Here is a 57,671-nt window from a genome sequence, read left to right as displayed (position 1 = left end):
CAGAGAGAATCACATTGGTGAAAGTGATTTTAACGGTAGTCATGGAAGTGCCCCCTTGAGTCCTTAGCCGAAAAATACGTTTTAGTAGGCTAAGGCGGTGGAAACCGTTACATTACATGAGTTGAGATAATTTATTTTTATCTAATCAGAGTGGAACCGCGCATAAAGCGTCTCTGTGTATGTTATGTACACAGGGACGCTTTTTATTTTTTATAGAGAAAAAAATCAAATTCTTAATAAATTCTTTAAGGGGAAATGAAGATGCTAAAGTACATGAAGGAAGATGTAGCGACGATTTTTGAACGCGATCCAGCCGCTACTAGCTATTTAGAAGTAATTCTTACGTATGCTGGTTTACATGCATTATGGCTTTATCGATTTGCTCATTATTTCAATCGGAAAAAATGGCACTTTATTGCAAGAAGTATTTCACAGTTTGCTCGGTTTTTAACAGGAATTGAGATTCATCCAGGGGCGAAAATTGGTAGACGATTTTTTATCGATCATGGAGCAGGAGTTGTAATTGGAGAAACATGTGAAATAGGTGATGATGTTACTATTTATCAAGGGGTAACATTAGGTGGAACAGGGAAGGAAAAAGGTAAGCGACATCCAACCTTATTGAGTGGGGTATTAGTAGCTACTGGAGCAAAAGTTCTAGGATCAATCACAATCGGAGAAAATGCAAAAATTGGTGCAAATTCAGTTGTACTAAAGGATGTTCCAAATAATACTACTGTAGTTGGTATACCTGGTAAGATAGTTGTTCAAGATGGAATTAGAGTAAATAATCAATTTGATCACTGTGATCTACCTGACCCAGTAGCGGATCGACTACTACAACTAGAAGCGGAATTAGAAGAGCTAAGAAGTTTAATGAGAATATCTGAAAGGAAGTAAAACGATGGCAATTCAAATTTATAATACATTAACAAGGAATAAAGAAGATTTTAAGCCTATAGAAGAAGGCAAGGTCAAAATGTATGTATGTGGACCTACTGTATATAACTATATTCATATTGGTAACGCAAGACCTGCAATTGTTTTTGATACAGTAAGACGTTATTTTGAATATCGTGGATATGAAGTAAACTATGTTTCAAATTTCACAGATGTTGATGATAAGTTAATTAAAGCAGCAAATGAATTAGGTTCAGATGTCCCAACGATAGCAGATCGTTTTATTAATGCATATTTTGAAGATGTTCAAGCATTAGGTTGCAAAACAGCGACGAATCACCCTCGAGTAATGGATAATATGGATATTATTATCGAGTTTATTGATGAGCTAGTAAAAAAAGGCTATGCATATGAATCTGAAGGTGATGTTTATTTTAAAACAAAGGAATTTGATGGTTACGGTAAACTTTCACACCAATCAATTGAAGACCTTCGAATTGGTGAAAGAATTGAAATTGGTGAAAAGAAGGAAGATCCATTAGATTTCGCTCTATGGAAAGCAGCTAAACCAGGTGAAATATTCTGGGAAAGTCCGTGGGGGAAAGGTAGACCAGGATGGCATATTGAGTGCTCAGCAATGGCAAAGAAATATCTTGGAGAAACAATCGATATTCATGCAGGTGGTCAAGATTTATCATTCCCACACCATGAGAATGAGATTGCTCAGTCAGAAGCTTTAAGTGGGAAAACTTTTTCAAATTATTGGATGCATAATGGATACATCAATATTGACAACGAAAAAATGTCTAAGTCATTGGGCAATTTTGTATTAGTACATGACATTATTAAAATCGTTGATCCAATGTTATTACGTTTCTTCATGTTATCAGTGCACTATCGTCACCCGATTAACTATAGCGAGGAACTTTTACAAGAAGCTAAAAATGGTTTTGAACGTATTAAAACGGCTTACCAAAATAGTAAACACCGTTTAGAAAGTAGTACTAATTTAACAGAAGATGACGATAAATGGTTAAAAGAAATAGCAGATGAAAAAACTGTCTTCACAAAAGTAATGGATGATGACTTTAATACAGCTAATGCGATTTCAGTTTTATATCAATTAGCTAAATTAGCAAATCAATATTTACTAGAGACACATACTTCAACGAATGTATTAAATCAATTAGTAGCAACTTTTGATGAATTATCAAATGTACTAGGTATTACACTAGTTAAAGAAGAAGCAATGTTAGATGATGAAATCGAAGCATTAATTCAAAAACGTACAGATGCACGTAAAAATCGTGATTTTGCATTAGCGGACCAAATTCGTGACCAATTAAAAGAAATGAATATAATCATTGAAGATACTCCACAAGGCATTCGCTGGAAAAGAGGATAACTTCATGATTGAAAGTAACCAAAATATTGATGCTAAACAACTAAACAGTTTAGCACTTGCTTATATAGGTGATGCTGTATATGAAATTTATGTACGTCATCACCTCCTTGAAAAAGGGACAGTAAGACCTAATCAACTTCACCGAGCGGCAACAAGATTTGTTTCTGCGAAAGGACAAGCTAAAGTAATTAGAGAAATGCTTTCAACTGATCTATTGTCAGATGAAGAAGTCGCAGTTGTTAAAAGGGGCCGTAATGCAAAATCAGGAACTGTGCCAAAAAATACTGATGTACAAACATATCGATACGCAACTGCAATGGAAGCGTTAATCGGATACCATTATTTATTAAAAAATGAAGATAGACTCAATACAATTGTACATTTTGCGATTCAATTTATTGAGAATGATAAAGGAGCATAATATGTCTGAGGAATTTATTATTGGGCGTAATCCAGTTATGGAAGCAATACGTTCAGGTCGTGATATAAATAAAATATGGGTTAGCGAAGGAGCAAATAAAGGTCAAATCCATAAACTTTTAGAATTAGCTAACCAAAACAAAGTGATTGTTCAAACAGCACCAAATAAGAAATTAGATGGAATGGTTAAAGGAAATCACCAAGGTGTAGTAGCACAAGTAGCTGCATATGAATATGTGGAAATTGATGACTTGTTTGAAGTTGCCAGTAGTCGAAACGAACAACCGTTCTTCTTAATTCTTGATGAAATTGAAGATCCACATAATTTAGGCTCAATTATGAGAACTGCAGATGCAGTTGGTGCTCATGGAATTATTATTCCAAAGAGAAGAGCAGTAGGTTTAACTTCAGCGGTTGCTAAAGCTTCTACTGGAGCGATTGAATACATTCCAGTTGCTCGAGTAACAAACTTAGCAAGAACTGTAGATGAATTAAAAGAAAGAGGAGTTTGGATTTTTGGTACTGATGCAAAAGGTGCAGATGATTATCGAAACATGGATGGCCAAATTTCTCTTGGTTTAATTATTGGTAGCGAAGGTAAAGGAATGAGCAGGATCTTAAAAGAAAAATGTGATTTCCTAATTAAGTTACCAATGGTCGGTAAAGTTACATCGTTAAATGCGTCTGTTGCGGCTAGTCTATTAATGTATGAAATACATCGTAAGAGACATCCGCTTGGATCATAAAAAGAAAGAAATTCTTATTGTAGATGGTTATAACATGATTGGAGCTTGGCCGAATCTTAGAAAACTTCGAGATATTGACTTTGATAAATCACGTGATTATCTAATTACTCAGCTTGCTGAGTATAAGGCATACACAGGGATGTATATAATAGTTGTATTTGATGCTCATTTTGTAAATGGAATCGAAAAGGTAGACAAGAATTCAAAGGTAGAAGTGATTTTTACTCGAAAAAACCAAACGGCTGATGAAAAAATTGAAAAACTTGCAATTGAGCTTCGACATGTTAACCATCATATTTATGTTGCGACATCTGACTTTACTGAGCAATGGCAAATATTTGGACAAGGTGCACTTCGTATACCTGCAATGGAACTATATCGATCGGTTACGCAAAATAAAAAAATGATAAGTAGTCGAATTAGTGAAATACCTGATCAAAGACTGACAATTAGCAAGACTTTAAATTCAAAACAAACAGAAATTTTAGAAAAATGGCGAAGAGGGGAACGATGACTTATTGTTTCCTTCTTCTTTGTGCTGTATAATTTAATTAAATTGTTTGGTCGGAGGTGCTAATTTTGAACGTTGAACAGGAATTGAAGCTAATGATAGAGTATGGACCTTTAGAAGATGAGGTAATTCTCGAATATGTTCGAGAGGGTGATCAAGAGGCACTAACATTTTTAATTCAAAAGTACCGAAATTTCGTTAAAGCCAAATCTAGGTCTTATTTCCTAATAGGAGCTGACCGTGAAGACATCATTCAAGAAGGTATGATTGGATTATACAAAGCAATTCGTGATTACAAAGAAGACAAACTTTCGTCCTTCAAGGCGTTTGCAGAATTATGCATTACAAGACAAATTATTACAGCAATTAAAACAGCAACTAGACAAAAGCATATCCCATTAAATTCATATGTTTCATTGGACAAGCCTATTTATGATGAGGAATCTGATCGTACATTGCTGGATGTTTTAACAGAAACAAAAAACATGGATCCAGAGGAACTTGTTATCAACCAAGAAGAAAATGTGGACATAGAGCTTAAAATGTCTGAATTATTGAGCGATTTAGAAAGGAAAGTATTATCACTCTATTTAGATGGTCGTTCTTACCAAGAAATATCAGAAGAGTTAAATAGGCATGTAAAATCGATTGATAATGCTTTACAACGAGTAAAAAGAAAGCTTGAAAGATATATGGAAATTAGAGAACTGTCGGTTTGATTAGATTAAGAAATTAGCGTTATAATGCATAGGAAAACAGGGTATAGAAATCAGTTTGACAGTTTAAAGTTCGCATGGTACATTTTTAATGGATAATTATAGATGAATTAGGTTGGTGTCACCATGAGAAAAAAAGTTGTCCTGTCGTGCGCTAATTGCAATAATAGAAATTACTCCACGATGAAGAATTCCTCTTCTGTAGAACGTTTGGAGATGAAAAAGTTCTGTAAAACGTGCAACGAGCATACTACACATAAAGAAACAAAATAAATGAAGTAAGATAAATGATAATTGCGAATGTCCTTATTCAGTATATAAATTAAAGATCATGCACTACTTTTTGGACAAGGTGGGCGTTTCGTAAATCTCTAAACTAGTATATATGGGGGTTGCATCTGTGGGTCGTATCGGTAAGTTTTTTCGCGAAGTAAAAAGTGAAATGAAAAAAGTTTCATGGCCTAAACGTAAAGAATTAGTTAATTCAACAATTACAGTATTAGCTACAGTTTTATTCTTTGTAGTATTCTTCGCTGTAATTGACACAGGACTTTCTAAACTAATTCGACTTATTCTTGAATAAGTTAAAACTAATTGTGCTATAATGAGTGATAATGTTTAAAAAAAAGCCCGGTGACGGGTTTTTTAATTTGCAAAGAAAGTTGACCGGGGAGGGAAGGACGAGTAGTCCTCTAACATGGAAAAAAGATGGTATGTAGTTCATACTTACTCAGGATATGAGAATAAAGTAAAAGCGAACTTAGAAAAACGTGTAGAAACAATGGGAATGCAGGATAAAATTTTCCGTGTAATAGTTCCAGAAGAATCAGAAGTAGAAATGAAGAACGGTAAAGAGAAAGTAACGAAACGTAAAGTGTTTCCAGGTTATGTGTTAGTTGAACTAGTAATGACTGACGATTCTTGGTATGTAGTTCGAAATACACCGGGAGTAACTGGCTTCGTTGGCTCAGCTGGATCTGGTTCAAAACCAACCCCGCTTTTAGAAGAAGAAATTACACATATTCTAAAACACATGGGTCTAGATGAACAAATAATTGATTTTGATTTAGATGTAAATGAAGTTGTTCGATTAAAAGAAGGTCCATTTGCGAATTATACTGGATCAATTAAAGAAATTGACTTCGAAAAGAAAAAAGTGACTGTGTTAGTAGAATTCTTTAATAAAGAAACACCGGTTGAACTGGATTTACATCTTGTTGAAAAATTATAATACAAGACCTTGCATTTTTAATTTGAAAATGTTAGACTTTTAAAGGTCAATATGCATCGAATAGATGATATTAACTTCTGTATAAGAATATGCATGTAAATGCAAAACGATATGAGTGGGAGGGTGTAAAACCCCATTACCACATCACGGACTTAAGGAGGTGTGTCTCGTGGCTAAAAAAGTAATTAAAATGGTAAAATTGCAAATTCCTGCAGGAAAAGCAAACCCAGCACCACCAGTTGGTCCTGCACTAGGACAAGCAGGTGTTAACATCATGGGATTCTGTAAAGAGTTCAACGCTCGTACAGCTGACCAAGCTGGTCTAATCATTCCTGTTGAAATCACTGTATTCGAAGATCGTTCGTTTACATTTATTACGAAAACTCCTCCTGCTGCTGTACTTCTTAAAGTAGCGGCTGGTATCGAGTCTGGTTCTGGTGAACCAAATCGTAAAAAAGTAGCAACAGTTAAACGCGATAAAGTGCGTGAGATTGCTGAACAAAAAATGCCTGACTTAAATGCTGCTTCTGTTGAAGCTGCTATGCGTATGGTAGAAGGTACTGCACGTAGTATGGGTATCGTTATTGAAGACTAATCCCATCTTCAATAAGGTGTGATTGAGGAGGTTGCGAGCATCACTTGATGTGTTTTATCGCAACCTTTATTCGTGGGAGGAAAATCCGTTAAAACCACATTAGGAGGAATAAAACATGGCTAACAAAGGTAAAAAATACCAAGAAGCTATTAAATTAGTAGATCGTACAGCTGTTTATGCAGTAAACGAAGCTGTAGAACTTGTTAAAAAGACTACAACTGTTAACTTTGATGCAACAGTTGAAGTAGCATTCCGTTTAGGAGTAGATCCAAAGAAAGCTGACCAACAAATTCGTGGTGCAGTAGTTCTTCCACACGGTACTGGTAAAGTACAACGTGTATTAGTATTCGCTAAAGGTGAAAAAGCTAAAGAAGCTGAAGCTGCTGGTGCTGATTTCGTAGGCGATGCTGACATGATTAACAAAATCCAACAAGGTTGGTTCGATTTTGATGTAGTAGTAGCAACTCCAGACATGATGGCTGAAGTTGGTAAATTAGGACGTGTATTAGGACCTAAAGGTTTAATGCCAAACCCTAAAACAGGTACAGTTACATTTGATGTAACTAAAGCTGTTAACGAAATCAAAGCTGGTAAAGTTGAATACCGTGTTGATAAAGCTGGTAACATTCACGTACCAATCGGTAAAGTATCTTTCGAAAACGAAAAGTTAGTAGAAAACTTTACAACAATCTTTGAAACTATGTTAAAAGTTAAACCTGCTGCTGCTAAAGGAACATACATGAAGAACGTAGCAATCACTTCAACTATGGGCCCTGGTATCAAAGTAGATCCAGCTAGTTTCTAAGATAAAAAAACAAAGTTGACAATTCGACAAGAACTCTCTATAATGGAGATTGTCTTGCTAATTAAATAGACTACCGTAGACAGTAGGTGCTTACGCTTAATATCCTACCGAGGTGTATAACTGATAAATTCGTGCATATACAACCTCCATGTCTTTTTTTGAAAAATTCGTGGAGGTTTTGCTATGGTTACACTTTTGCGGTATACACACAAAAATCCACAGGAGGTGTAATAAATGAGCGCAGTATTAGAAGCTAAAAAACAAGTTGTATCTGAAGTAGCTGCTAAATTACGTGATAGCAAATCAACAATCGTTGTTGACTACCGTGGTTTAAACGTTGCTGAAGTAACTGAATTACGTAAGCAATTACGTGAAGCTGGCGTTGAGTTCAAAGTTTACAAAAACACTTTAACTCGTCGTGCTGCTGAAGAAGCTGGCTTAGCTGGTTTAAACGAATCATTAACTGGTCCAAACGCAATCGCGTTTAGTATGGAGGATGTAATTGCTCCTGCTAAAGTAATCAACGATTTCGCTAAAAAACATGAGGCTTTAGAAATTAAAGCTGGTGTAATCGAAGGAAACGTTGCTACTGTTGAAGAAGTTAAAGCTCTTGCTGAACTTCCATCTCGCGAAGGTTTACTTTCTATGTTGCTTAGCGTGCTACAAGCACCAATCCGCAACTTCGCTCTTGCAACTAAAGCAGTTGCAGAACAAAAAGAAGAACAAGGCGCTTAATGCCAAGATCGCTTAAAATATATAATTTAAAGGTATAAACAAGGAGGAAATTAACAATGACTAAAGAACAAATCATTGAAGCAGTTAAAAACATGACTGTATTAGAATTAAATGACTTAGTAAAAGCAATCGAAGAAGAGTTTGGCGTAACTGCTGCTGCTCCTATGGCTATGATGGCTGGTGGCGCTGCTGAAGCTGCTGCTGAGCAAACTGAATTTGACGTAGTATTAGCTGGCGCTGGCGACCAAAAAATCAAAGTTATCAAAGTAGTTCGTGAATTAACTGGTTTAGGATTAAAAGAAGCTAAAGAATTAGTTGACAACACTCCTAAAGCAATTAAAGAAGGAATCAGCAAAGAAGAAGCTGAAGAAATGAAAGCTAAACTTGAAGAAGTTGGCGCTAACGTAGAAGTTAAGTAATTTCTAAAAGTTTTTAAGAAAGCTCGCATTTATGCGAGCTTTTTTTGTTCATATGGGATTACTTTGGGAAGACTGTTGATAAGAATATATGGAAGAAGGATTTTTTATGGCAGATCATTATTTTACAAATCAACCGAATAGTAAAAATGATAAAAAGGTATTTTCATTTACTCTGAGAGGTAATGATTTGAAATTCCAATCTGATTCAGGTGTTTTTTCTAGGAATGAAGTTGATTTTGGATCACGTGTTTTAATTAGCGCATTCGCATTTCCAGAAATTAAAGGTGATATTTTAGATGTTGGATGTGGATATGGTCCAATCGGTTTATCAATTGCAAAAGATGATGTAAACCGCACAGTAGAGATGGTTGATGTTAATTTAAGAGCAATTGAATTAGCAAAAGAAAATGCGATTGTAAATAAAATAGAAAATGTGAAAATCTATGAAAGTAGCATCTATGAAAATGTAACTGGAGAATATGCAGCTATTTTAACGAATCCGCCAATACGAGCAGGGAAAAATGTTGTTCACGAAATTTTGAAAGGTGCACACGATAAATTACTTCCTGGTGGTGAGCTTTGGGTAGTTATACAAAAGAAACAAGGTGCGCCATCTGCTCTTGATTTATTAAAAGAAACTTTCGATGAGGTTGAGGTAGTAAAAAAAGATAAAGGGTATTATATCATAAAAAGTAAAAAAGATTGACTGTAATTTTTGCTTGTGATAGTATTATTAAATGCCAATATATATTTATTTTCAAAAATGATTTTTTGAAAGTGGGTATATTTCTATATTCTTTGGAAATGATAGTAAAATGACTGTCGTTGAGTTTAATAAATGGTTTTCATTTTGAAACCATTTTATTTTTTGTTTAACAAGTAAGGGATTTTTTCTGCTTATTTGTTACTATTTTTTTGTTTTAAATACTCTTGATTTAAGGGGTGAATATGTTGACAGGTCAACTAGTTCAATATGGACGACACCGCCAACGCAGAAGTTATGCTCGTATCAGTGAAGTTTTAGAGTTACCTAACTTAATTGAAATTCAAACAGCATCTTACCAATGGTTCTTAGATGAAGGTTTGAGAGAAATGTTCCAAGACATTTCACCGATTGAGGATTTCACAGGTAATCTATCATTAGAATTCATTGATTACAGTTTAGGTGAGCCGAAGTATGTTGTAGAAGAATCGAAAGAGCGTGACGTAAACTACGCTGCTCCACTTCGAGTGAAAGTTCGCCTATTAAATAAGGAAACTGGCGAAGTTAAGGAGCAAGACGTTTTCATGGGGGATTTCCCACTGATGACGGATACAGGCACATTTATTATTAATGGTGCTGAACGTGTAATCGTTTCACAATTAGTACGTTCTCCAAGTGTGTACTATAGTGGAAAGATCGACAAAAATGGTAAAAAAGGTTTTACGGCTACAGTTATTCCAAACCGTGGTGCTTGGTTAGAGTACGAAACGGACGCGAAGGATGTAGTTTATGTACGTATTGACCGTACAAGAAAATTACCTGTAACGGTACTACTACGTTCGCTTGGGTTTGGTACGGACCAAGAGATTCTAGACTTATTAGGCGAGAATGAATACCTACGTAATACGCTTGAAAAGGATAACACAGATAGCACCGAAAAGGCGCTTCTTGAAATCTATGAAAGATTACGTCCAGGTGAACCACCTACAGTAGAAAATGCTAAAAACCTATTAATTACTCGCTTCTTTGATCCGAAGCGTTATGATTTAGCTAGTGTTGGACGCTACAAAATAAATAAAAAATTACACATTAAAAATAGACTGTTTAACCAACGTATTGCAGAAACATTAGTAGATCCAGAAACTGGTGAAATTATTGTAGAAAAGGGGACAACTCTTGATCGCCGTACGTTAGACCGTATTCTTCCATTCTTAGAAAAGAATATCGGTGAAAAAGTTGCTCACCCTGCTGGTGGCGTATTAGAAGATGAGATTACTCTACAATCTATTAAAATTTACGCTCCTGTAGAAGATGGTGAACAAGTTATTCAAGTTATTGGAAATGCGAATGTAAGCAAAAGTGTGAAAAATATTTCACCAGCTGACATTATTTCTTCAATTTCATACTTCTTTAACCTGCTACATAACGTAGGTGACACTGACGATATTGACCATTTAGGAAATCGTCGTTTACGTTCAGTTGGTGAATTACTTCAAAACCAATTCCGTATCGGTTTATCTCGTATGGAACGTGTAGTTCGTGAACGTATGTCAATTCAAGATACAAATGCAGTTACTCCACAGGCGTTAATTAATATTCGCCCTGTAATTGCTTCAATAAAAGAATTCTTTGGTAGCTCACAGTTATCTCAATTCATGGACCAAACAAATCCACTTGCTGAATTAACTCATAAACGAAGACTATCAGCACTTGGACCAGGTGGTTTAACACGTGAACGTGCTGGATTTGAAGTACGTGACGTTCATTACTCTCACTATGGTCGTATGTGTCCGATTGAAACTCCTGAGGGTCCAAACATCGGATTAATTAACTCACTTTCTTCTTATGCAAAAGTAAATCAATTTGGTTTTATTGAAACTCCTTATCGTCGTGTAGACTCTGAAACTGGTCGTCTAACAGATAAAATTGATTACTTAACTGCTGATGAAGAAGATTTATACGTTGTAGCCCAAGCGAATGCTCGTTTAGGTGAAGATGGTAGTTTCTTAGATGAAGATGTAGTAGCTCGTTTCCGTGGAGACAACACAGTTGTTAAACGTGAACGTATTGACTACATGGATGTATCTCCAAAACAAGTAGTATCAGCTGCGACAGCATGTATTCCTTTCTTAGAAAACGATGACTCGAACCGTGCCCTAATGGGAGCGAACATGCAACGTCAAGCAGTTCCATTATTAAACCCTGAATCTCCAATCGTAGGTACAGGTATGGAATACGTATCAGCGAAAGACTCTGGTGCTGCAGTAATTTGTAAACACCCAGGTATTGTTGAACGTGTTGAAGCGAAAGAAGTTTGGGTACGTCGCTACTTAGATGTAGACGGTCAAAAAGTAAAAGGTGACCTTGATAAATACCGTATGTTAAAATTCGTACGTTCTAACCAAGGTACTTGTTATAACCAACGCCCAATCGTAAGTGTTGGTGATGAAGTTGTAAGAGGCGAAATTCTTGCAGATGGACCTTCAATGGAAAAAGGTGAATTAGCTCTAGGACGTAACGTATTAGTAGCATTCATGACATGGGATGGTTACAACTACGAGGATGCGATCATTATGAGTCGTCGTCTAGTAAAAGAAGATGTTTATACTTCAGTTCATATTGAAGAATATGAATCAGAAGCTCGTGATACTAAATTAGGACCTGAAGAAATCACTCGTGATATTCCAAATGTTGGTGAAGATGCACTTAAAAATCTTGATGAGCGTGGAATTATCCGAATTGGTGCAGAAGTAAAAGATGGAGATTTATTAGTTGGTAAAGTAACGCCTAAAGGTGTAACTGAATTAACTGCTGAAGAACGTCTTCTACACGCTATCTTTGGTGAAAAAGCTCGTGAAGTTCGCGATACATCTTTACGTGTTCCACACGGTGGAGGCGGAATTATTCTTGATGTAAAAGTATTCACTCGCGAAAACGGTGATGAATTACCACCAGGAGTAAACCAACTTGTTCGTGTTTATATCGTTCAGAAACGTAAAATCTCTGAAGGGGATAAAATGGCTGGACGACATGGTAATAAAGGGGTTATCTCTCGTATTTTACCAGAAGAAGATATGCCATTCTTACCTGATGGAACGCCAGTTGATATCATGTTAAACCCATTAGGGGTACCTTCTCGTATGAACATCGGTCAGGTATTAGAGCTACACTTAGGTATGGCTGCAAGATATCTTGGTATTCATGTTGCTTCTCCAGTATTTGACGGAGCGCGTGAAGAAGATGTATGGGGAACAATTGAAGAAGCTGGTATGGCACGTGATGCTAAAACTGTACTTTATGATGGTCGTACAGGTGAGCCATTCGATAACCGTGTATCTGTAGGTGTCATGTATATGATTAAACTTGCACACATGGTTGACGATAAATTACATGCTCGTTCAACAGGACCTTACTCACTTGTTACGCAACAACCACTTGGTGGAAAAGCACAATTTGGTGGACAGCGTTTTGGTGAGATGGAGGTTTGGGCACTTGAAGCATACGGTGCTGCTTACACATTACAAGAAATCTTAACAGTTAAATCTGATGACGTTGTTGGACGTGTGAAAACATATGAAGCAATCGTTAAGGGTGAAAATGTACCAGAACCAGGTGTTCCTGAATCATTCAAAGTATTAATTAAAGAATTACAGTCACTTGGTATGGATGTTAAGATGATGTCTGCTACAGACGAAGAAATTGAAATGCGTGATACTGAAGATGATGATGATCAAACTTCAGAACATTTAGCGATGGATATGGAATACGTAAAAGAATAAGTATTATATAGGGTAAAACCTTAGGACAGAAAGGGAGGTAGGCCCCTTGATAGATGTAAATAATTTCGAGTATATGAAGATCGGACTTGCATCGCCTGACAAAATTCGCTCGTGGTCATACGGGGAAATTAAAAAACCTGAAACAATTAACTACCGTACATTAAAACCTGAAAAAGATGGTCTTTTCTGTGAACGCATTTTCGGTCCTACGAAAGATTGGGAATGTCACTGCGGAAAATATAAACGTGTACGTTATAAAGGTGTAGTTTGTGATCGTTGTGGAGTTGAAGTAACTCGCGCAAAAGTACGTCGTGAGCGTATGGGTCACATCGAATTAGCTGCACCAGTATCACATATTTGGTATTTTAAAGGTATTCCAAGCCGAATGGGACTTGTTTTAGACATGTCCCCTCGTGCTCTGGAAGAAGTAATCTACTTTGCTTCTTATGTAGTAACAGAAGCTGGAGATACTCCTTTAGAAAAGAAACAATTGCTTTCTGAGAAAGAATTCCGTGCTTATCGTGAGCGTTACGGTCAAACTTTCCAAGCATCTATGGGTGCTGAAGCAATTAAAAAGCTATTAAGCGATATTAATCTTGAAAAAGATGTTGATTCATTAAAAGAAGAGTTAAAAACTGCTCAAGGTCAACGTCGTACAAGAGCAATTAAACGTTTAGAAGTTTTAGAAGCATTCCGTAACTCTGGTAATGAGCCTTCTTGGATGATCTTAGATGTGCTTCCAGTAATCCCACCTGAATTACGACCAATGGTTCAATTAGATGGTGGACGTTTTGCAACTTCAGATCTAAACGATTTATATCGTCGTGTAATTAACCGTAACAACCGTTTAAAACGTTTATTAGACCTTGGTGCACCAAGCATCATCGTACAAAATGAAAAACGTATGCTTCAAGAAGCTGTTGATGCGTTAATTGACAATGGTCGTCGTGGCCGTCCAGTTACTGGACCAGGTAACCGTCCATTAAAATCTCTTTCTCATATGCTTAAAGGTAAGCAAGGACGTTTCCGTCAAAACTTACTTGGTAAACGTGTTGACTACTCTGGCCGTTCGGTTATCGTTGTAGGACCAAACTTACAAATGTATCAATGTGGATTACCAAAAGAAATGGCGATAGAATTATTCAAACCATTCGTGATGAAAGAATTAGTAGAGCGTGGATTAGCACATAACATTAAGTCCGCAAAACGTAAAATTGAGCGTTTACACCCTGAGATTTGGGATGTATTAGAATCAGTTATTCGTGAGCATCCGGTGTTATTAAACCGTGCCCCAACTCTGCACAGACTTGGTATCCAAGCGTTCGAACCTACATTAGTAGAAGGCCGTGCAATCCGTCTACATCCACTTGTATGTACTGCATACAACGCCGATTTTGATGGTGACCAAATGGCTGTTCACGTACCGTTATCAAGTGAAGCTCAAGCAGAAGCACGTATTCTAATGCTTGCAGCACAAAACATCCTGAACCCGAAAGATGGTAAACCAGTAGTTACTCCATCTCAAGATATGGTATTAGGTAACTATTACTTAACGCTTGAGCGTGCAGGCGCTGTCGGTGAAGGTATGGTATTTAAAGATATCAACGAGGCGTTAATTGCATACCAAAATGGTTATGTACATCTACATTCTCGAGTTGCTGTTGCAGCAAATTCTTTAAATAACGAAACATTTACTGAAGAACAAAATAATTCATTATTAATTACAACGGTTGGTAAGCTGATCTTTAATGAAATCTTACCTACGTCGTTCCCATATATTAATGAACCTACTCAGAGTAACCTTGAGAAGGAAACTCCTCAGATGTACTTTGTGGCTAAAGGTGAGAATATTAAAGAGATTATTGAAAGTAGAGAAGAAATTGCTCCTTTCAAAAAGAAAATACTTGGAAATATCATCGCTGAAGTATTTAAACGTTTCAAAATTACTGAAACGTCAAAAATGCTAGACCGCATGAAGGATCTTGGATTTAGACACTCTACTAAAGCTGGTATTACGGTTGGTGTATCCGATATCATCGTATTACCTGAAAAGCAATTAATTATTGCTGAAGCTCAAGAAAAAGTAGATAAAGTTCTAAAACAATTCCGTCGTGGTTTAATCACAGAAGATGAGCGTTACGACCGTGTAATCGCAATTTGGAGTGACGCGAAGGATGTAATTCAAGGAAAACTGATGGCTTCTTTAAATAAACGTAACCCGATCTTTATGATGAGTGACTCTGGTGCCCGTGGTAACGCATCGAACTTCACTCAGCTTGCAGGTATGCGTGGTCTGATGGCCAACCCGGCTGGTCGTATTATCGAGTTACCGATTAAATCTTCATTCCGTGAAGGTCTGACAGTACTTGAATACTTCATCTCTACTCACGGTGCTCGTAAAGGTCTTGCAGATACAGCACTTAAAACTGCCGATTCTGGTTACTTAACTCGTCGTCTAGTAGACGTTGCGCAAGACGTAATAGTTCGTCAAGATGACTGTGGTACAGACCGTGGTTTACATGTTAAAGCAATTAAAGAAGGTAACGAAATTATTGAAGGTTTATACGATCGTTTAGTTGGTCGTCATTTACGTTCAACTATACGCCACCCAGAAACAGGTGTATTACTTGCTCAAGAGAACGATTTAATTACAGAAGACTTAGCTCGTGAAATTATCGATGCTGGTATTGAAGAAGTTAATATCCGTTCTGCATTCACATGTAATACTAACCATGGAGTATGTAAAAAATGTTATGGCCGTAACTTAGCTACAGGTGCTGAGGTTGAAGTTGGTGAGGCAGTTGGTATTATCGCTGCTCAATCAATCGGTGAACCAGGTACACAGTTAACGATGCGTACATTCCATACAGGTGGGGTAGCAGGAGACGATATCACTCAAGGTTTACCTCGTATTCAAGAGCTATTTGAAGCACGTAACCCTAAAGGTCAAGCTGTTATTTCTGAAATTGATGGTATTATTTCGATTTCTACTGACGCTAAAGATAAACAAGAAATTATTGTTCAAGGCTCAGTTGAAACTAGAAACTACCCAGTTCCTTATGGCGCTAGACTTAAAGTTCAAGAAGGTGAAACAATTGAACGTGGTCAAGTAATGACAGAAGGTTCAATCGATCCAAAGGAACTTCTAAAAGTAAAAGGTACAAATGCTGTTCAAGAATACTTATTACGTGAAGTACAAAAAGTATACCGTATGCAAGGGGTAGAAATTGGAGACAAACACGTAGAGGTAATGGTACGTCAAATGCTGAAGAAAGTTCGTGTAATGGATGCGGGTGAGACTGATTTATTACCTGGAACATTATTAGAACTTCACCAGTTTACTGAAGCAAACAAAGAAGCATTATATGCAGGTAAACAACCAGCTACTGCACGCCCATTATTACTAGGTATTACTAAAGCATCATTAGAAACAGACTCATTCCTATCAGCTGCATCGTTCCAAGAAACAACGCGTGTATTAACAGACGCTGCAATTAAAGGAAAACGTGATGAGTTGCTAGGATTAAAAGAGAATGTTATTATAGGTAAGTTGGTTCCAGCTGGTACAGGTATGAACAGATACCGTAAAGTAGATCTTGTTAAAGATTTAAATGAATCAGTTGAAATGAACGAAGAAGTATTAGTTGAAAAATAATCTTAAAATATTTTAAAACTTGAGTTGACATTATTTGATGAAAAATGATAAGATATTCAAGGTTGCTCCTAGACAATAGCACTGCTAATCTAAGCAGGTTAGATCCGGGGCTAATTTAGGAATATACAGTTAAAACTGTTTTTGTGAGAAGGAGGGCTTCTTCCTTCTTGCAAAAACTTTGTTTTCAACTTATTATGAACCACCTGGATGTGTGGTCTTATAAATATTTGAAGGGAGGAAAACTCATGCCTACTATTAACCAGTTAGTGCGTAATGGACGTACTTCTAAAGTATGGAAATCAAAATCACCAGCATTAAATAAAGGTTTCAACTCATTAAAGAAAAAATCAACTGATTTATCAGCTCCACAAAAACGTGGTGTTTGTACTCGTGTTGGTACAATGACTCCAAAGAAACCAAACTCAGCTTTACGTAAATATGCTCGTGTGCGTTTAACTAACCAAATCGAGGTAACTGCTTATATCCCAGGTATCGGACACAACTTACAAGAGCACAGTGTTGTTCTTATCCGTGGTGGACGTGTAAAAGACTTACCGGGGGTACGTTACCATATCGTTCGTGGTGCTTTAGATACTGCAGGTGTTGACAAGCGTATGCAAGGTCGTTCTAAATACGGAACTAAGAGACCAAAAGCAGCTAAGAAGTAATAGATAAGATTTAGTCGAAAGGAGGAAATCACATGCCACGTAAAGGTCCTGTTGCAAAAAGAGATGTATTGCCAGATCCAATTTACAATTCAAAATTAGTTTCTCGTTTAATCAACAAAATGATGATTGACGGTAAGAGAGGAAAATCTCAAGCTATCTTATACGGAGCCTTTGAATTAATCCAAGAACGTTCTGGTAAAGAACCAATGGAAGTATTCGAAGCAGCTCTTAAAAATATCATGCCAGTTCTAGAAGTTAGAGCTCGTCGTGTTGGTGGTTCTAACTACCAAGTACCAGTTGAGGTGCGTCCAGAGCGTCGTACTACTCTAGGTCTTCGTTGGTTAGTAAACTATGCTCGTCTTCGTGGAGAAAAAACGATGGAAGAGCGTTTAGCTAATGAAATTCTTGATGCAGCTAACAACTCAGGTGCTGCAGTTAAGAAACGTGAAGATACTCACAAAATGGCAGAAGCGAACAAAGCGTTTGCTCACTACCGTTGGTAAGATTCAAAGCAATTTAGTTATTTCTGCACATAATAAATGTTGGTTAAGTCGTTCACCTATTTTCCTACTAGCTTGCTAGCTTAAGTAGGTGAACGTCAGATTACATAACTTAGGATGACATGAAAGTTCTTTGCTTGTAGTACTTAACTTAATAACATGAAGTATGTATAGGAATAACTTTTTCTTATACTAAAAAAATCCTACTTAATATTGGAAGGGAGAAAGAACCCTTATGTCAAGAGAGTTCTCCTTAAATAACACTCGTAATATCGGGATCATGGCTCATATTGATGCTGGTAAAACAACAACAACTGAGCGTATCCTTTATTACACTGGTCGTATTCACAAAATTGGTGAAACTCATGAAGGAGCTTCACAAATGGACTGGATGGAGCAAGAGCAAGAGCGTGGTATCACTATCACTTCTGCTGCTACAACAGCTCAGTGGAATAACCACCGTGTAAATATCATTGATACTCCAGGTCACGTAGACTTCACTGTAGAAGTTGAACGTTCTCTACGTGTACTTGATGGCGCAGTAGCAGTTCTTGATGCTCAATCTGGTGTTGAGCCTCAAACTGAAACAGTATGGCGTCAAGCAACTACTTACGGAGTTCCACGTGTAGTATTCGTTAACAAAATGGATAAAATCGGCGCGGATTTCTTATACTCTGTAGGTACGTTACATGACCGTTTACAAGCTAACGCTCACCCAATCCAATTAGCGATGGGTGCTGAAGATAACTTCTGGGGTATTGTAGACTTAGTTGAAATGAAAGCTATTAAGTACAATAATGACTTAGGAACTGACATTGAAACAATCGAAATCCCTGAAGAATACAAAGAACAAGCTGAAGAATACCGTGGTCGTTTAATCGAGGCAGTAGCTGAGCTTGACGAAGAATTAATGATGAAATATCTTGAAGGTGAAGAAATCACAATTCCTGAATTAAAAGCTGCTATTCGTACAGCTACATGTTCAGTACAATTCTACCCAGTAGTATGTGGTTCTGCATTCAAGAACAAAGGTGTTCAATTAATGCTTGATGCAGTAATTGATTACCTACCATCACCATTAGATGTACCAGCTATCAAAGGAACATTACCTGATACTGATGAAGAGAAAGTCGTACCATCAAGTGATGAAGAGCCTTTCGCAGCATTAGCATTCAAAATCATGACTGATCCTTATGTTGGTAAATTAACGTTCTTCCGTGTATACTCAGGCACATTAGAATCTGGTTCATACGTTCAAAACTCTACAAAAGGTAAGCGTGAGCGTGTAGGTCGTATCCTACAAATGCATGCTAACTCTCGTCAAGAGATTTCGAAAGTATATGCTGGAGATATCGCGGCAGCTGTAGGTCTTAAAGATACTACAACTGGTGATACTTTATGTGATGAAAAGAATTTAGTAATTCTTGAGTCTATGGAGTTCCCTGATCCAGTTATCTCAATTGCGATCGAACCAAAATCTAAAGCTGACCAAGATAAAATGGGTCAAGCATTAGTAAAATTAACTGAAGAAGATCCAACATTCCGTGCACATACTGACCAAGAAACTGGTCAAGTAATCATCGCTGGTATGGGTGAGCTTCACCTTGATATCATCGTAGACCGTATGCGTCGTGAATTCAAAGTAGAAGCTAACGTTGGTGCTCCTCAAGTAGCATACCGTGAAACTTTCCGTTCTTCTGCACAAGTAGAAGGTAAATTCGTTCGTCAATCAGGTGGACGTGGACAATTCGGACACGTTTGGATTGAATTCTCACCAAACGAAGAAGGAAAAGGCTTCGAGTTTGAAAACGCAATCGTTGGTGGTGTTGTTCCTCGTGAATACATCCCAGCTGTAGCTGCAGGTCTTGAAGATTCACTTAAAAATGGTGTATTAGCTGGTTTCCCACTAATCGACATTAAAGCGAAATTATTCGACGGATCATACCATGATGTTGACTCAAACGAGATGGCGTTTAAAGTAGCTGCTTCATTAGCTCTTAAAAATGCTGTTAAGAAATGTAACCCAGTTCTACTTGAACCAATCATGAAAGTAGAAGTTGTTATCCCTGAAGAATATTTAGGAGATATCATGGGTGATGTTACTTCTCGTCGTGGACGCGTTGAAGGTATGGAAGCACGCGGTAACGCTCAAGTTGTTCGTGCTATGGTACCACTTTCAGAAATGTTTGGTTATGCAACTTCATTACGTTCTAACACTCAAGGTCGTGGAACGTTCTCAATGGTATTTGACCATTACGAAGATGTGCCAAAATCAATTTCTGAAGAAATCGTTAAAAAATTTAAAGGTGAGTAATTGATTATTTAGTTCTCATCATGTATAACTATTTATGTTAGATGTTAGCTATTAAGGGTACAAGTTACCCTTTATAGCATTATCATATAAACTAAAAAATAATTTTCTTACATTATAAGGAGGCTTTTTAGAATGGCTAAAGCTAAATTCGAACGTTCTAAACCACACGTTAACATTGGTACAATCGGACACGTTGACCATGGTAAAACTACATTAACAGCTGCTATTACAACTGTATTAGCAAAAGTAGGTGGAGCTGAAGCTCGCGCTTACGATCAAATCGATGGTGCTCCAGAAGAAAGAGAGCGTGGTATCACAATCTCTACTGCACACGTTGAGTACGAAACAGAAACTCGTCACTATGCACACGTTGACTGCCCAGGTCACGCTGACTATGTTAAAAACATGATCACTGGTGCTGCTCAAATGGACGGCGGTATCTTAGTAGTATCTGCTGCTGATGGTCCAATGCCTCAAACTCGTGAGCACATTCTTTTATCTCGTCAAGTAGGTGTACCTTACATCGTAGTATTCATGAACAAATGTGACATGGTTGACGACGAAGAGTTACTTGAATTAGTTGAAATGGAAATCCGTGATCTATTATCAGAATACGAATTCCCTGGCGATGACATTCCAGTAATCAAAGGTTCTGCACTTAAAGCTCTTGAAGGAGATGCTGAGTGGGAAGCTAAAATTCATGAATTAATGGCTGAAGTTGATTCTTACATCCCAACACCAGCTCGTGAAACTGACAAGCCTTTCTTAATGCCAGTTGAGGACGTATTCTCAATCACTGGTCGTGGAACAGTTGCTACTGGTCGTGTTGAGCGTGGTATCGTTAAAGTTGGTGACGTAGTAGAAATCATCGGTCTAGTTGAAGAGCCAAAATCAACTACTGTAACAGGTGTTGAAATGTTCCGTAAACTTCTTGACCAAGCAGAAGCTGGAGATAACATCGGTGCACTTCTTCGTGGGGTTGCTCGTGACGATATCCAACGTGGTCAAGTTTTAGCTAAACCAGGTTCAGTTAAACAACACACTAAGTTCAAAGCTGAAGTTTACGTTTTATCAAAAGAAGAAGGTGGACGTCACACTCCATTCTTCGCTAACTACCGTCCACAATTCTATTTCCGTACTACTGACGTAACTGGAATCATCCAATTACCAGAAGGCGTTGAAATGGTTATGCCTGGCGACAACATCGAAATGACTGTTGAGTTAATCAACGCAATCGCTGTTGAAGAAGGAACTAAGTTCTCTATCCGTGAGGGTGGACGTACTGTAGGCGCTGGCGTAGTTGCTACAATCGTTGAATAATTAAACTTAAAAGCTTAGAAGATCTATTCTTCTAAGCTTTTTTTATATAAGTTAATTGGAAAATATTTAAATATGCTAGAAAACCGATTCTTGCTTGATTTTAATAATTGAAGATAATATAATAACTAAGTACTGAAGACAACAAGAACATTATTTACTTAAACTTATAACAAATGCTTGCAATAGCATTATTTTTTATGTATAATAGATGATGTTGGTCTTTGACTGCGTAGAAGTGGAAGGTTGCTGATACACCCGGCCGCTTTGCCATGGCGAGTGTAAGGAAATTTCCATGGAGTATGTCTATTATTTAAATAGGCGAAAAAGGAGGGAAAATTATGGCAAAAGAAAAAATTCGTATTCGTTTAAAAGCTTATGATCACCGTATTTTAGATCAATCTGCAGAGAAAATCGTTGAAACAGCGAAACGTTCTGGTGCTTCTGTATCTGGTCCGATTCCGTTACCAACTGAGAAATCAGTTTACACGATCCTTCGTGCGGTTCATAAATACAAAGATTCTCGTGAGCAATTCGAAATGCGCACTCACAAACGTTTAATCGATATCGTGAATCCAACTCCTCAAACAGTTGATTCATTAATGAGACTAGATTTACCATCTGGCGTTGATATTGAAATCAAACTTTAATAACATTATATATAAATTCAGGAGGTGTGACTTATGACTAAAGGAATCTTAGGGAAAAAGATCGGTATGACACAAGTATTTGCTGAAAACGGCGAGTTAATTCCAGTAACTGTAATCGAAGCTACTCCAAACGTGGTTTTACAAAAGAAAACTACTGAAACTGATGGCTACGAAGCTATCCAAATCGGTTTCGCTGACAAACGTGAAAAATTAGCTAACAAACCAGAAAAAGGGCACTCTGCTAAAGCAAACACTGCACCTAAGCGCTTCGTTCGTGAACTTCGCAACGCTGATGTATCAGCTTATGAAGTTGGTCAAGAAGTCAAAGTAGATATTTTTGCAAATGGTGACATCGTTGATGTAACTGGAACTTCAAAAGGTAAAGGATTCCAAGGTAGCATTAAGCGCCACGGACAATCTCGTGGACCAATGTCTCACGGTTCTCGTTACCACCGTCGTCCAGGTTCAATGGGTCCTGTTGCTCCAAACCGTGTATTCAAAAACAAAGCTTTACCTGGTCAAATGGGTGGAGAAAAAGTAACTGTACAAAACCTACAAATCGTTAAAGTTGACGTTGAACGTAACTTACTTTTAGTAAAAGGTAATGTACCAGGTTCTAAAAAATCTTACGTAACAATCCGTACTGCGGTTAAATCTAAATAATTAATTTAGAAGAAAGGAGGAAAAGAAATGCCTAAAGTTACTATGTTTAATCAAACAGGTGCTCAAGTAGGAGAAATTGAATTAGCAGATGCTGTATTCGGAATCGCTCCAAACGAACACGTTTTATTTGATGCTGTAATGATGCAACGTGCATCTTTACGTCAAGGTACTCACAAAGTTAAAACACGTTCTGAAGTACGTGGTGGTGGTCGTAAACCATGGAGACAAAAAGGAACAGGCCGTGCTCGTCAAGGTTCAATCCGTTCTCCACAATGGCGTGGTGGTGGTATCGTATTCGGTCCAGCTCCAAGATCATACTCTTATAAATTACCTAAAAAAGTACGTCGCTTAGCGATTAAATCTGCATTATCTACTAAAGTTTTAGAACAAAACATGTTAGTTCTTGAAGATTTAGCGTTAAACGCACCGAAAACAAAAGATATGGTTACTGTATTAACTGGCTTATCAGTTGCTAAGAAAGTTTTAATCGTAACAGCTGACCTAAATGAAAACGTAGCTTTATCTGCTCGCAATATCCCTGGAATCACAGTTCTTGCAGCTAATGAAGTAAACGTAATCGACGTTTTACATCATGATACTTTAATCATGACTAAAGCTGCGGTGGAAAAAGTAGAGGAGGTGCTTGCGTAATGAAGGATCCTCGTGATATTATCAAACGCCCAGTTATCACTGAAGCTTCTATGGAAGCAATTGCTGAAAAAAAATACACTTTTGAAGTAGATGTAAGAGCTAATAAAACTGAAGTTAAAGATGCTGTTGAAGCAATCTTCGGTGTAAAAGTAGAAAAAGTTAACGTAATGAACTACAAAGGTAAGTTTAAACGTATGGGTAAACATGCTGGTTACACAAACCGTCGTAGAAAAGCAATCGTTAAATTAACTGCTGATAGCCAAGAAATTACATTATTCGAAGGCGTTTAATATTAACTACTAGAAAAGGAGGGAAATTACGATGGGAATCAAAAAGTATAAACCAACCACTAACGGTCGCCGTGGTATGACTACTAATGATTTTGCTGAGATCACTACTGACAAACCAGAAAAATCATTACTAGCTCCACTTAACAAAAAAGCTGGCCGTAATAACCAAGGTAAAATTACTGTTCGTCACCAAGGTGGTGGACACAAACGTCAATACCGTATCATCGATTTCAAACGAGATAAAGATGGTATACCAGGACGCGTTGCTACAATAGAGTACGATCCAAACCGTTCTGCAAACATTGCGTTAATTAACTACGCTGATGGAGAAAAACGTTACATCCTAGCTCCTAAAAACTTAGTAGTAGGTATGGAAATCGTTTCAGGTCCTGAAGCTGATATTAAAGTAGGTAACGCTTTACCACTTGCTAACATTCCAGTAGGTACTACAATCCACAACATCGAGTTAAAACCAGGTCGTGGAGGACAATTAGTACGTTCAGCTGGTACTTCTGCTCAAGTATTAGGTAAAGAAGATCGTTATGTACTAGTTCGTTTAAATTCTGGTGAAGTACGTATGGTATTAGCAACTTGCCGCGCGACAGTAGGTCAAGTTGGTAACGAACATCACGAACTTATTAACATCGGTAAAGCAGGTCGTTCTCGTTGGATGGGTAAACGCCCAACTGTACGTGGATCTGTAATGAACCCAGTTGATCACCCACACGGTGGTGGTGAAGGACGCTCTCCAATCGGACGTAAATCACCAATGTCTCCATGGGGTAAACCAACTCTTGGTTACAAAACTCGTAAGAAAAACAAAGCGTCAGACAAATTTATCGTTCGTCGCCGTAAAAAATAACGCGATTGTGCTACGGTTCACTAGAACCGTAGGTCAATCACGAAGGGAGGTACCACAATGGGACGCAGCCTGAAAAAAGGTCCATTTATTGATGATCACTTATTAGCTAAAGTTGAGAAATTAAACGAGACTGACTCTAAGCAAGTTGTTAAAACTTGGTCACGTCGTTCAACTATTTTCCCACAATTTATCGGACATACTATTGCAGTATACGATGGTCGTAAACACGTACCTGTATATGTATCGGAAGATATGGTAGGTCACAAACTTGGTGAATTTGCTCCAACTCGTACTTATAAAGGTCACGATGCGGATGACAAGAAAACTAGAAGATAATGAGAGGAGGCACTCCAATGCAAGCTAAAGCTGTACTGAGAACAGTTCGTATCGCTCCTCGTAAAGTTCGTCTAGTAGTCGATTTAATCCGAGGTAAACAAGTTGGCGAAGCGATCGCAATCCTTCGACACACACCAAAAACTGCTTCTCCTGTTGTAGAAAAATTATTAAAATCTGCTATTGCTAACGCAGAGCATAACTATGATATGGATGTTAATAACTTATACATCGAAAAAGTATTCGTTGATGAAGGTGCTACTTTAAAACGTTTCCGCCCTCGTGCACAAGGACGTGCTAGCGCAATCAACAAACGCACAAGCCACATTACAATCGTGGTATCAGAGAAGAAGGAGGGATAATCGATGGGACAAAAGGTAAATCCAGTCGGACTTCGTGTTGGTATTATTAAAGATTGGGAATCTAAATGGTACGCTGAAAAAGATTACGCTGATCTTTTACATGAAGACATCAAAATTCGTGAGTACATCAGCACTCGTTTAAAAGATTCTGCTGTATCTAAAGTAGAAATCGAAAGAGCTGCAAACCGTGTAAACATTACTGTTCACACTGCAAAACCAGGTATGGTAATCGGTAAAGGTGGTTCGGAAGTTGAAGCTCTTCGTAAAGCTTTAAACAACCTTACTGGCAAACGTGTTCATATCAACATCATCGAAATTAAAAGAGCAGATCTTGATGCTAAATTAGTAGCTGAAAACATCGCTCGTCAATTAGAAAACCGTGTTTCATTCCGTCGTGCTCAAAAGCAAGTACTTCAACGTGCTATGCGTGCTGGTGCATTAGGTATTAAAACACAAGTTTCTGGTCGTCTTGGCGGAGCAGATATTGCTCGTGCAGAATCATATAGTGAAGGTACAGTGCCACTTCATACATTACGTGCGGATATCGATTATGCAACTGCAGAAGCAGATACAACATACGGTAAACTAGGCGTAAAAGTATGGATTTACAAAGGTGAAGTTCTTCCTACAAAAAAGAAAGCTTCTGAGGAAGGAGGAAATTAATTATGTTAATGCCTAAACGTGTTAAATATAGAAGAGAGCATCGTGGAAAAATGCGCGGACGTGCCAAAGGTGGTACTGAAGTAGCATTTGGTGAATTCGGTTTACAATCTACTGAAGCTTCTTGGATTACTAACCGTCAAATTGAAGCAGCGCGTCGTGCAATGACTCGTTACATGAAACGTGGCGGTAAAGTATGGATTAAAATCTTCCCTTCTAAGCCTTACACAGCTAAACCTCTTGAGGTTCGTATGGGTAGCGGTAAAGGTGCTCCAGAAGGTTGGGTAGCAGTCGTTAAACCAGGAAAAATTATGTTCGAAATCGCTGGTGTATCTGAAGAAGTAGCTCGTGAAGCACTACGCTTAGCAGCTCACAAATTACCAGTTAAATGTAAGTTTGTAAAACGTGAAGACAATGGTGGTGATTCTAATGAAAACTAATGAGATTCGCGATCTTACCACTGCTGAAATTGAATTAAAAGTGAAATCTCTTAAAGAAGAGTTATTCAATCTTCGTTTCCAATTAGCTACAGGACAATTAGAGAACACTGCTCGTATCCGCGAGGTTCGTAAAGCAATTGCTCGTATGAAAACTGTAGTTCGTGAAAGAGAAATTAACTCTAATAATTAATGATGAGGGGAGGTTTGCACAGTGAGCGAACGTAACCAACGTAAAGTTTACACAGGACGTGTAGTTTCTGATAAGATGGATAAGACAATTACTGTTGTAGTTGAAACTTATAAAACACATAAACTATACGGAAAACGCGTTAAATATTCTAAGAAATATAAAGCGCACGATGAGCTAAACACTGCAAAAGTTGGCGATATCGTAAAAATCATGGAGACTCGTCCATTATCAGCTACAAAACGTTTCCGTTTAGTTGAAATCGTAGAAGAAGCTGTTATTATCTAATAGATGATCGGATATCATTCTTAATCCGAAAGGAGGTCAATTTGACATGATCCAACAAGAAACTCGTTTAAAAGTTGCTGACAATTCAGGTGCACGTGAATTACTTACTATTAAAGTATTAGGTGGTTCGGGCCGTAAAACTGCTAACATCGGTGATATCATCGTATGTTCAGTAAAACAAGCAACACCAGGTGGCGTTGTTAAAAAAGGTGATGTAGTTAAAGCTGTTATCGTTCGTACGAAACGCGGTGTTCGTCGTCCAGACGGTACTTACATCAAATTTGATGAAAACGCAGCTGTTATCATTAAAGATGATAAGAGCCCACGTGGTACTCGTATTTTCGGACCAGTTGCACGTGAATTACGTGATAGCAACTTCATGAAAATCGTATCATTAGCTCCAGAAGTACTTTAATTAATGTACTTTAATAAATACTTCAGAAAGCCTTATTAAGGAGGTGCACGAAGAAGATGCATGTAAAAAAAGGTGATAAAGTTCAAGTTATCTCTGGTAAAGACAAAGGAAAACAAGGTGTTATCCTTGCTGCTTTTCCAAAGAATAACCGCGTACTAGTTGAAGGTGTTAACATCATTAAAAAACACTCAAAACCTACTCAAGCTAACCCACAAGGTGGCATCATCGAGAAAGAAGCACCAATCCATGTTTCTAATGTTATGGCATTAGATCCAAAAACTGGAGTACCTACACGCGTAGGTTACCAATTAGTGGATGGTAAAAAAGTACGTATTGCAAAAAAATCAGGCGAATTACTTGATAAATAATAGAAATTTATGAAAGGAGGTCAACTGAATGAACCGCCTAGTCGAGAAATATCAAAATGAAATCACTCCTGCTCTAGTGAGCAAGTTTAACTATAAATCAGTTATGCAAGTGCCAAAAATTGAAAAGATCGTCATCAACATGGGTGTTGGTGAGGCTGTTTCAAATTCAAAAGCATTAGATACTGCTGTTGAGGAATTAACTTTAATCGCAGGTCAAAAACCTGTTGTAACTAGAGCTAAGAAATCAATCGCTCAATTCCGTCTTCGTGAAGGAATGCCTATCGGTGCTAAAGTTACATTACGCGGTGAGCGTATGTACGAATTCTTTGAGAAATTAGTTTCTGTAACATTACCTCGTGTACGTGACTTCCGTGGAATCTCTAAAAAGTCATTCGATGGCCGTGGAAACTACACTTTAGGTGTTAAAGAGCAATTAATCTTCCCAGAGATCGATTATGATAAAGTAAACAAAGTACGTGGTATGGACATCGTTATTGTAACTACTGCAAATACTGATGAAGAAGCTCGTGAAATGCTAACATTATTCGGAATGCCTTTTCAAAAATAATGAAAGCCAGCGCTAAAGAAGAGGAGGCGAAAACGTGGCTAAAAAATCAATGATTGCGAAACAAAAACGTGCTCAGAAATTTAAAGTACAAGAGTATACACGTTGCGAACGTTGCGGACGTCCACACTCAGTATTACGTAAATTTAAACTTTGCCGTATTTGTTTCCGTGAACTTGCTTATAAAGGACAAATCCCTGGCGTTAAAAAAGCTAGTTGGTAATTCTATAGATATTAGGAAGGAGGTTATCTGAACATGGTCATGACAGATCCTATTGCAGATATGCTTACTCGCATTCGTAATGCGAACATGGTACGTCACGAGAAATTAGAATTCCCAGGTTCTAACCTAAAGAAAGAAGTTGCTGAAATTCTAAAACGTGAAGGTTTCATCCGTGACGTTGAGTACATTGAAGATGATAAACAAGGTATCATCCGTATTTTCTTAAAATATGGTGTGAACAACGAACGTGTTATCACTGGATTAAAAAGAATCTCTAAACCTGGCTTACGTGTATACGCGAAAGCTGACGAAGTACCTCGCGTACTTAACGGTTTAGGTGTTGCAATTGTTTCAACATCTAAAGGTGTAATGACAGATAAAGAAGCTCGTCAAGCAAAAACTGGTGGCGAAATCTTAGCATACGTTTGGTAATAAAACACAGAGAGAATGGAGGTGTAGTGAATGTCTCGTGTTGGTAAAAAAGAACTTGTAATTCCTGCTGGAGTTACTCTTACTAATAACAACAATACTATTACAGTAAAAGGACCTAAAGGTGAGTTAACTCGTACTTTTAGCCCTGATATGACAATCGAAGTTAACGAGAACGTATTATCAGTTGCACGTCCAACTGATAACAAAGAGCACCGTGCTCTTCATGGTACAACTCGTGCTATCTTAGGTAACATGGTTGAAGGTGTAACTAATGGTTATACTCGTAACCTTGAATTAGTTGGGGTAGGTTACCGTGCAACTAAAACTGGTGACAAACTTGTTTTAGCTGTTGGTTATTCTCACCCAGTTGAGATCACTCCTGAAAAAGGTGTTGAAATCGAAGTACCTTCAAATACTAAAATTAGTATTAAAGGTATCGACAAAGAACGTGTAGGCGCTCTTGCTGCTTACATCCGTCAAGTACGTCCACCAGAGCCTTACAAAGGTAAAGGTATCCGTTACGAAGGCGAAATGGTTCGTCGTAAAGAAGGTAAAACTGCGAAGTAATCTATAACTAGATAAGAGAAAGGAGTGACCAAGATGATCTTTAAGGCTGATAAAAATGCAGTACGTAAAAAAAGACATGCTCGTGTTCGTACTAAATTATCTGGTACTCAAGAACGTCCACGTTTAAACGTTTATCGTTCAAACAACCATATCTATGCTCAAATCATTGATGATGTTAATGGCGTAACATTAGCAAGTGCATCAACTTTAGATAAAGAATTAACTTTAAATGGTACTGGTAATATCGATGCAGCAACACAAGTTGGTAGCTTAGTTGCAAAACGCGCTACTGAAAAAGGTGTTACTGAAGTTGTATTCGACCGCGGTGGTTACTTATATCATGGTCGCGTAAAAGCTTTAGCTGAAGCTGCTCGTGAAGCTGGTTTACAATTTTAATAAAAGAAGGAGGGACATACATGCGTCGCATTGATCCTAATAAATTAGAGCTTGAAGAACGCTTAGTTACGATCAACCGTGTTGCTAAAGTTGTAAAAGGTGGTCGTCGTTTCCGCTTTGCAGCATTAGTAGTTGTTGGTGACAAAAACGGTCATGTAGGTTTTGGTACTGGTAAAGCTCAAGAAGTACCTGATGCTATTCGTAAAGCTGTTGAAGATGCTAAGAAAAATCTAATTAACGTACCAATCGTTGGAACTACAATTCCTCACGTAATTACTGGTCGTTTTGGAGCTGGTGAAGTATTCTTAAAACCTGCTTCTGAAGGTACTGGAGTTATCGCTGGAGGTCCTGTTCGTGCGGTATTAGAACTTGCTGGAGTACATGATATCTTATCTAAATCTCTTGGTTCAAACACACCGGTAAACATTGTACGTGCTACAATTGAAGGTTTAAGTAACTTAAAACGTGCGGATGAAGTTGCAAAATTACGTGGTAAATCTGTAGAAGAATTACTAGGTTAATAAGGAGGGATAACGATGGCTAAAAAGTTAGAAATTACCCTTACTCGTAGTGTTATTGGTCGTAAACAAGATCAAATCGCAACAGTTCGTGCTTTAGGTATTACTAAAACAAACCAAACTGTTGTTAAAGAAGATAACGCTGCAATGCGTGGGATGATTAACAAAGTTTCTCACCTTGTATCTGTAAAAGAAATTTAATTGAACATGAATAAGTAAGGAGGTGCCCTAATGAAACTTCATGAATTAAAACCTACAGAAGGTTCTCGTAAAGTATCTAAACGTATCGGTCGTGGTATTGGTTCAGGTACTGGTAAAACTGCAGGTAAAGGTCATAAAGGACAAAACGCTCGTTCAGGTGGCGGTGTTCGTCTTGGATTTGAAGGTGGTCAAACTCCTTTATTCCGTCGTTTACCAAAACGTGGTTTCACTAACATCAACCGTAAAGATTACGCAATCGTTAATGTTGAAACGTTAAATCGCTTCGAAAACGGAACTGAAGTAACTCCTGAGTTACTGATCGAAACTGGTATTGTTCGTAAAGAATTAGCTGGTATTAAGATTTTAGGTAAAGGTAAGTTAGAAGTTAAACTTACTGTAAAAGCTCACAAGTTCTCATCTACTGCAGTAGAGGCAATCGAAGCAGCTGGTGGAAATGCTGAGGTGATCTAAAATGTTCCGGACAATCTCCAACTTTATGCGCATTGCAGATATTAGAAAAAAAATATTTTTTACGTTATTAATGTTAATTGTATTTCGTATTGGAACGTTTATACCTGTTCCAAACGTCAACGCTGATGTATTAGCATCCCAAGATAGCTCAATGAGCATCTTTGGTGTTATAAACACATTTGGTGGAGGAGCTCTTAAACAGTTCTCGATTTTTGCAATGGGTATAATGCCGTACATTACTGCTTCAATCATTATTCAGTTACTTCAAATGGACGTTGTTCCGAAGTTAACTGAATGGTCGAAGCAAGGTGAGATTGGTCGACGTAAATTAACTCAGCTGACTAGATACATCACAATTATTCTTGGTTTTGTAGAAGCAATTGGATTATCAATCAGTATGAATAATGTTACTGGCGGAATGTTAATCGAAAATCCAGGTTGGTCAACCTATTTATATATAGCAGTTGTACTAACAGCTGGAACATCTTTCTTATTGTGGTTAGGTGAGCAGATTACTGCTAAAGGTGTAGGGAACGGTATATCAGTTATCATCTTTGGTGGTATAGTTGCTGCTATACCTAATACAATAAGTCAAGTTTATCAGCAACAATTTAAAGGTGCTGGTGACGCGCTATTCTTAAACATCGTGAAAGTTGGCCTAGTGTTATTAGTTTTACTATTAGTAATCGTAGCTGTAATTTATATTCAACAAGCTAATCGTAAAATTCCAATTCAATATGCTAAACGAAACAATGGTAATAATAGCTATGTCGGAGGACAATCTACTCACTTGCCATTAAAAGTAAATGGCGCTGGGGTTATTCCGGTAATCTTCGCTGTTTCATTTTTAATTACTCCTTCAACAATTGCATCGTTCTTACCAAGTAACAATGTGACTGAATGGATTAAAGCGCATTTTACGTATAACAATCCATGGGGAATGGCATTTTATTTAATCTTGATCATTGCATTCACTTATTTTTATACTTTTGTTCAGGCTAATCCAGAGCAAATGGCTGAAAATCTTCAGAAGCAAGGTGGCTACATCCCGGGTATTCGCCCAGGTAAGAGCACTCAAGAATATATCATTAAAGTCTTATATCGTTTAACTTTCGTAGGAGCAATTTTCTTAGCTGTCATCGCTTTATTACCAATCATATTTGGTAAAATTGCGAACTTACCACCTTCAGCTCAAATTGGAGGAACAAGTTTACTAATCGTAGTCGGAGTTGCGCTTGAAACAATGAAACAATTAGAAAGTCAGCTTGTTAAGAGAAACTACAAAGGCTTTATTAAAGAACGAGCGTAGGGAAATGCAATATTCCCTATTGCTCACCTAATTTAGAGGAGGATTAACCATGAATTTAATTCTTATGGGACTTCCTGGTGCAGGCAAAGGCACACAAGCTGAGAAAATTGTCGAAAAATACGGCATTCCTCATATATCTACTGGCGATATGTTCCGTGCAGCAATTAAAGATGGCACAGAATTAGGTCTTAAAGCAAAATCGTTTATGGATCAAGGTCATCTTGTTCCTGATGAGGTAACAATTGGTATTGTACGTGAACGATTAGCGAAAGACGATTGCCAAAACGGTTTCTTATTGGATGGGTTTCCTAGAACAGTTGCGCAGGCTGAAGCACTAGAAGAGACTTTGAAAGTAATGAATCGCAAAATTGACTTCGTGTTAAACATTCATGTAGACCAACAACTTTTAATTGAACGTTTAACAGGTCGTCGTATTTGTAAAGAGTGTGGAGCAACTTATCATTTAATTTTCAACCCACCTGTTGAAGAGGGTGTTTGCCCAAAATGTGGCGGAGAGCTTTATCAACGTGCGGATGATAATGAAGAAACAGTTGCAAATCGCCTTGAAGTAAATATCAAACAAACTCAGCCTTTACTTGATTTCTACAATAACCTTGGTTATGTAAAAACAATTGAAGGTGAACAAGAGATTAATAAAGTTTTCCAAGACATTGATAATCTTTTAAAAGAGTTAGTTTAATAATTGAACGATAAGATCGTCGTTCCTTGTGTATGACGTATTGTTGTTTCGTCAAAACTGATACTGTTATAAAAGCTTTAACATGGCTTTGCTTGGAACGATTGATATAATATAAGGTCTTTAGTAGGCCAAAAAATCTCCAACATATCAGAGCACTTTGGCTTAATGTTCCTTGCGTATGTTTGCCTACAAGCAAGCTACTGATTTGAAGAAAGGAGAATGCCCTAATGGCGAAAGATGATGTAATTGAAATTGAAGGTACCGTTACGGAAACACTTCCGAATGCGATGTTCAAGGTTGAATTGGAAAATGGTCATGTCGTTCTTGCACACGTTTCTGGTAAAATTCGTATGAACTTCATTCGTATTCTTCCAGGTGACAAGGTTACTGTAGAACTATCTCCATATGATTTAACTCGTGGCCGTATTACGTACCGTTTTAAATAATAAATATGCACTCCGTAATCTACAAGGAGGTTGAAATCATGAAAGTGAGACCATCAGTAAAACCAATCTGTGAAAAATGTAAAGTTATCCGCAGACGTGGTAAAGTAATGGTAATTTGTGAAAATCCAAAACATAAACAAAAACAAGGTTAATAAAGAAGGAGGTGCACTAGAATGGCTCGTATTGCTGGTGTAGATATTCCTCGCGACAAACGCGTGGTTGTTTCTTTAACTTATGTATACGGAATCGGTCGTGCAACTTCTGAAAAAATCTTAGCTGAAGCTGGTATTTCAGAAGACACTCGTGTACGTGATTTAACAGAAGAAGAATTAGGTAAAATTCGTGAATTAATCGATAAGTTGAAAGTTGAAGGGGATCTTCGTCGTGAAGTTTCTTTAAACATTAAACGTCTAATCGAAATCGGTTCATATCGTGGTATTCGCCACCGTCGTAGCTTACCTGTTCGTGGTCAAAACACTAAAAATAATGCTCGTACTCGTAAAGGCCCACGCCGTACAGTAGCGAACAAGAAGAAATAATATTTTTTAAGTAAAGGAGGGTATTCAACATGGCACGTAAAACAAATGTACGTAAACGTCGTGTGAAAAAGAATATTGAAGCTGGTACAGCTCATATTCGTTCAACTTTCAATAACACAATCGTAACAATCACTGATGTTCATGGTAACGCAATTTCTTGGTCAAGTGCTGGATCATTAGGTTTCAAAGGATCTCGTAAATCTACTCCATTCGCTGCACAAATGGCTGCTGAAACTGCTGCTAAAGCTTCTATGGAACACGGTTTAAAAACTCTTGACGTAACTGTTAAAGGTCCGGGTGCTGGTCGTGAGGCTGCTATCCGTGCTCTTCAAGCTGCTGGTCTTGAAGTAACTGCTATCAGAGACGTTACTCCAGTTCCACATAACGGATGCCGTCCACCAAAACGTCGTCGTGTATAATTTGTCTGTATAAATTTTCAAAAATTGTCTATAATGGATTATGATATATGTTTGGCAAATATTAACAGACATCTCTTGTTGTGCACAATTAGGAACTGCCTAATAGGGACTTTCGGTTAGCATTGGCTAACCGAGGGTTTCGACGTTTTGAAGGAGGGTTTAAAAAATGATTGAAATCGAAAAGCCGAAAATCGAAACGGTTGAGATCAGTGACGATTCCAAATATGGTAAATTCGTTATTGAACCACTTGAGCGTGGATATGGTACAACGCTAGGTAACTCCTTACGTCGTATCCTTTTATCCTCACTTCCTGGTGCCGCTGTAACTGCTATTCAAATTGATGGTGTGTTACATGAGTTCTCTACAGTTGAAGGTGTTGTAGAAGACGTTACAACGATTATTCTTAATGTTAAAAAACTTGCTCTGAAAATTTATTCGGACGAAGAAAAAACATTAGAAATTGATGTGCGCGGTGAAGGGCCAATTACTGCGGCCGATATTACGCATGATAGCGATGTTGAAGTTCTAAATCCAGATCTTCATATTGCAACTCTTGCTAAAGATGCTCATTTACGTATGCGTCTAACTGCTAGACGTGGACGTGGATACATCCCTGCAGATGGTAACAAAAGAGAGGATCAAGCAATAGGTGTTATTCCTATCGACTCGATTTACACTCCAGTGTCTCGTGTCACATACCAAGTTGAAAATACACGTGTGGGACAGGTTTCAAATTTCGATAAGTTAACACTTGATGTTTGGACTGACGGAAGTATTGGACCAAAGGATGCTATCGCACTTGGTTCAAAAATTCTAACTGAACACTTAAACATTTTTGTAGGTTTAACTGACGAAGCTAAAAATGCAGAAATCATGGTCGAAAAAGAAGAAGATCAAAAAGATAAAGTCCTTGAAATGACGATTGAAGAACTTGATCTTTCTGTTCGTTCATATAACTGCTTAAAGCGAGCTGGTATTAATACTGTACAAGAGCTTGCGAATAAGACAGAAGAAGACATGATGAAAGTACGTAACTTAGGTCGTAAGTCTTTAGAAGAAGTAAAGCATAAGTTAGAAGAGTTAGGTTTAGGCCTACGTAAAGAAGACTGATTGTAGCTTCGATAAAGGGAGAGGCGTTCTCTTCATGTCTATATGACCCAATTTTGATACTACTTACAAAGGAGGGAACTAGAAATGGGATACAGAAAATTAGGACGTACTAGCTCACAACGTAAAGCTATGTTACGTGACTTAGCTACTGATTTAATCATCAACGAACGTATTCAAACAACTGAAACTCGTGCGAAGGAGTTACGTTCAGTTGTTGAAAAAATGATTACTTTAGGTAAACGTGGAGACTTACACGCTCGTCGTCTAGCTGCTGCTTACATCCGTAATGAAGTTGCTAACGCTGAAAACGGTCAAGACGCTTTACAAAAATTATTTGCTGACATCGCTCCTCGTTACACTGAGCGTCAAGGTGGATACACTCGTATCGCAAAAATTGGTCCTCGTCGTGGAGACGCAGCACCAATGGTTGTTATCGAATTAGTATAATATTCGAATACAAAAGGGCTCGACGTTTCTTGTAAACATGTCGTTGCCCTTTTTTTCTGTTTACTTTTAGACTATTATATATCTATAAAACAATGAAAAATTATAGGTGAACAAATGAGAAAAGATAGTATTAAAGTAGATAACATATCTTTTAAATATCCACAGGCACAATCAAATGCAGTTCATTCTGTATCATTTAATATAAAAGAAAATGAATGGATCGCTATAGTAGGTCGAAACGGTTCAGGAAAGTCAACGTTGGCAAAACTTTTAAATGGATTAATATTACCCGAAGAAGGCCAAATCGTGATTGATGAGGAAATCAGCTTATCAGAACAAACAATTTGGGACGTTCGAAAGAAAATTGCGATGGTATTTCAAAATCCGGATAATCAGTTTGTAGGTACGACAGTAATAGATGATATTGCATTTGGATTGGAAAACCATGGATTTGAAAAAGAAGAAATGGATCGTCGAATTGAGGAAGTATTAAACATCGTAAATATGAAAGAATTTGTGCTCCACGAGCCACATTCACTTTCTGGTGGCCAAAAACAAAGAGTAGCAATAGCTGGAGCATTAGCAATTCAACCAAGTATATTAATTTTAGATGAAGCAACATCGATGTTAGATCCTTTCGGTAGAAAAGAAGTAATCGAGACAATTCGAGATTTACATAAAGACATTAATATGACTGTTATTTCAATTACTCATGATATAGAAGAAGCAATACATGCAGACCGTATTTTAATTATGCATGATGGTCATTTAGTTCAGAGCGTAACTCCAGAAGAGCTTTTAAAAACAGAGTTTTCTTTAGAATCGCTTGGATTAGCATCTCCTTTTACAAATAACCTTTCTAGTTTATTAATCGAAAAAGGTTTACCTTTGAGACAAGACCATCTAGAGCAAGAAAGCTTGGTGAGCGAATTATGCAAATTACTTTTGAAAAAGTAGGCTATACTTATCAGCCGAAAACACCATTTGAGCATCGTGCTCTTTATAATATTGATGTTAATATACCTGATGGGTCATATTATGCTGTAATTGGTCACACAGGCTCAGGTAAATCTACATTTCTGCAACATTTAAATGGCCTCTTACAACCAACAGAGGGGATCGCCAAAATTGACGATATTACACTTTTATCAGATAAGAAAAACAAAAATTTAAAATCATTAAGAAAGAAAGTAGGATTAGTTTTTCAGTTTCCTGAACAGCAATTATTTGAAGAAACTGTTGAGAAAGATATTTGCTTTGGTCCAATGAATTTTGGTGTATCTGAAGATGAAGCAAAAAAAAGAGCGAAAGATTTAATTGAAAAAGTAGGCTTAAGTGAAGAATATTTAATGAAGTCACCATTTGAATTAAGTGGAGGTCAAATGAGAAGGGTTGCTATTGCAGGCGTATTAGCAATGGAACCGGAAGTTTTAGTTTTGGATGAACCAACTGCTGGACTTGATCCTAGTGGTCAAAAGGCGTTAATGGATATGTTTTATCAATTGCACAAAGAAAAGGGCCTGACGATCATTTTAGTAACTCATAGCATGGAAGATGCTGCGAGATATGCTGATACGATCCATGTACTACAAAAAGGGACAACGTATTTAAAGGGAAGCCCTTTAGAAGTATTCTCATATGAAAAGGAACTGGAGGAAATCGGATTACAAATTCCGCTTTCTTTAAAATTTCATCAAGAATTAAATCAAAAATTAGGTATCAATGAAAAGGCTACAAGTTTAACAATTGAACAACTCGCTAATTATATTGCAAATCTTTATAATGGGGAAACAAAATGAATAGTCTAATTATCGGAAAATATATCCCAATCAATTCACTTATTCATCGTCTAGATGCTAGAGCAAAACTCCTTACAATGTTCATTTTTATTTGTATCGTTTTCTTTGCAAATAATTTTATAACTTATGGGGTTTTATTATTATTCTCAATTGTAACAGTATCACTATCAAGAGTACCTCTTAATTATTATTTAAAAGGATTAAGAGCAATCTGGCTGTTAGCAGTGTTTACTTTTTTATTGCATGTGTTTACAAATAAAGAGGGACCACTAATCTATCATTTTGGTTGGGTTGAAATTCATAAAGAAGGAATTATTCAAGGGATTTATATATCAGCGAGATTTTTTCTTTTAGTTTCAATTACAACACTACTGACATTAACAACAAATCCAATCGAAATTACAGATGGGCTTGAATCATTATTTAACCCATTTAAAAGATTTGGTCTACCTGTGCATGAAATGGCTTTAATGATGTCAATTTCATTGCGATTTATTCCAACGCTTATGGAAGAGACTGAAAAGATTATGAAGGCACAGTCGTCCCGAGGAGTGGATTTTTCTTCAGGACCTATAAAAGACAGGTTAAAAGCATTAGTCTCTTTACTTGTTCCATTATTTATTCATTCATTTAAACGAGCTGAGGACTTAGCAGTTGCGATGGAAGCCAGAGGTTACCAAGGCGGAGATGGAAGATCAAAGTTTCGTGTTATGAAGTGGCATTTTCGTGATACAGCATGCTTAGTAGTATTACTAATATTATTTTTACTATTATTGTTTTTACGTAAGTAATGGAGATAAGTTATGAATCGAATTAAATGTATAATTTCATATGATGGCACATTATTTAATGGATACCAAGTACAACCTAATCAAAGAACAGTCCAAACTGATATTGAGAAGGTTCTAACAAAAATGCACAAAGGTCATCCGATACGAATCCATGCATCTGGTAGGACAGATACTGGGGTACACGCAGTAGGACAAGTAATTCATTTTGATAGTGAATATGTACTTCAACCAGAGCAATGGAAGAGAGCATTAAATGCACAATTGCCGAAAGATATCAATATTAGATCTGTAGAGATTGTCGATGAAAACTTTCATTCTAGATTTGACGTCGTTCGAAAAGAATACCGTTATTTTATTTGGAATGAAAAAGACGAAAATGTTTTTTCTAGAAACCATCATTATTTTTTTCCTTTTGATCTAAATATTATCAAAATGCAAGAAGCATTAGATTGCTTACTAGGTACACATGATTTTAGTTCATTTTGCGCATCAAATACGGATATAAAGGACAAAGTACGAACGATTTATAAAGGAACTATTAATAAAACAGATCAGGGGATTGTTATCGCTCTTGAAGGAAATGGTTTTCTTTATAATATGGTAAGAATAATTGTTGGAACATTAATTGAAGTAGGGCAAGGAAAGCGTGATGTAAAAAGTGTTAAAAACGCATTATTAGCACGTGATCGAGCCAAGGCTGGCAAGACATCGCCGCCTAATGGACTGTTTTTATGGAAAGTTGATTATAACAACTAATCCTGGTGTAACATTTGCTTGACATTAGAAGGTATAAAGTTTAATATTAAATACGGTATTGTTTTAAGAACCACGATTAGCCCCGGAACTGTCGTGTTAAAGATAAACAATAAAAACAATTTTACTTTATGTATATTGTATTAGGAGGAAAATAGAATGCGCACAACTTATATGGCAAAAGCTAGCGAAGTTGAACGTAAGTGGTTCGTTGTAGACGCTGAAGGAAAAACTTTAGGTCGTCTTGCAACTGAAGTAGCTACTTTACTTCGCGGTAAGCACAAACCAACTTTCACACCACACGTTGATACAGGTGATAACGTAATCATCATCAACGCTGAGAAAGTTGAATTAACAGGAAACAAATTAAACGATAAAATTTACTACCGTCATACAATGTATGCTGGTGGTTTAAAAGAGCGTACAGCTTTAGAAATGCGTACTAACTACCCAGTTAAAATGCTTGAGTTAGCTGTTAAAGGTATGCTTCCAAAAGGACGTCTTGGACGTGCTCAAATTAAAAAGTTACACGTGTATGCTGGTAACGAGCATCCACACCAAGCACAAAAACCAGAAGTTTACGAACTTCGCGGATAATTATAAAAGGAGGGCATTCACATGGCACAAGTACAATACTATGGCACAGGACGTCGTAAAAGCTCAGTAGCTCGTGTACGTTTAGTTCCTGGCGAAGGACGCGTTATCATTAACGGTCGTGATTTTGAAGATTACATCCCATTCGCTGCATTAAGAGAAGTTGTTAAACAACCACTTGTTGCAACTGAAACATTAGGTAGCTATGATATTCTAGTAAACGTTAACGGTGGTGGATACACTGGTCAAGCTGGTGCAATTCGTCACGGTATCTCTAGAGCATTATTACAAGTTGATCCTGAGTACCGCGGAACTTTAAAACGCGCTGGATTATTAACTCGTGATGCACGTATGAAAGAGCGTAAAAAATACGGTCTTAAAGGTGCACGTAGAGCTCCTCAGTTCTCAAAACGTTAATTATCAAAATCTCAAGACTCTTTTCACATTTGTGGAAAGGGTCTTTTTTATATCTAAAAAGTGCTTTTGACTACGAAATAATTTTTGTCTACAAATCATAGTTGAAGGTACCTTTTGAATTTATCTTCTGTTTGCTTCTTACATATATTAATCACATTTAAAATGCTCTCAAACCAAGAAATCGAATAACTTATTACCTACCCAAAAATTAATCCTTGATTTTCTATCGGAATACTATGATAATTTAGTAGTTATACTAGTATTTTTTCTTTGCTTTTTTCAAAGGTAAATAAATCAAAGAAAAGTTTTCATCTAGCCAATATATATGAAGGGGATAATGGAGATGAATCAAAAAGTAAGATATATTGCCTTATTTGTATTACTAACTACAAGCTTATTTGCTACAGCCTGTAGCAACAAATCGGCAGAAACAAAAACAGTTGCTCGATCAAAATCAACGAAACAGGTTGTGAATGTAACGCAAACAGCGGAGATTTCTACTTTAGACTCGACCTTGGCAACAGATTCTGTATCGATTTCCGCTATGAATAACGTTTTCGAGGGGTTATATCGAGTGGACAAAAATAATCGGCCGGAGCCAGCCTTAGCTAAGTCCTATACACTTGGCCCAGATAAAAAGACCTATACTTTCAAACTTCAGGATGCAAAGTGGTCCAATGGCGATCCTATTACGGCCGAAGACTTTGTATACGCTTGGAAACGTGCTGTAAATCCAGAAACAGGTGCAGAATATGCATACTTACTATATGATGTAAAAAATGCGAAAAAAATTAATGAAAAGCAGTTGCCAGTAGATGAACTAGGCGTTAAAGCAATTGATAATCATACATTGCAAGTTGAGTTGGAGAATCCGGTACCATATTTTATAGATTTAGTTTCTTCTACAACATTCTATCCATTGAACAAAAAGTTCGTGGAAGGACAAGGAAAAAAATTTGGTTCAGAAGCAAATGCTACACTATATAATGGTCCATTCATCGTAAAAAAATGGAATCATGAGCAGAACCTGCAACTTGTAAAAAATCCTAATTATTGGGATAAAGATAAAGTGAAACTGCAGGAAGTTAATATTAATGTCGTAAAAGATACTTCAACAGCAGTAAACTTATACACAACAAAGCAAATTGACCGTGTAGACTTGAGTGGTGATTTAGTAAATAAATACAAAAATGATGCAACCCTGAAAACTTATTTGAATGGCAGAACAAACTTCTTACGTTTAAATGAAAAAAATAAAATTTTAGCAAATCCTAATGCCAGAAAAGCAATTAGTTTAAGCATCGACAAAAAAGGAATTGCAGATGTTATTCTAAACAACGGCTCTGTACCTGCTGATTATCTAGTGCCTGAGGAATTAGCCTTTGGCCCAGATGGAAAAGATTTCAGGAAAACAACTTCTACATATGGCCATCTTGATATAAAAAAAGCAAAAGATTATTGGGAAAAAGCGAAAAATGAACTTGGTGTCACGAATGTAACATTAGAGTTGTTAAATTACGATGATGATAGTTCTAAACTGGTTGCAGAATATTTACAAGAGCAACTCGAGAAAAACTTAAGCGGATTAACGATTAATATCAAACAACAACCTAATGCTCAAAAATTGAAGCTAGAATCAGCTATGGATTATGATATCTCACTTTCTAGTTGGGGAGCCGACTACCCAGATCCAATGACTTATTTGGATATGTTCGTTACAAACGGTGCATTTAATCAAACCGGATACTCAAATCCGAAATATGATAATTTAATTAATCACGCTAAAACAGATTTGCTTTATAATTTGCCAAAACGTTGGGAAGCGTTGAAAGAAGCTGAGGAGATTTTGTTGAATGATGATGCAGTTGTGCCTCTATTCCAAAAAGGGACATCTTATCTTCAACGTCCATATTTGAAAGATTTCTATGTATATGGTCCTAATACTTATAAATATGCCTATATTGAAAAATAACAAACTTGTGTAGACAAAATTAGATATGAATGTGACCCTCATAGAGGTGTATTACTAGTAGTATAGTTAAACATATGAAATTGCTCGGCCATCAAAGTGGTCGAGCTTTTTTTCTTATTTAAATTATTTTAAAAGTATTTGTAGGTTTTTGTATTGTTTTGTAGGTTTGCATATAGAATTAGTTAAGCATTTAACTTAAATGTTTGAAAGCGTTAACAAGGGGGATTTATATGAAGAAATTTGGATTAGCTACGCAAATCTTTGTTGCTCTTATATTAGGTATAGTTGTAGGAGCATTAGTATACGGAAATGAAACGGCAATATCTTATATTCAACCGATTGGTGATATCTTTATTCATTTAATTAAAATGATTGTAATGCCAATTGTAATTTCAGCACTTGTAGTTGCCGTAGCAGGTGTAGGCGATATAAAGAAGTTAGGGAAACTTGGAGGAAAAACACTTCTTTATTTTGAGATCATTACGACAATTGCGCTTGGAATAGGATTGCTTGCAGCGAATTTATTCCACCCAGGTACAGGCGTAGATATGAGCCATCTACAAAAAGGTGATATTTCAGCTTATGAACAAACAGCAACTGCAACTCAACAAAGTGGCTTTGCAGAAACAATCGTTCATATCTTCCCAAAAAACGTGTTTGAATCTATGGCACAAGGTGATCTATTACCGATTATTTTCTTCTCTGTTTTATTCGGTTTAGGTGTAGCAGCGATTGGAGATAAAGGAAAGCCTGTTCTTGGATTTTTCGAAGGCGTTTTAGAAGCGATGTTTTGGGTTACAAATCAAGTTATGAAAACTGCTCCGTTTGGGGTATTCGCGTTAATTGCTGTAACAGTTGCAAAGTTTGGTGTAAGTACATTATTACCACTTGGTAAACTAGTATTAGCTGTTTATGTAACTGTGGCATTTTTTGCTATTGTTATTTTAGGTATTAATGCTAAAATGACAGGGACGAATATTTTTACACTTATGAAGATTTTAAAGGAAGAGCTGATTCTTTCTTTTACAACAGCAAGTTCGGAAGCAGTACTTCCAAACATTATGAAAAAAATGGAGCAAATGGGTTGTCCAAAAGCAATAGTATCTTTTGTTATACCGACAGGGTACTCGTTTAACTTAACAGGTTCAGCGATTTATCAAGCTCTTGCTGCATTATTTGTCGCTCAAATGTATAATGTACACATGTCTTTTATGGAGCAGATTACATTGTTATTTGTACTAATGCTGACATCAAAAGGTATGGCTGGTGTTCCTGGTGCATCGTTCGTAGTTGTACTGGCTACACTAGGTTCAATGGGATTACCTTTAGAAGGAATCGCATTAATTGCAGGTATTGATCGTATTTTAGATATGGTTCGTTCTGCAGTAAATGTATTAGGAAACTCATTGGCAGCTATTACGATGGCGAAATGGGAAGGCGAATACGATAAAGATAAAGCGCAACAATATATTAATTCTGTTAAGGAATCTAAAGTTGCGTAAAGATGGGAGAAAAAACAAATGGCGGCTACTGAAATTAAACCAAACATACGAATCGAAAAAGATTTTTTAGGGGAAAAAGAAATTCCAGCAGATGCTTATTATGGTGTCCAAACATTACGCGCAGTTGAAAATTTTCCGATTACTGGTTATAAAATTCACGAAGAGCTTATTAAAGCTTTAGCAATTGTAAAGAAGGCAGCTGCACTTGCTAATGTGGAAACAAAACGTCTTTATGAGGGAAATGGTAATGCAATTGCAGAGGCTGCTCAAGAAATTATTGAAGGTAAATGGCATGACCAGTTCATTGTTGACCCTATTCAAGGTGGCGCAGGTACATCAATGAACATGAATGCAAATGAAGTAATTGCGAATCGTGCACTTGAAATACTAGGTAAAGAAAAAGGTGACTATTTCTGTATTAGTCCAAATAGCCATGTAAATATGTCGCAGTCTACAAATGATGCATTCCCAACTGCAATTCATATCGCGACTTTAAATATGTTAGATAAATTATTAAATACAATAAATTATATGCGTGATGTATTTGAATTAAAGGCAAAAGAATTTGACCATGTTATTAAAATGGGCCGTACTCACTTACAGGATGCAGTACCAATTCGTTTAGGACAAGAATTCGAAGCATATTCTCGAGTACTTGGTCGTGACATAAAACGTATCGAACAATCTCGTCAGCACTTATATGAAGTAAATATGGGAGCTACAGCGGTTGGAACAGGTCTAAATGCAGATCCTCGTTACATTGAATTAGTTGTTAAGCATCTTGCTGAAATTAGCGGCTTATCACTTGTTGGAGCTGAGCATCTTGTTGACGCTACTCAAAATACTGATGCTTACACAGAAGTATCGGCTGCTCTAAAAGTATGTATGATGAATATGTCTAAAATTGCGAATGATTTACGTTTAATGGCTTCAGGTCCACGTGCAGGACTTGGTGAAATTTCATTACCAGCACGTCAACCTGGTTCATCTATTATGCCAGGTAAAGTAAACCCTGTAATGGCAGAAGTTATTAACCAAGTTGCATTCCAAGTAATCGGTAATGATCATACAATTTGTTTAGCGTCTGAAGCAGGACAATTAGAATTAAACGTTATGGAGCCTGTACTAGTATTTAATTTACTTCAATCAATTAACATTATGAATAATGCATTCCGTGCATTTACTGATAATTGTTTAAAAGGAATTGAAGCAAATGAAGACAGAATGAAAGAATATGTAGAAAAGAGCGTTGGTCTAATCACAGCGGTTAATCCACATATTGGTTATGAAGTTGCTGCAAGAATAGCGAGAGAAGCAATCCTAACAGGAAAGCCAATTCGTGAACTTTGCTTAAAATACGATGTATTATCAGAAGAAGAGCTTGATTTAATTTTAGATCCATTTGAAATGACTCACCCTGGTATTGCTGGTGCAGTTCTTTTAGAACGTCAATAAATCAGTCACTGCTGATAAACGCTCACTTTCTATGTTGCCTCGCCTGTTTTTCGGTGCTTATACTGCTATTTATGCAACTTTAGCGCCGCTTCTGGCGTCGTACATTGAAAGATAAGTGGTTTTTAATCAGTCTGACAATTATTAATTGCAAAGTGAAGGGCGAAAAGCCCTTTTTTGCTTAACTAAAAAAGATAAAAATATAGAAAAGGGATGGGATAACATGCATAAATTCAAGGTAGGTTCGAATGGAGAAGTGGAGACTACCTTGCGAGGTGCCGAATTATTAGGTGTGCCAATGCTTAATAAAGGAGTTGCATTTACTCAAGAGGAACGAAACGAACTAGGTTTAACAGGATTATTACCGCCAGCTGTACTGACGCTTGAAGAGCAAGCTAAACGAGCTTACGCGCAATTCTCGTCACAACCTACTGATTTGCATAAAAATGTTGCATTATCAGCTTTACATGATCGTAATGAAACATTATTTTATCGAGTACTAACTGATCACTTACCAGAAATGCTTCCGGTTGTTTATACGCCAACAGTTGGTTTAGCAATTCAACGTTATAGTCATGAATATAGAAGACCTCGTGGTTTGTATCTATCTATTAATGAAGAGGATGGTATTGTACAAGCATTTGATAATTATGGTGCAAATGCAGACGAAATTGATTTAATCGTTATTACTGACGGTGAAGGCATATTAGGAATTGGTGACTGGGGAGTTGGCGGTATTAATATCGCAATTGGTAAATTAGCGGTATATACAGCTGCTGCAGGTATTGATCCTGCACGAGTATTGCCAGTCGTTTTAGATGTAGGTACTGATCGCGAAGAGCTACTAAATAATCCATTTTATGTTGGAAACCGTCATCCTCGCGTTCGCGATAGTCGATATGATGCGTTCATTGATAAGTTTGTAACAACTGCTGTAGAGAAATTCCCAAATGCATTACTACATTGGGAGGATTTTAGTTCTAAAAATGCACGAAATATATTAGATAAGTACCGTCACCAAGTTTGTACTTTCAATGATGATATTCAAGGTACAGGAGCAGTATCACTTGCCGCTGTGCTAGCAGCAGTGAATGCATCTGGTATTCCATTAAGTGAACATCGAGTAGTTGTATTCGGTGCAGGAGCAGCTGGTATTGGAATTGCAGATCAAGTACGTGATGCAATGGTACGTGAAGGTCTTTCATTCGAATTAGCAAACCGCAGATTTTGGTGCATAGACCGAAATGGATTGCTTTCAGAGGATATGGAAGGATTGTTCGACTTCCAACAACCGTATGCGCGTCCAACTGAAGAAAATAAATCAGGTGCAAGCTTAGCAGAAGTTGTAAGCCAAGTTCATCCTACTATCTTAATTGGTACTTCAACTGTTGCCGGTGCATTCACAGAAGAGATTGTGAAAGATATGGCAGCACATGTTGAAAGACCTGTAATTTTACCGATGTCAAATCCTACACCACTTGCAGAAGCAAAACCTTCTGATTTAATTAAGTGGACTGAAGGAAGAGCACTGGTAGCAACAGGAAGTCCTTTTGCTCCAGTAACATATAACAAAACGGTTTATGTAATTGGTCAATCAAATAACGCTCTTATTTTCCCGGGCTTAGGACTCGGAACAAATGTTTCACGCGCAAGTATTATTACAGATGGAATGTTTGCAGCGGCTGCAGAAGCTGTAGCGGAAATGATCGATGTAAGTAAATTAGGCGCACCTTTACTACCTCAAATCGAAAATCTACGTACAATTTCAGAAGTAGTTGCGATTGAAGTAGCAAAAGCAGCAGTTGCAGACGGGGTAGCTCGAGTAGTACACGACGATATTGAGCAAGCTGTACGAAACGCAATGTGGGAGCCTGCTTATCGACCTATTAAAGCGACAAAAGAATTGGTTACTATATAAAAATAAAAAATACAGCTTGTATCATCAAGCTGTATTTTCTTATGAAATTTAGTAGTTTGGAGGAACATTGTGTTAATAACAACAAGGCGATATACTAGTAGCAAAAATCAGGAAGTGACGGATTTGAAATCTAAAGGACTGCAAAGTAAAGATTTTTGGATTGTTATTGCACTTATGGTTCTTGTTCCGATAGCGGGTGAACTGAACTTTCATCCATTTGATAATATATTTCGCGTGAGTTTTGGAACCCCTATATTCTTCTTTTCTTTATTGTATTTTAGGAATTATCATTCTGTTGTAATAGGGCTGTTAATAGGCATATCTGTCTTTGTATTCCGTGTTGGACTAGATTGGTTAGTATTGTCAGATTTTAATCTTGCTTCATCTTTTTCGGTTAGATTTCCTACTTTCTTATATTATTTTTCATATTCCGTTTTATTTTATTTAATAAAGGTGAATCGGTTTCAGCATCCTTTGCTAATAGGGATATTCGGTATTACGATTGAGATCACTTCTAGCTTAATCGAATTAATACTTCAACTATATGGAATGGGATCTACACTGACTGTAGAAGAGTTAAACAAAATTATTATTATTGCTGTGTTTAGAAGCTTTTTTGTATTAGCATTTATCAATATGATGAAACTTTACGAGCTAAAACTGAAGGAATCACAAACTCGTAAAGAGAATGAAAATATGCTTATGCATTTATCTAATTTGTATGTAGAGTCTGTATATTTGAAAAAAACGCTACAAAATGCCGAAACGATAACAAAAGAATCCTACAATTTATATCGAGACATGAGTAAGTATAAACAGGATTTAGGAGTTCCAATTGAAAATTGGGGGAACAAATCTCTAAGGATCGCAGGAGAGGTACATGAAATAAAAAAGGATAACCAAAGAATTTTCGCGGGACTTTCTAAACTTATTACAAGTGAAAGTTTACCTGAATATATGAGTGTAAATGATTTAGTAACAATGATTGTCCGAATTAATCAAAAATATGCAGGCATGCTTGGAAAGAAAATTGAGTTTGTTTCTCAAATAAAGGGACAACATCCGCACTATCATATTTATCTAATGCTATCATTTATTAATAACTTAGTTGCGAACGCAGTTGAAGCTATAGAGGATAAAGGGAAAATTCTCTTATCAATAGAAAGAGTTGAAGATTGGATTGAATGTAAGGTTATTGATAATGGCCCTGGAGTTCCGTCAAAATATATGAAGCTTATTTTTAAACCTGGATTTACTTCTAAATATAGTGATGATGGAACCCCATCTACAGGAATTGGTTTATCCTATATCAAAGAAATGGCAGAAGAATTGGGAGGAGAAGTTATTCTCAGTCAAAAAGAGAGTGAATGTATTTTTACGATCCGACTACCAATTGAAGTTCTCGTCCTAGAAAGGGTGAATTTATGAATTTTTATATCACAGATGATGATGAAGTCTTTCGATCGATGTTGTCTCAAATTATAGAAGATGAAGAGTTAGGAGAAGTTGTTGGTGAGGCGGAAGATGGCTACTTTTTAGATGCAAATACGCTTGAAATAAATCATGTAGATATTTTATTTATAGACTTATTAATGCCCCTCCAGGACGGTATAGAGACAATTCGTAGAATGGGACCTTCATTCAAAGGAAAAATTATTATGATTTCACAAGTTGAATCGAAAGAATTAATTGGAGAAGCGTATTCTTTTGGTATTGAATATTACATTACTAAGCCATTGAATAAAATTGAAGTGATTTCGGTCGTTAGAAAGGTTTTGGAGCGAATTCGACTAGAGCGGTCGATTCTTGATATTCAAAAGTCATTAAGTAATGTTTTTGATGTAAATTCAATAAATCAACATAAGCCAATGTCTGATAAAAAGAAAATTACGGACTGGGGACAGGTTCTATTATCGGAGCTAGGCATAGCTGGAGAAAATGGGAGCAAGGATTTGCTGGATATGCTCAATTACTTATATGAATACGAAACGAATTTTGGTCTAGAGGCAGGATTTCCTACTTTAAAGGATATATACACTCACATCAGTTTAAAAAAGCTAGGAATTGTAAATTCTAGCGAAGACGTTGAGCGGGAAAGGAAATCATCTGAACAAAGAGTTCGTAGAGCAATCTATCAATCATTAAACCATATGGCATCAATAGGACTAACAGATTTTGCGAACCCTAAATTCGAAAACTATGCTTCTAAGTTTTTTGATTTTGAAACAGTTCGTCAAAGAATGAGTGAATTGAAGCAAGCATCATTGACTTCATCAACACATACTCGAATTAATGCAAAGAAATTTATACAAGTTTTATACTTTGAATCTAAACAGCTTTTAGTTGAAAGATATTAAACTAAATATTATTAGGCCCTCAGCAATATGTTTGAGGGGCTTTTTTGTATGTGATTACTTTCAGGAATAAACTAAATTGTTTACTCATATTTTAAAATAGAGAAAATTAAAAAAATCTAATAATTCATTACCGATTTGGAGCATATGAGAATTTTAAAAGAATAAAATAATATACCTTTATAAAATTTACCTACGGCCCTCTACGTTAGGGGTGATGTAAATTGGGCTTGATCGACTGGATAATGGGAAAAATGAATTTTCAATCTAGCACTAGTTCTTTTGAGTTATTAAATGATGAAGGGGATGGCCAATTAACATTAGGCGATACATTATTTAAGAATGATGTCATCAGGGCATGTATTAGACCTAAAGCCAATGCAATTGGAAAACTAAAAGTAACCCATGTTAGAGAAAATAACAGAGAATGCAAGATAAACCCTGATCCTTGGGTTTTTAATGTACTTCAAGAACCAAATCCATTTATGTCTAGGCAATTACTTTTAGAGAAAATGGTAACTCAGCTTGACTTAAATAGTAATGCGTTTGCTTTTATAAAGCGAAATGATTTTGGATATCCAACCGCTATTTTTCCTATTCCTTGTACGAAAGTGGAAGTGCTCGAAAATAATCAAGGTTTGATATTTTTAAAATTCACATTCAAAACTAAAAATGTACTAATTTTACCATATAGCGATATCATTCATTTAAGACAAGATTTTAATAGCAATGACCTATTTGGTACGCCCCCATATGATCCTTTACTTCCGTTATTAGAAGTGATTGATTCTGTAGATGACAGTATCGTCGAAAATGTAAGCAACAATCGCTTTATGAATTGGTTATTGAACTTTAAGGAAACTCTAGATCAAGAAGATATGATTAAGAATACGAATGAATTTGTAAACAATTATATGAAATTTACAGGTGATGGTGTAAAAGCAGGTTTTTCAGAGCCAACGTATGATTTAGAACAAGTATCACCAAATGACTATACACCGGAAGCGGAACGAACGAATGGTACGATAAAACGAATCTATAGTTTTTTTAATACGAACGAAAATATAGTTCAAAGTACTTTTAATGAGGATCAATGGAATACGTATAATGAAGCCGTAATTAATCCTTTAATTATCCAGCTAAATAATGAATTTACACGTAAATTCTTCACTCCTGCGGAACGAAAAAATGGTAATCGGATCGTTTTTGAAGCATCTAACTTAGAATTTGCATCAATCGCAACAAAATTAGCATTTTCAGTTATGGTAGAACGAGCTTCTTTAACTCCTAATGAATGGCGTTCTTTAATGGGGATTGGGCCAATCGAGAGAGGTAATGTGCCACTTCTAAATACAAGTACTGCCCCAATCGACCAAAAAGAAAGAGACCGAGAATTTGAATTACGTGTTGAACGAGAAAAGAAACGAGAAGAAGAAATTGAAAGATGTAGACAAGAATGTAGGGAAGAATGCAAAAAACTTAATGAATTTTGTATGGAACAACAAAAGAAGCTTTTAGAAAAAACAGAAACTGATGATAAAACTAGTTAATAAAATTAGGGCTTTTAACTATTTATAGTTAGGCTTTTTTTTTTCAGTAAATAGTATAGATCATATAGATAGGATACTTGTCCGAACACTTTTTTTCGTTGGTACATATAGTAAAGTAATAGCTAATATTAAACCAATTTATGGAGTTGTTTATATGTTTGAAAAAGATGCGATTATTACCCTATTAGGTAGTTCCGGCGGAGTAGCAAAGGCAGTACTTTCTATATTTAATAAAGCGGCGAATGATCAAAATGATCCGATCCACAAGCTAATGAAAAATGCCAGGTTTCATTTAATTGATTTGAAACAGAAAGACTTAACATATTTTGAAAAAATTATTCCTAACCTAATAGAAAAAGTTACGTTTCATGAGATGAATGTTAATAATATTGATTTAATGAAAAAACATCTCATAGAGAGTAATACAGTTATTGTAGTTGATGTTTCTAGAGCGGATTCTGTTGAAATGTTACGATGTTGTAATGAGTTTGGTGTTAAGTATGTCAACACAGCTTTAGAAAGTGAAATAGTAGATGAAGATGTTAGTACTGGGTTCCCACTAAAAGAACGTTTACGTATCTTCGAAGAAAATAAACGAAAGTTTAAAAATACTACAGCAATTATTGGTTCAGGTATGAATCCTGGAATTGTGCAATGGATGGCAATCGATTTAATGAACCAATTCCCTTCCGAAAAACCTCTTGCATGTTACATTGTTGAACATGATAACTCTTTTTATGAAAACCCTTCTTTAGCTCAAAAAGAAACGATTTACACCACTTGGTCCCCAGATTGTTTCCTAGAAGAAGCAGTCACGAGCTATCCTATGTTCGTTAAAGAAAATATTCCAATCTTCTTGTATGATGATGTTTATTCTGTTGAATTTAAAGTTACATTGGGTGAAAAAGTCTTTTATGGTTGTCTAATGCCACATGAAGAAGTATTTATTATTGGCAAATTGTTCAACTTAGAAAGTGGTTTTGTGTATCGTGTTAATGAGCATACAACAAATCTAATTAGAGATAATTTAAAAAACACTGACGAAATATTGGGTTTTGATAAAAAGCTTCTAGATCCTTCAACAGCTCCATTGGTAGGAGAGGACGTAGTTGGAGTATTACTTGTGTACGAAGATAAAGAGCGCTATATCTATAATGTTATGAACAATAAAGATTCATTCGCTAATTACGGTACAAATGCAACCTATCTTCAGGTAGCGTGTGGAGTTTATGCAGGAGTTGCAAGTTTATTCTTGGATACAGTAGAAAATGGTGCCTACTTTGTAGATGAATTAATATTAAATACAAATACTAAATATGGACATTATTTAAAATATCATATGACTCAGTTTGTATATGGAGAAAATGAAAAAAGTGATGGATTACTTTTACAAAGAATGAAATCATATAATAATTAAAAATATGAAAGAGGGGAATAGAGTGCTTCAAAGACCCCTCTTTTTTATGATTTAAGAAAGAGAAGATATTTAAAAAGCCCTAAAATAATGCATTTTTAATTCAAAATTAATACAATTTTTCTATTATATAAAATCTATGTTTTTTATGAAAATTATTATTTTTTTATGGAAGAAATTAAGTATGTAGTTTTTGAATGAAGCACCCCTTTTCGTCTTAGACTATGGCTACGGGGAGGTTTCATCATGAATCTTATAACAAATTTCCGAGAAAAAAGAAGAGCAAAGCAAATTACATTTGAAAAAAGCTTATTAAAAGAATTAAAAATAATGCAATTAAAAGCCCAATTAAAGGATTCATTTTCCTACTGTATAGACGCAGACATTAACCAAAGAAAAGCAAGAGAAGATTACTGTTTAGAGTTAGCGGTAGAAACATACTTATTGGGTGCAAGATATAGCCGATTTGGTTTTTATGGTGAACCAATCGAGAATGTTAAAAGAAGATCAGCTAAAGAATCAGAATGGTTAGCTTATTTATTTTATTCTTCAGTATTTGGTCGTAAGGATGATATTCAAACAGAACCATTTGACCGTTGTAAATCTTTTTTAAATAATTGGTGGTTAGATGGATATGTAAAAGGAGAAAGAAGACACAGACTTCGTTTATCAAAGTAAGTCATATTCTTCCTAGTTGTCCCATATATTTTTTATAGGACAATCAGGGGGAGAAAAAATGAAAAGATGGCATTTAATCGTTATCATTGTAACCTTTGTTTTTTTGATTTTGAGTATACCTTTATTACAAAAGACTTCAAAGACCTGGAATTTTAGAGGACTACCTCTAGATGGAAAAGTGATTGTTTTGGATGCAGGACATGGTGGACCAGATGGAGGTGCTTCAGGTGGAGATGTTATTGAAAAAGTTGTTGCTCTATCAATAACAAACAAACTGAGGGATTATTTACAAGGTCAAGGTGCAACGGTTATTATGACAAGAGATGGAGATTACGATTTAGCAGAGGATGGAATGAAAGGATATAGTAGAAGAAAAAGCGTTGATTTAAGGAAAAGGGTAGAAATTATTAATGGATCGAACGCAGACTTATACATATCAATTCATTTAAACTCCTTACCAAGAACATCTTCAAAAGGTGCACAAACATTCTTTTATGGTTCATTGATTGAAAATGAGCGATTTGCAAAATACGTCCAAGCAGAGTTAAGAGAAAGTCTAAATAATACTCATCGATTAGCGAAAATTATTAATCATGTTTATTTAATGAAATATTCAAAAGTACCAGGAGCGCTTGTAGAAGTAGGATTTTTATCAAATTATGAAGAAAGTCAGCAGCTAAGGGATGAAGAATATCAAGATAAACTTGCTGCAGCTATATATAGAGGGGTTATTAGATACTATACAGATAAAAATGAACCGCCGAATTAATCGGTGTTTCAAACTATTGCAAACGCACGCTTTCTTTGTTATTTCGTCTGCTTGCGGTAAATCTGCTTTTTTACAGATTTCGTGCCTTGAAAGACAAATGTTTTCAATTTGTTTGGAATCATATATTTTGGACTTCGTCTGTGATAAGAACCGCCGAGTAAATCGGTGGTTTTCATTTTTTCTAACTAATTAATGTTACTTAGGACTAACTATGTTACATGTGTTATACTATTTAGTATATTAAGATAACGAGGTGTAAAGATGCTTACCAATGATCAAGTATTATCACTTTTAGGTACAATTAACGAGCCATTTTTAAATAAATCATTAGTCGAATTAGATGCTGTTAAAGAAATTTCGATAAAAGAAGAGAAGAAACATGTAAGCGTTAAAATTGCATTATTAAAAACGGGTACAGCTGAACAAATGCAAATTCAGACACAAATTGTTCAGTTATTGAAGCAAAACGGTGCTGATACAGTTGGAATTCGATTTACTGAATTTACAGAAGAGGAAAAAAGTCAGTTTATTGAAGACAACCAAGAAAACTCATCACTTTCATTATTAGATAATAAAAAAGTACAATTTTTAGCGATCGCAAGTGGAAAAGGTGGAGTCGGAAAATCAACTGTTTCGGTGAACTTAGCAGTTGCTTTAGCAAGATTAGGTAAAAAAGTAGGTATTATTGATGCTGATATTTATGGCTTTAGTGTACCTGATATGATGGGAATTACGACAAGACCAGTGATCAGAGGTGAACGTATCATTCCAGTTGATCGTTTTGGAGTAAAAGTCATTTCAATGGGATTCTTTGTAGAAGATAATTCACCAATTATTTGGAGAGGTCCGATGCTTGGTAAAATGCTACAACAGTTCTTCACAGAAGTTGAATGGGGAGATTTAGACTATTTATTACTAGATTTACCACCTGGTACTGGAGATGTAGCGTTAGATGTTCATAGTATGTTACCATCTTGTAAGGAAATAATTGTTACGACACCACATCCTACAGCTTCAATTGTTGCAGCTAGAGCGGGAGTAATGGCATTAAAAACAAACCATGAAATTATTGGTGTTGTAGAAAATATGAGTTACTTTGAAAGTAAGAAAACTGGCGAAAAAGAGTATGTTTTTGGTAAAGGTGGAGGAGAAAGGCTTGCAAAAGAGCTTCAAACAACTCTATTAGGACAATTACCTTTACAGCAGCCTGATTGGGATGAAGAGGACTTTGCTCCTTCAATATACGATAAAGATCACCCGACTGGTAAAATCTATACGTCGATTGCTAAGCAAGTAGTCGAAAAAATCGTATTAAATAAATAATAAACAATACCCTTTTAATTTGTATGCTTGTTTTTTTGTTAGTAATGGTTATCGTATAACCATATCTAATATTTAGACATGAATTAAATTATTAGGGTATTTATATTGATTAAATAGTTAATAAAGTTTTATATGAATCGTGAATTTTAGAAGAAAAGCAGAAGCTTTGTGAAAACGGGGGATTAAGAAACGAATGACGAGTCGGAAATTGGTTCGATTATTTTTAACAACATTACTAGTTGGTGGAATCGCAACAATCGTAACGGGTATTCTTTATGGGTATAAAGAGTATTTAGGTTACATACAAGATGTTAGATTAATAAAATTACTAGTTGAAGTATCATTTTTATTTATATTGGGATTAGTATTCAGTGCAGTAAGTCAGATGGGGTTCTTTGCATATTTGACAATACATCGATTTGGATTAGGCCTATTTAAGTCATTATGGAATACAGTTCAAATTGTATTAATCGTGTTAGCTTTATTTGATTTAGCTTATTTTCGATTTAAAGAGTATGCTCAAGGGGAGGCTTTTACTGTCTATTTAATTTTCCCAATAGTGCTTTTTATTGGTAGTTTGATTGTCTCTTATATAAAAATGAAAGAAACAAACAAAGGGGCGTTTATTCCAGCTTTATTTTTTATGATTGTCGTTACAATAGTGGAATGGGTCCCTGCATTAAGACAAAATGATCTTTCATGGTTAATTCTAATGTTAGTACCGTTATTTGTTTGTAATATGTATCAGTTATTAACTTTACACAAAATACTAAAAAAATAATTTTTCGAAAATGGTGGCAAACGCGCTACCAGTATAAAAGTTAAAAGCTAAGAGAAAGTTCTCTTAGCTTTTTTTATATATAAAAGGTAGCGGAGAAAAAATCGACATAGTTTCCTATTTAGTGTTATGATCCACGCCTCTGTTCCACTTAAAGCTCGCCAATCAACGAGTTTTCTTTATTTTACAATTTTAATATTTGTTTTAGTATTAGATATCATTTGAGAAACAGTTACGTTTTGATATCCTTCGTCTTTTAAGTATGACCAAATTAATGGCAATGCTTTTGGCGTTTGAAGTGCCGAATCACTTGCATGAAGCAAAATGATGTCTCCCGGATCAGTATTATTTTCTACACTTTTAACAATTTTATTTGTTCCAGGATTTCTCCAGTCTTCAGTATTAATACTCCAATGAATCACTGAAAGATTGTTCCGTGCAGCAAGCTTTATAACTTCTTTATTATATTCGCCATTTGGTGGTCTAAATAACTTAACGTCTTTTACACCTAAACGATTAAATACTTCGGCTGAATTATTTAAATCTCTTTGCATTTCAACTGGAGTTAGTTGGGTGTAGCTTTTATAACGATACCCAAGTGTCCCAATCTCGTGACCTTGCTTAACTATTGTTTCAACAATCTCTGGATGTCGTTCAGCCCATGATGCGGATAAGAAAAAAGTTGCATTCGTAATTTTTTGATTACGTAATACATCCAAAACTTTAAGTACATTTTCATCGCCCCAGCTTATATCAAAAGTAAGAGCCACATTTTTTTGTGAGGCATCGCCTTTGTAAATTGCCATTGGCCCCTTATTTGTTGAAAAAGTTGAAAATGTTTTAGGTGCTTGTATATAAACTAAGCAAGCTGTGAAAAATGCAATAATAGTAATTAAAGAAAATTGCTTTAATTTTCTTTTTGATGTGATGTAAAAGTAAAAAAGCATAAAATCGCCTTCTTTCTTGTCCAAGTTCTTATATAAAGGATATGAGATTAAGCAAGCTTGTATGCTATAAAACGAAATGATTAAATGTTTTAAGTATTAGAACAATAAAATTCAGATTTTCTTAAAATCGTATAAAGATGAAAGTAACATGGAGTTGTTTATATGTTTGGAATACTTCTAAATAAAGAGCATGTATTAGAGATCGAATCGCTCATAATACGATCGCTATATGAATTAGATAAAGAGTTATCATCGCATAATTTAAATGAAAGAGTTAAAAATGAAATAGTCCAAAAGAAGAAAATATTATATGAAGTGTATAATAGATTACCGCTATGGGAGGAGACACATAAATAATAAATAATGGTGTAGATCGAGTAAAGACAACATTGCTTCTCACTCACGCAATCATATAGAGCTTGTTGAACTAGTCCATGAAAAAGATTTTTAAAAAATATCAAATTATGTATTGACGTTTTATTTAGATGCGTGTTATATTATTTCTTGTCTTCAACGACAACAAAAACTGACTTCAACACACTTAAATAAAAGTTTTAAAAAATGTTGACAGGCTATATTACAAAATGGTAATATTAAAAAGTCGCTTACGAGCGACAAAGTGAACTTTGAAAACTAAACAAAACATGAAGTAAACGTCAATTATTAGTTTTTTGAGCAATACAAGATTTAAACTTAACTTTTATGGAGAGTTTGATCCTGGCTCAGGA

Annotated in this window: 69 protein-coding genes and 2 other annotated features (1 of these 71 running past the window's edge); of the genes, 68 read left to right on the top strand and 1 reads right to left on the bottom strand. The window is 36.2% G+C overall.

What is annotated here, in order from left to right; all coding sequences use genetic code 11:
- Positions 1–178 (top strand) — a binding site (T-box leader); it begins 42 nt to the left of the window's first position.
- 83 nt (positions 179–261) lie between these two features.
- From cysE to B6K90_RS20395, 67 genes are all read left to right on the top strand, one after another.
- Positions 262–900, top strand: a complete 639-nt coding sequence (gene cysE / locus B6K90_RS20725; RefSeq protein WP_088014621.1) for a serine O-acetyltransferase — start codon at positions 262–264, stop codon at positions 898–900.
- A gap of 4 nt (positions 901–904) precedes the next feature.
- Positions 905–2,305 carry a cysteine--tRNA ligase gene (gene cysS / locus B6K90_RS20720; protein WP_088014620.1) on the top strand — a complete coding sequence of 467 codons (1,401 nt, stop codon included), beginning with the start codon at positions 905–907 and terminating at the stop codon, positions 2,303–2,305.
- Positions 2,306–2,309: 4 nt separating this feature from the next.
- Complete coding sequence (locus B6K90_RS20715; RefSeq protein ID WP_088014619.1) at positions 2,310–2,726, top strand: Mini-ribonuclease 3; 417 nt, start codon at positions 2,310–2,312, stop codon at positions 2,724–2,726.
- A gap of 1 nt (position 2,727) precedes the next feature.
- Positions 2,728–3,471 carry a 23S rRNA (guanosine(2251)-2'-O)-methyltransferase RlmB gene (gene rlmB / locus B6K90_RS20710; RefSeq protein ID WP_088014618.1) on the top strand — a complete coding sequence of 248 codons (744 nt, stop codon included), beginning with the start codon at positions 2,728–2,730 and terminating at the stop codon, positions 3,469–3,471.
- Positions 3,472–3,505: 34 nt separating this feature from the next.
- Positions 3,506–3,985, top strand: coding sequence for an NYN domain-containing protein (locus B6K90_RS20705; RefSeq protein ID WP_235821877.1), 480 nt, complete (start codon positions 3,506–3,508; stop codon positions 3,983–3,985).
- A 65-nt stretch (positions 3,986–4,050) separates the two neighbouring features.
- On the top strand, positions 4,051–4,701 hold the full coding sequence (sigH, locus tag B6K90_RS20700; RefSeq protein ID WP_056467364.1) for an RNA polymerase sporulation sigma factor SigH: 651 nt from the start codon (positions 4,051–4,053) through the stop codon (positions 4,699–4,701).
- Between the two features lie 123 nt (positions 4,702–4,824).
- Positions 4,825–4,971 carry a 50S ribosomal protein L33 gene (rpmG, locus tag B6K90_RS20695; RefSeq protein ID WP_082459366.1) on the top strand — a complete coding sequence of 49 codons (147 nt, stop codon included), beginning with the start codon at positions 4,825–4,827 and terminating at the stop codon, positions 4,969–4,971.
- Between the two features lie 127 nt (positions 4,972–5,098).
- Positions 5,099–5,281: a preprotein translocase subunit SecE gene (gene secE / locus B6K90_RS20690; protein ID WP_088014616.1), complete on the top strand. Its 183-nt coding sequence runs from the start codon at positions 5,099–5,101 to the stop codon at positions 5,279–5,281.
- A 114-nt stretch (positions 5,282–5,395) separates the two neighbouring features.
- Positions 5,396–5,929, top strand: coding sequence for a transcription termination/antitermination protein NusG (gene nusG / locus B6K90_RS20685; RefSeq protein WP_088014615.1), 534 nt, complete (start codon positions 5,396–5,398; stop codon positions 5,927–5,929).
- A 169-nt stretch (positions 5,930–6,098) separates the two neighbouring features.
- Positions 6,099–6,524: a 50S ribosomal protein L11 gene (gene rplK, locus B6K90_RS20680; protein ID WP_056467373.1), complete on the top strand. Its 426-nt coding sequence runs from the start codon at positions 6,099–6,101 to the stop codon at positions 6,522–6,524.
- Between the two features lie 115 nt (positions 6,525–6,639).
- Positions 6,640–7,329 carry a 50S ribosomal protein L1 gene (rplA, locus tag B6K90_RS20675; protein WP_088014614.1) on the top strand — a complete coding sequence of 230 codons (690 nt, stop codon included), beginning with the start codon at positions 6,640–6,642 and terminating at the stop codon, positions 7,327–7,329.
- A 55-nt stretch (positions 7,330–7,384) separates the two neighbouring features.
- Positions 7,385–7,520 (top strand) — a sequence feature (ribosomal protein L10 leader region).
- Between the two features lie 43 nt (positions 7,521–7,563).
- Positions 7,564–8,064: a 50S ribosomal protein L10 gene (gene rplJ / locus B6K90_RS20670; RefSeq protein WP_088014613.1), complete on the top strand. Its 501-nt coding sequence runs from the start codon at positions 7,564–7,566 to the stop codon at positions 8,062–8,064.
- A 56-nt stretch (positions 8,065–8,120) separates the two neighbouring features.
- Positions 8,121–8,483 (top strand): 50S ribosomal protein L7/L12, encoded by a 363-nt coding sequence (gene rplL / locus B6K90_RS20665; protein ID WP_088014612.1) that lies wholly within the window; start codon positions 8,121–8,123, stop codon positions 8,481–8,483.
- A gap of 106 nt (positions 8,484–8,589) precedes the next feature.
- Positions 8,590–9,189: a class I SAM-dependent methyltransferase gene (locus B6K90_RS20660; protein ID WP_088014611.1), complete on the top strand. Its 600-nt coding sequence runs from the start codon at positions 8,590–8,592 to the stop codon at positions 9,187–9,189.
- A gap of 245 nt (positions 9,190–9,434) precedes the next feature.
- The gene (gene rpoB / locus B6K90_RS20655; RefSeq protein WP_088014610.1) at positions 9,435–12,965 is read left to right on the top strand and encodes a DNA-directed RNA polymerase subunit beta; all 3,531 of its coding nucleotides are present in this window, start codon (positions 9,435–9,437) and stop codon (positions 12,963–12,965) included.
- 46 nt (positions 12,966–13,011) lie between these two features.
- Positions 13,012–16,620, top strand: a complete 3,609-nt coding sequence (gene rpoC, locus B6K90_RS20650) for a DNA-directed RNA polymerase subunit beta' (RefSeq protein WP_088014609.1) — start codon at positions 13,012–13,014, stop codon at positions 16,618–16,620.
- A 245-nt stretch (positions 16,621–16,865) separates the two neighbouring features.
- A complete protein-coding gene (rpsL, locus tag B6K90_RS20645; RefSeq protein WP_056467392.1) occupies positions 16,866–17,288 on the top strand; it encodes a 30S ribosomal protein S12 in 423 nt (140 codons plus the stop codon).
- Positions 17,289–17,320: 32 nt separating this feature from the next.
- The gene (gene rpsG, locus B6K90_RS20640) at positions 17,321–17,791 is read left to right on the top strand and encodes a 30S ribosomal protein S7 (protein WP_088014608.1); all 471 of its coding nucleotides are present in this window, start codon (positions 17,321–17,323) and stop codon (positions 17,789–17,791) included.
- A gap of 232 nt (positions 17,792–18,023) precedes the next feature.
- On the top strand, positions 18,024–20,102 hold the full coding sequence (gene fusA, locus B6K90_RS20635; RefSeq protein WP_088014607.1) for an elongation factor G: 2,079 nt from the start codon (positions 18,024–18,026) through the stop codon (positions 20,100–20,102).
- Between the two features lie 132 nt (positions 20,103–20,234).
- Positions 20,235–21,422: an elongation factor Tu gene (gene tuf, locus B6K90_RS20630; protein ID WP_088014606.1), complete on the top strand. Its 1,188-nt coding sequence runs from the start codon at positions 20,235–20,237 to the stop codon at positions 21,420–21,422.
- 338 nt (positions 21,423–21,760) lie between these two features.
- Positions 21,761–22,069: a 30S ribosomal protein S10 gene (gene rpsJ, locus B6K90_RS20625; protein ID WP_056467407.1), complete on the top strand. Its 309-nt coding sequence runs from the start codon at positions 21,761–21,763 to the stop codon at positions 22,067–22,069.
- Positions 22,070–22,102: 33 nt separating this feature from the next.
- On the top strand, positions 22,103–22,732 hold the full coding sequence (rplC, locus tag B6K90_RS20620) for a 50S ribosomal protein L3 (protein ID WP_056467410.1): 630 nt from the start codon (positions 22,103–22,105) through the stop codon (positions 22,730–22,732).
- A 27-nt stretch (positions 22,733–22,759) separates the two neighbouring features.
- The gene (gene rplD / locus B6K90_RS20615) at positions 22,760–23,383 is read left to right on the top strand and encodes a 50S ribosomal protein L4 (RefSeq protein ID WP_088014605.1); all 624 of its coding nucleotides are present in this window, start codon (positions 22,760–22,762) and stop codon (positions 23,381–23,383) included.
- Complete coding sequence (gene rplW / locus B6K90_RS20610; RefSeq protein ID WP_056467416.1) at positions 23,383–23,673, top strand: 50S ribosomal protein L23; 291 nt, start codon at positions 23,383–23,385, stop codon at positions 23,671–23,673. Before rplD ends, rplW begins: the two co-directional genes overlap by 1 nt.
- A 31-nt stretch (positions 23,674–23,704) precedes the next feature.
- Positions 23,705–24,535 carry a 50S ribosomal protein L2 gene (gene rplB / locus B6K90_RS20605; RefSeq protein WP_088014604.1) on the top strand — a complete coding sequence of 277 codons (831 nt, stop codon included), beginning with the start codon at positions 23,705–23,707 and terminating at the stop codon, positions 24,533–24,535.
- Positions 24,536–24,592: 57 nt separating this feature from the next.
- Entirely contained in the window at positions 24,593–24,871 is a 279-nt protein-coding gene (gene rpsS / locus B6K90_RS20600) for a 30S ribosomal protein S19 (protein WP_069033610.1), read from the top strand.
- A 17-nt stretch (positions 24,872–24,888) separates the two neighbouring features.
- The gene (gene rplV / locus B6K90_RS20595; RefSeq protein ID WP_056467425.1) at positions 24,889–25,230 is read left to right on the top strand and encodes a 50S ribosomal protein L22; all 342 of its coding nucleotides are present in this window, start codon (positions 24,889–24,891) and stop codon (positions 25,228–25,230) included.
- 3 nt (positions 25,231–25,233) lie between these two features.
- Positions 25,234–25,893 carry a 30S ribosomal protein S3 gene (gene rpsC / locus B6K90_RS20590; RefSeq protein ID WP_088014603.1) on the top strand — a complete coding sequence of 220 codons (660 nt, stop codon included), beginning with the start codon at positions 25,234–25,236 and terminating at the stop codon, positions 25,891–25,893.
- A gap of 2 nt (positions 25,894–25,895) precedes the next feature.
- Positions 25,896–26,330 carry a 50S ribosomal protein L16 gene (rplP, locus tag B6K90_RS20585; RefSeq protein WP_069033611.1) on the top strand — a complete coding sequence of 145 codons (435 nt, stop codon included), beginning with the start codon at positions 25,896–25,898 and terminating at the stop codon, positions 26,328–26,330.
- Complete coding sequence (gene rpmC, locus B6K90_RS20580; RefSeq protein WP_056467434.1) at positions 26,320–26,520, top strand: 50S ribosomal protein L29; 201 nt, start codon at positions 26,320–26,322, stop codon at positions 26,518–26,520. Before rplP ends, rpmC begins: the two co-directional genes overlap by 11 nt.
- Positions 26,521–26,541: 21 nt before the next feature.
- Complete coding sequence (gene rpsQ / locus B6K90_RS20575; protein ID WP_056467437.1) at positions 26,542–26,805, top strand: 30S ribosomal protein S17; 264 nt, start codon at positions 26,542–26,544, stop codon at positions 26,803–26,805.
- 46 nt (positions 26,806–26,851) lie between these two features.
- Positions 26,852–27,220, top strand: a complete 369-nt coding sequence (rplN, locus tag B6K90_RS20570) for a 50S ribosomal protein L14 (protein ID WP_088014602.1) — start codon at positions 26,852–26,854, stop codon at positions 27,218–27,220.
- A gap of 56 nt (positions 27,221–27,276) precedes the next feature.
- The gene (rplX, locus tag B6K90_RS20565) at positions 27,277–27,588 is read left to right on the top strand and encodes a 50S ribosomal protein L24 (RefSeq protein ID WP_056467443.1); all 312 of its coding nucleotides are present in this window, start codon (positions 27,277–27,279) and stop codon (positions 27,586–27,588) included.
- A gap of 28 nt (positions 27,589–27,616) precedes the next feature.
- Positions 27,617–28,156: a 50S ribosomal protein L5 gene (gene rplE / locus B6K90_RS20560; protein WP_056467447.1), complete on the top strand. Its 540-nt coding sequence runs from the start codon at positions 27,617–27,619 to the stop codon at positions 28,154–28,156.
- A 34-nt stretch (positions 28,157–28,190) separates the two neighbouring features.
- Positions 28,191–28,376 carry a type Z 30S ribosomal protein S14 gene (locus tag B6K90_RS20555; RefSeq protein WP_056467450.1) on the top strand — a complete coding sequence of 62 codons (186 nt, stop codon included), beginning with the start codon at positions 28,191–28,193 and terminating at the stop codon, positions 28,374–28,376.
- A 33-nt stretch (positions 28,377–28,409) separates the two neighbouring features.
- Positions 28,410–28,808 carry a 30S ribosomal protein S8 gene (rpsH, locus tag B6K90_RS20550; protein WP_056467453.1) on the top strand — a complete coding sequence of 133 codons (399 nt, stop codon included), beginning with the start codon at positions 28,410–28,412 and terminating at the stop codon, positions 28,806–28,808.
- Positions 28,809–28,838: 30 nt separating this feature from the next.
- Positions 28,839–29,375: a 50S ribosomal protein L6 gene (gene rplF, locus B6K90_RS20545; RefSeq protein WP_088014601.1), complete on the top strand. Its 537-nt coding sequence runs from the start codon at positions 28,839–28,841 to the stop codon at positions 29,373–29,375.
- 33 nt (positions 29,376–29,408) lie between these two features.
- Complete coding sequence (gene rplR, locus B6K90_RS20540) at positions 29,409–29,771, top strand: 50S ribosomal protein L18 (protein ID WP_088014600.1); 363 nt, start codon at positions 29,409–29,411, stop codon at positions 29,769–29,771.
- A gap of 20 nt (positions 29,772–29,791) precedes the next feature.
- A complete protein-coding gene (rpsE, locus tag B6K90_RS20535; RefSeq protein ID WP_056467462.1) occupies positions 29,792–30,292 on the top strand; it encodes a 30S ribosomal protein S5 in 501 nt (166 codons plus the stop codon).
- Between the two features lie 15 nt (positions 30,293–30,307).
- Positions 30,308–30,490, top strand: coding sequence for a 50S ribosomal protein L30 (gene rpmD, locus B6K90_RS20530; protein WP_088003827.1), 183 nt, complete (start codon positions 30,308–30,310; stop codon positions 30,488–30,490).
- Positions 30,491–30,520: 30 nt separating this feature from the next.
- Positions 30,521–30,961, top strand: coding sequence for a 50S ribosomal protein L15 (rplO, locus tag B6K90_RS20525; protein ID WP_088014599.1), 441 nt, complete (start codon positions 30,521–30,523; stop codon positions 30,959–30,961).
- Position 30,962: 1 nt separating this feature from the next.
- The gene (gene secY / locus B6K90_RS20520) at positions 30,963–32,270 is read left to right on the top strand and encodes a preprotein translocase subunit SecY (RefSeq protein WP_088014598.1); all 1,308 of its coding nucleotides are present in this window, start codon (positions 30,963–30,965) and stop codon (positions 32,268–32,270) included.
- 49 nt (positions 32,271–32,319) lie between these two features.
- Positions 32,320–32,970 (top strand): adenylate kinase, encoded by a 651-nt coding sequence (locus B6K90_RS20515; RefSeq protein WP_088014597.1) that lies wholly within the window; start codon positions 32,320–32,322, stop codon positions 32,968–32,970.
- A 227-nt stretch (positions 32,971–33,197) separates the two neighbouring features.
- On the top strand, positions 33,198–33,416 hold the full coding sequence (gene infA / locus B6K90_RS20510; RefSeq protein WP_056467475.1) for a translation initiation factor IF-1: 219 nt from the start codon (positions 33,198–33,200) through the stop codon (positions 33,414–33,416).
- A 38-nt stretch (positions 33,417–33,454) separates the two neighbouring features.
- Positions 33,455–33,568, top strand: a complete 114-nt coding sequence (gene rpmJ, locus B6K90_RS20505; RefSeq protein ID WP_000868344.1) for a 50S ribosomal protein L36 — start codon at positions 33,455–33,457, stop codon at positions 33,566–33,568.
- A 21-nt stretch (positions 33,569–33,589) separates the two neighbouring features.
- Positions 33,590–33,955, top strand: coding sequence for a 30S ribosomal protein S13 (gene rpsM, locus B6K90_RS20500; RefSeq protein WP_056467478.1), 366 nt, complete (start codon positions 33,590–33,592; stop codon positions 33,953–33,955).
- Positions 33,956–33,984: 29 nt separating this feature from the next.
- Positions 33,985–34,374 carry a 30S ribosomal protein S11 gene (gene rpsK / locus B6K90_RS20495; protein WP_056467481.1) on the top strand — a complete coding sequence of 130 codons (390 nt, stop codon included), beginning with the start codon at positions 33,985–33,987 and terminating at the stop codon, positions 34,372–34,374.
- Between the two features lie 166 nt (positions 34,375–34,540).
- Complete coding sequence (locus B6K90_RS20490; protein WP_056467484.1) at positions 34,541–35,485, top strand: DNA-directed RNA polymerase subunit alpha; 945 nt, start codon at positions 34,541–34,543, stop codon at positions 35,483–35,485.
- A gap of 84 nt (positions 35,486–35,569) precedes the next feature.
- Complete coding sequence (gene rplQ / locus B6K90_RS20485; protein WP_056467487.1) at positions 35,570–35,932, top strand: 50S ribosomal protein L17; 363 nt, start codon at positions 35,570–35,572, stop codon at positions 35,930–35,932.
- A 114-nt stretch (positions 35,933–36,046) separates the two neighbouring features.
- Positions 36,047–36,889 (top strand): energy-coupling factor ABC transporter ATP-binding protein, encoded by an 843-nt coding sequence (locus B6K90_RS20480; protein ID WP_088014596.1) that lies wholly within the window; start codon positions 36,047–36,049, stop codon positions 36,887–36,889.
- Positions 36,865–37,731, top strand: coding sequence for an energy-coupling factor ABC transporter ATP-binding protein (locus tag B6K90_RS20475; RefSeq protein ID WP_088014595.1), 867 nt, complete (start codon positions 36,865–36,867; stop codon positions 37,729–37,731). Before B6K90_RS20480 ends, B6K90_RS20475 begins: the two co-directional genes overlap by 25 nt.
- On the top strand, positions 37,728–38,522 hold the full coding sequence (gene cbiQ / locus B6K90_RS20470; protein ID WP_088014594.1) for a cobalt ECF transporter T component CbiQ: 795 nt from the start codon (positions 37,728–37,730) through the stop codon (positions 38,520–38,522). The genes B6K90_RS20475 and cbiQ overlap by 4 nt, the downstream gene beginning before the upstream one ends.
- A 12-nt stretch (positions 38,523–38,534) precedes the next feature.
- Complete coding sequence (gene truA, locus B6K90_RS20465) at positions 38,535–39,278, top strand: tRNA pseudouridine(38-40) synthase TruA (RefSeq protein WP_088014593.1); 744 nt, start codon at positions 38,535–38,537, stop codon at positions 39,276–39,278.
- Between the two features lie 156 nt (positions 39,279–39,434).
- Entirely contained in the window at positions 39,435–39,872 is a 438-nt protein-coding gene (gene rplM, locus B6K90_RS20460) for a 50S ribosomal protein L13 (RefSeq protein WP_088014592.1), read from the top strand.
- 21 nt (positions 39,873–39,893) lie between these two features.
- Positions 39,894–40,286: a 30S ribosomal protein S9 gene (gene rpsI / locus B6K90_RS20455; RefSeq protein WP_056467505.1), complete on the top strand. Its 393-nt coding sequence runs from the start codon at positions 39,894–39,896 to the stop codon at positions 40,284–40,286.
- 343 nt (positions 40,287–40,629) lie between these two features.
- The gene (locus B6K90_RS20450) at positions 40,630–42,258 is read left to right on the top strand and encodes a peptide ABC transporter substrate-binding protein (protein ID WP_088014591.1); all 1,629 of its coding nucleotides are present in this window, start codon (positions 40,630–40,632) and stop codon (positions 42,256–42,258) included.
- 230 nt (positions 42,259–42,488) lie between these two features.
- Positions 42,489–43,760 carry a cation:dicarboxylate symporter family transporter gene (locus B6K90_RS20445; RefSeq protein WP_088014590.1) on the top strand — a complete coding sequence of 424 codons (1,272 nt, stop codon included), beginning with the start codon at positions 42,489–42,491 and terminating at the stop codon, positions 43,758–43,760.
- A gap of 18 nt (positions 43,761–43,778) precedes the next feature.
- Positions 43,779–45,215: an aspartate ammonia-lyase gene (aspA, locus tag B6K90_RS20440; protein ID WP_088014589.1), complete on the top strand. Its 1,437-nt coding sequence runs from the start codon at positions 43,779–43,781 to the stop codon at positions 45,213–45,215.
- A gap of 220 nt (positions 45,216–45,435) precedes the next feature.
- Positions 45,436–47,130 (top strand): NAD-dependent malic enzyme, encoded by a 1,695-nt coding sequence (locus tag B6K90_RS20435; RefSeq protein WP_139840773.1) that lies wholly within the window; start codon positions 45,436–45,438, stop codon positions 47,128–47,130.
- A gap of 174 nt (positions 47,131–47,304) precedes the next feature.
- A complete protein-coding gene (locus tag B6K90_RS20430) occupies positions 47,305–48,558 on the top strand; it encodes an ATP-binding protein (RefSeq protein ID WP_088014632.1) in 1,254 nt (417 codons plus the stop codon).
- Entirely contained in the window at positions 48,555–49,487 is a 933-nt protein-coding gene (locus B6K90_RS20425; protein ID WP_088014588.1) for a response regulator, read from the top strand. Before B6K90_RS20430 ends, B6K90_RS20425 begins: the two co-directional genes overlap by 4 nt.
- 221 nt (positions 49,488–49,708) lie before the next feature.
- Entirely contained in the window at positions 49,709–51,034 is a 1,326-nt protein-coding gene (locus B6K90_RS20420; protein WP_088014587.1) for a phage portal protein, read from the top strand.
- Between the two features lie 154 nt (positions 51,035–51,188).
- Positions 51,189–52,451, top strand: a complete 1,263-nt coding sequence (locus tag B6K90_RS20415) for a saccharopine dehydrogenase family protein (RefSeq protein WP_088014586.1) — start codon at positions 51,189–51,191, stop codon at positions 52,449–52,451.
- Between the two features lie 243 nt (positions 52,452–52,694).
- Positions 52,695–53,126 (top strand): DUF2521 family protein, encoded by a 432-nt coding sequence (locus B6K90_RS20410; RefSeq protein WP_088014585.1) that lies wholly within the window; start codon positions 52,695–52,697, stop codon positions 53,124–53,126.
- 58 nt (positions 53,127–53,184) lie between these two features.
- Entirely contained in the window at positions 53,185–53,895 is a 711-nt protein-coding gene (cwlD, locus tag B6K90_RS20405) for an N-acetylmuramoyl-L-alanine amidase CwlD (RefSeq protein WP_088014584.1), read from the top strand.
- 261 nt (positions 53,896–54,156) lie between these two features.
- Positions 54,157–55,218 (top strand): Mrp/NBP35 family ATP-binding protein, encoded by a 1,062-nt coding sequence (locus tag B6K90_RS20400; protein ID WP_088014583.1) that lies wholly within the window; start codon positions 54,157–54,159, stop codon positions 55,216–55,218.
- A gap of 193 nt (positions 55,219–55,411) precedes the next feature.
- Positions 55,412–55,999, top strand: a complete 588-nt coding sequence (locus B6K90_RS20395; protein WP_088014582.1) for a KinB-signaling pathway activation protein — start codon at positions 55,412–55,414, stop codon at positions 55,997–55,999.
- A 176-nt stretch (positions 56,000–56,175) separates the two neighbouring features.
- Here B6K90_RS20395 and pdaB read toward each other — a convergent pair whose 3' ends face one another.
- Entirely contained in the window at positions 56,176–56,943 is a 768-nt protein-coding gene (gene pdaB / locus B6K90_RS20390) for a polysaccharide deacetylase family sporulation protein PdaB (RefSeq protein ID WP_088014581.1), read from the bottom strand.
- Between the two features lie 162 nt (positions 56,944–57,105).
- Here pdaB and B6K90_RS20385 point away from each other — a divergent pair, with 162 nt between their 5' ends.
- Entirely contained in the window at positions 57,106–57,300 is a 195-nt protein-coding gene (locus tag B6K90_RS20385) for a hypothetical protein (protein ID WP_088014580.1), read from the top strand.
- Positions 57,301–57,671 lie beyond the last annotated feature (371 nt).

It is taken from the genome of Gottfriedia acidiceleris (genome assembly GCF_002128425.1).
GTDB lineage: Bacteria > Bacillota > Bacilli > Bacillales > Bacillaceae_G > Gottfriedia > Gottfriedia acidiceleris.
This window is presented reverse-complemented; position numbering and strand designations above follow the sequence as displayed.

Coding starts and splice junctions, on each gene's coding strand:
- cysE (WP_088014621.1), top strand. CDS start 262: ATGCTAAAGTACATGAAGGAAGATGTAGCGACGATTTTTGAACGCGAT.
- cysS (WP_088014620.1), top strand. CDS start 905: ATGGCAATTCAAATTTATAATACATTAACAAGGAATAAAGAAGATTTT.
- B6K90_RS20715 (WP_088014619.1), top strand. CDS start 2,310: ATGATTGAAAGTAACCAAAATATTGATGCTAAACAACTAAACAGTTTA.
- rlmB (WP_088014618.1), top strand. CDS start 2,728: ATGTCTGAGGAATTTATTATTGGGCGTAATCCAGTTATGGAAGCAATA.
- B6K90_RS20705 (WP_235821877.1), top strand. CDS start 3,506: ATGATTGGAGCTTGGCCGAATCTTAGAAAACTTCGAGATATTGACTTT.
- rpmG (WP_082459366.1), top strand. CDS start 4,825: ATGAGAAAAAAAGTTGTCCTGTCGTGCGCTAATTGCAATAATAGAAAT.
- nusG (WP_088014615.1), top strand. CDS start 5,396: ATGGAAAAAAGATGGTATGTAGTTCATACTTACTCAGGATATGAGAAT.
- rplA (WP_088014614.1), top strand. CDS start 6,640: ATGGCTAACAAAGGTAAAAAATACCAAGAAGCTATTAAATTAGTAGAT.
- rplJ (WP_088014613.1), top strand. CDS start 7,564: ATGAGCGCAGTATTAGAAGCTAAAAAACAAGTTGTATCTGAAGTAGCT.
- rplL (WP_088014612.1), top strand. CDS start 8,121: ATGACTAAAGAACAAATCATTGAAGCAGTTAAAAACATGACTGTATTA.
- B6K90_RS20660 (WP_088014611.1), top strand. CDS start 8,590: ATGGCAGATCATTATTTTACAAATCAACCGAATAGTAAAAATGATAAA.
- rpsL (WP_056467392.1), top strand. CDS start 16,866: ATGCCTACTATTAACCAGTTAGTGCGTAATGGACGTACTTCTAAAGTA.
- rpsG (WP_088014608.1), top strand. CDS start 17,321: ATGCCACGTAAAGGTCCTGTTGCAAAAAGAGATGTATTGCCAGATCCA.
- fusA (WP_088014607.1), top strand. CDS start 18,024: ATGTCAAGAGAGTTCTCCTTAAATAACACTCGTAATATCGGGATCATG.
- tuf (WP_088014606.1), top strand. CDS start 20,235: ATGGCTAAAGCTAAATTCGAACGTTCTAAACCACACGTTAACATTGGT.
- rpsJ (WP_056467407.1), top strand. CDS start 21,761: ATGGCAAAAGAAAAAATTCGTATTCGTTTAAAAGCTTATGATCACCGT.
- rplC (WP_056467410.1), top strand. CDS start 22,103: ATGACTAAAGGAATCTTAGGGAAAAAGATCGGTATGACACAAGTATTT.
- rplD (WP_088014605.1), top strand. CDS start 22,760: ATGCCTAAAGTTACTATGTTTAATCAAACAGGTGCTCAAGTAGGAGAA.
- rplW (WP_056467416.1), top strand. CDS start 23,383: ATGAAGGATCCTCGTGATATTATCAAACGCCCAGTTATCACTGAAGCT.
- rplB (WP_088014604.1), top strand. CDS start 23,705: ATGGGAATCAAAAAGTATAAACCAACCACTAACGGTCGCCGTGGTATG.
- rpsS (WP_069033610.1), top strand. CDS start 24,593: ATGGGACGCAGCCTGAAAAAAGGTCCATTTATTGATGATCACTTATTA.
- rplV (WP_056467425.1), top strand. CDS start 24,889: ATGCAAGCTAAAGCTGTACTGAGAACAGTTCGTATCGCTCCTCGTAAA.
- rpsC (WP_088014603.1), top strand. CDS start 25,234: ATGGGACAAAAGGTAAATCCAGTCGGACTTCGTGTTGGTATTATTAAA.
- rplP (WP_069033611.1), top strand. CDS start 25,896: ATGTTAATGCCTAAACGTGTTAAATATAGAAGAGAGCATCGTGGAAAA.
- rpmC (WP_056467434.1), top strand. CDS start 26,320: ATGAAAACTAATGAGATTCGCGATCTTACCACTGCTGAAATTGAATTA.
- rplN (WP_088014602.1), top strand. CDS start 26,852: ATGATCCAACAAGAAACTCGTTTAAAAGTTGCTGACAATTCAGGTGCA.
- rplX (WP_056467443.1), top strand. CDS start 27,277: ATGCATGTAAAAAAAGGTGATAAAGTTCAAGTTATCTCTGGTAAAGAC.
- rplE (WP_056467447.1), top strand. CDS start 27,617: ATGAACCGCCTAGTCGAGAAATATCAAAATGAAATCACTCCTGCTCTA.
- rpsH (WP_056467453.1), top strand. CDS start 28,410: ATGGTCATGACAGATCCTATTGCAGATATGCTTACTCGCATTCGTAAT.
- rplF (WP_088014601.1), top strand. CDS start 28,839: ATGTCTCGTGTTGGTAAAAAAGAACTTGTAATTCCTGCTGGAGTTACT.
- rplR (WP_088014600.1), top strand. CDS start 29,409: ATGATCTTTAAGGCTGATAAAAATGCAGTACGTAAAAAAAGACATGCT.
- rpsE (WP_056467462.1), top strand. CDS start 29,792: ATGCGTCGCATTGATCCTAATAAATTAGAGCTTGAAGAACGCTTAGTT.
- rpmD (WP_088003827.1), top strand. CDS start 30,308: ATGGCTAAAAAGTTAGAAATTACCCTTACTCGTAGTGTTATTGGTCGT.
- rplO (WP_088014599.1), top strand. CDS start 30,521: ATGAAACTTCATGAATTAAAACCTACAGAAGGTTCTCGTAAAGTATCT.
- secY (WP_088014598.1), top strand. CDS start 30,963: ATGTTCCGGACAATCTCCAACTTTATGCGCATTGCAGATATTAGAAAA.
- B6K90_RS20515 (WP_088014597.1), top strand. CDS start 32,320: ATGAATTTAATTCTTATGGGACTTCCTGGTGCAGGCAAAGGCACACAA.
- infA (WP_056467475.1), top strand. CDS start 33,198: ATGGCGAAAGATGATGTAATTGAAATTGAAGGTACCGTTACGGAAACA.
- rpmJ (WP_000868344.1), top strand. CDS start 33,455: ATGAAAGTGAGACCATCAGTAAAACCAATCTGTGAAAAATGTAAAGTT.
- rpsM (WP_056467478.1), top strand. CDS start 33,590: ATGGCTCGTATTGCTGGTGTAGATATTCCTCGCGACAAACGCGTGGTT.
- rpsK (WP_056467481.1), top strand. CDS start 33,985: ATGGCACGTAAAACAAATGTACGTAAACGTCGTGTGAAAAAGAATATT.
- B6K90_RS20490 (WP_056467484.1), top strand. CDS start 34,541: ATGATTGAAATCGAAAAGCCGAAAATCGAAACGGTTGAGATCAGTGAC.
- rplQ (WP_056467487.1), top strand. CDS start 35,570: ATGGGATACAGAAAATTAGGACGTACTAGCTCACAACGTAAAGCTATG.
- B6K90_RS20480 (WP_088014596.1), top strand. CDS start 36,047: ATGAGAAAAGATAGTATTAAAGTAGATAACATATCTTTTAAATATCCA.
- B6K90_RS20475 (WP_088014595.1), top strand. CDS start 36,865: ATGCAAATTACTTTTGAAAAAGTAGGCTATACTTATCAGCCGAAAACA.
- cbiQ (WP_088014594.1), top strand. CDS start 37,728: ATGAATAGTCTAATTATCGGAAAATATATCCCAATCAATTCACTTATT.
- truA (WP_088014593.1), top strand. CDS start 38,535: ATGAATCGAATTAAATGTATAATTTCATATGATGGCACATTATTTAAT.
- rplM (WP_088014592.1), top strand. CDS start 39,435: ATGCGCACAACTTATATGGCAAAAGCTAGCGAAGTTGAACGTAAGTGG.
- rpsI (WP_056467505.1), top strand. CDS start 39,894: ATGGCACAAGTACAATACTATGGCACAGGACGTCGTAAAAGCTCAGTA.
- B6K90_RS20450 (WP_088014591.1), top strand. CDS start 40,630: ATGAATCAAAAAGTAAGATATATTGCCTTATTTGTATTACTAACTACA.
- B6K90_RS20445 (WP_088014590.1), top strand. CDS start 42,489: ATGAAGAAATTTGGATTAGCTACGCAAATCTTTGTTGCTCTTATATTA.
- aspA (WP_088014589.1), top strand. CDS start 43,779: ATGGCGGCTACTGAAATTAAACCAAACATACGAATCGAAAAAGATTTT.
- B6K90_RS20435 (WP_139840773.1), top strand. CDS start 45,436: ATGCATAAATTCAAGGTAGGTTCGAATGGAGAAGTGGAGACTACCTTG.
- B6K90_RS20430 (WP_088014632.1), top strand. CDS start 47,305: ATGGTTCTTGTTCCGATAGCGGGTGAACTGAACTTTCATCCATTTGAT.
- B6K90_RS20425 (WP_088014588.1), top strand. CDS start 48,555: ATGAATTTTTATATCACAGATGATGATGAAGTCTTTCGATCGATGTTG.
- B6K90_RS20415 (WP_088014586.1), top strand. CDS start 51,189: ATGTTTGAAAAAGATGCGATTATTACCCTATTAGGTAGTTCCGGCGGA.
- B6K90_RS20410 (WP_088014585.1), top strand. CDS start 52,695: ATGAATCTTATAACAAATTTCCGAGAAAAAAGAAGAGCAAAGCAAATT.
- cwlD (WP_088014584.1), top strand. CDS start 53,185: ATGAAAAGATGGCATTTAATCGTTATCATTGTAACCTTTGTTTTTTTG.
- B6K90_RS20400 (WP_088014583.1), top strand. CDS start 54,157: ATGCTTACCAATGATCAAGTATTATCACTTTTAGGTACAATTAACGAG.
- B6K90_RS20395 (WP_088014582.1), top strand. CDS start 55,412: ATGACGAGTCGGAAATTGGTTCGATTATTTTTAACAACATTACTAGTT.
- pdaB (WP_088014581.1), bottom strand. CDS start 56,943: ATGCTTTTTTACTTTTACATCACATCAAAAAGAAAATTAAAGCAATTT.
- B6K90_RS20385 (WP_088014580.1), top strand. CDS start 57,106: ATGTTTGGAATACTTCTAAATAAAGAGCATGTATTAGAGATCGAATCG.